40 protein-coding genes and 2 pseudogenes (1 of these 42 only partly in view) are annotated in these 48,812 nt (G+C 42.2%); 25 read left to right on the top strand and 17 right to left on the bottom strand.

The features are described from left to right. From F6K63_RS15225 to F6K63_RS15255, 7 genes are all read left to right on the top strand, one after another. On the top strand, positions 1-376 hold the 3' end of the coding sequence (locus tag F6K63_RS15225) for a CinA family protein (protein ID WP_071102742.1). 596 nt of this gene lie to the left of the window's left edge; 376 of the gene's 972 nt are visible here — the last part of the coding sequence; its start codon lies beyond the left edge, outside the window; its stop codon occupies positions 374-376. Between the two features lie 422 nt (positions 377-798). After that, complete coding sequence (locus F6K63_RS15230) at positions 799-1,194, top strand: hypothetical protein (protein WP_071102741.1); 396 nt, start codon at positions 799-801, stop codon at positions 1,192-1,194. Between the two features lie 305 nt (positions 1,195-1,499). Then, a complete protein-coding gene (locus F6K63_RS15235; RefSeq protein ID WP_071102740.1) occupies positions 1,500-2,576 on the top strand; it encodes a cupin-like domain-containing protein in 1,077 nt (358 codons plus the stop codon). 43 nt (positions 2,577-2,619) lie between these two features. Next, positions 2,620-3,624 carry a cupin-like domain-containing protein gene (locus tag F6K63_RS15240; protein ID WP_287266039.1) on the top strand — a complete coding sequence of 335 codons (1,005 nt, stop codon included), beginning with the start codon at positions 2,620-2,622 and terminating at the stop codon, positions 3,622-3,624. Between the two features lie 31 nt (positions 3,625-3,655). Then, positions 3,656-4,609, top strand: a complete 954-nt coding sequence (locus F6K63_RS15245) for a cupin-like domain-containing protein (protein ID WP_287251317.1) — start codon at positions 3,656-3,658, stop codon at positions 4,607-4,609. Positions 4,610-4,631: 22 nt separating this feature from the next. Next, positions 4,632-6,329: a cupin-like domain-containing protein gene (locus F6K63_RS15250; protein WP_287312593.1), complete on the top strand. Its 1,698-nt coding sequence runs from the start codon at positions 4,632-4,634 to the stop codon at positions 6,327-6,329. 127 nt (positions 6,330-6,456) lie between these two features. Further along, complete coding sequence (locus tag F6K63_RS15255; protein ID WP_071102736.1) at positions 6,457-7,830, top strand: hypothetical protein; 1,374 nt, start codon at positions 6,457-6,459, stop codon at positions 7,828-7,830. On the opposite strand, the gene F6K63_RS15260 is transcribed toward F6K63_RS15255, so the two are convergent. Continuing rightward, on the bottom strand, positions 7,808-9,529 hold the full coding sequence (locus F6K63_RS15260; protein WP_071102735.1) for an ABC transporter ATP-binding protein: 1,722 nt from the start codon (positions 9,527-9,529) through the stop codon (positions 7,808-7,810). The two genes, F6K63_RS15255 and F6K63_RS15260, sit on opposite strands and share 23 nt — an antisense overlap. 329 nt (positions 9,530-9,858) lie before the next feature. On the opposite strand from F6K63_RS15260, the gene F6K63_RS15265 reads away from it, so the two are divergent. Then, entirely contained in the window at positions 9,859-11,133 is a 1,275-nt protein-coding gene (locus tag F6K63_RS15265; RefSeq protein ID WP_287312594.1) for a glycosyltransferase, read from the top strand. A gap of 223 nt (positions 11,134-11,356) precedes the next feature. Here the strand turns inward: F6K63_RS15265 and F6K63_RS15270 are convergent, their stop codons facing one another. Continuing rightward, a complete protein-coding gene (locus F6K63_RS15270; RefSeq protein WP_287312595.1) occupies positions 11,357-11,479 on the bottom strand; it encodes a hypothetical protein in 123 nt (40 codons plus the stop codon). A 124-nt stretch (positions 11,480-11,603) separates the two neighbouring features. Continuing rightward, positions 11,604-11,939: a XisI protein gene (locus tag F6K63_RS15275; RefSeq protein ID WP_287312597.1), complete on the bottom strand. Its 336-nt coding sequence runs from the start codon at positions 11,937-11,939 to the stop codon at positions 11,604-11,606. 268 nt (positions 11,940-12,207) lie between these two features. On the opposite strand from F6K63_RS15275, the gene F6K63_RS15280 reads away from it, so the two are divergent. After that, entirely contained in the window at positions 12,208-12,717 is a 510-nt protein-coding gene (locus F6K63_RS15280) for a DUF29 family protein (protein WP_071102733.1), read from the top strand. A gap of 376 nt (positions 12,718-13,093) precedes the next feature. On the opposite strand, the gene F6K63_RS15285 is transcribed toward F6K63_RS15280, so the two are convergent. The 3 genes from F6K63_RS15285 to F6K63_RS15295 form a co-directional block, all read right to left on the bottom strand. Further along, a complete protein-coding gene (locus tag F6K63_RS15285) occupies positions 13,094-13,414 on the bottom strand; it encodes a hypothetical protein (protein WP_287312598.1) in 321 nt (106 codons plus the stop codon). Positions 13,415-13,450: 36 nt separating this feature from the next. Further along, positions 13,451-13,579: an NINE protein gene (locus F6K63_RS15290; RefSeq protein ID WP_287312600.1), complete on the bottom strand. Its 129-nt coding sequence runs from the start codon at positions 13,577-13,579 to the stop codon at positions 13,451-13,453. Between the two features lie 511 nt (positions 13,580-14,090). Further along, complete coding sequence (locus F6K63_RS15295; RefSeq protein WP_287312601.1) at positions 14,091-14,744, bottom strand: hypothetical protein; 654 nt, start codon at positions 14,742-14,744, stop codon at positions 14,091-14,093. 1,067 nt (positions 14,745-15,811) lie between these two features. Here F6K63_RS15295 and F6K63_RS15300 point away from each other — a divergent pair. Together F6K63_RS15300 and F6K63_RS15305 are read left to right on the top strand one after the other, a co-directional pair. Continuing rightward, positions 15,812-16,120 (top strand): DUF433 domain-containing protein, encoded by a 309-nt coding sequence (locus F6K63_RS15300; RefSeq protein WP_287312602.1) that lies wholly within the window; start codon positions 15,812-15,814, stop codon positions 16,118-16,120. 131 nt (positions 16,121-16,251) lie between these two features. Then, a pseudogene (locus F6K63_RS15305) lies at positions 16,252-17,658 on the top strand (RNA-guided endonuclease InsQ/TnpB family protein). Positions 17,659-18,088: 430 nt separating this feature from the next. Here F6K63_RS15305 and F6K63_RS15310 read toward each other — a convergent pair. Both F6K63_RS15310 and F6K63_RS15315 read right to left on the bottom strand, forming a co-directional pair. Continuing rightward, positions 18,089-18,241: a hypothetical protein gene (locus F6K63_RS15310; protein ID WP_287312604.1), complete on the bottom strand. Its 153-nt coding sequence runs from the start codon at positions 18,239-18,241 to the stop codon at positions 18,089-18,091. Positions 18,242-18,272: 31 nt separating this feature from the next. After that, entirely contained in the window at positions 18,273-19,742 is a 1,470-nt protein-coding gene (locus F6K63_RS15315; RefSeq protein WP_287312605.1) for a putative Ig domain-containing protein, read from the bottom strand. 659 nt (positions 19,743-20,401) lie between these two features. On the opposite strand from F6K63_RS15315, the gene F6K63_RS15320 reads away from it, so the two are divergent. The 4 genes and pseudogenes from F6K63_RS15320 to F6K63_RS15335 all read left to right on the top strand — a co-directional run bounded on the left by F6K63_RS15320 (position 20,402) and on the right by F6K63_RS15335 (position 22,667). Further along, positions 20,402-20,533 (top strand): hypothetical protein, encoded by a 132-nt coding sequence (locus tag F6K63_RS15320; RefSeq protein WP_008190253.1) that lies wholly within the window; start codon positions 20,402-20,404, stop codon positions 20,531-20,533. Positions 20,534-20,589: 56 nt separating this feature from the next. Next, on the top strand, positions 20,590-21,984 hold the full coding sequence (locus F6K63_RS15325) for a bactofilin family protein (protein ID WP_008190251.1): 1,395 nt from the start codon (positions 20,590-20,592) through the stop codon (positions 21,982-21,984). Positions 21,985-22,020: 36 nt separating this feature from the next. Further along, positions 22,021-22,332: pseudogene (locus F6K63_RS15330) on the top strand (C1q-like domain-containing protein); the annotation flags it as partial. A 137-nt stretch (positions 22,333-22,469) separates the two neighbouring features. Beyond that, the gene (locus F6K63_RS15335; protein ID WP_131826880.1) at positions 22,470-22,667 is read left to right on the top strand and encodes a hypothetical protein; all 198 of its coding nucleotides are present in this window, start codon (positions 22,470-22,472) and stop codon (positions 22,665-22,667) included. 149 nt (positions 22,668-22,816) lie between these two features. Here F6K63_RS15335 and F6K63_RS15340 read toward each other — a convergent pair whose 3' ends face one another. Continuing rightward, a complete protein-coding gene (locus F6K63_RS15340) occupies positions 22,817-23,389 on the bottom strand; it encodes a Uma2 family endonuclease (RefSeq protein WP_287295714.1) in 573 nt (190 codons plus the stop codon). 328 nt (positions 23,390-23,717) lie between these two features. On the opposite strand from F6K63_RS15340, the gene F6K63_RS15345 reads away from it, so the two are divergent. The 3 genes from F6K63_RS15345 to F6K63_RS15355 all read left to right on the top strand — a co-directional run bounded on the left by F6K63_RS15345 (position 23,718) and on the right by F6K63_RS15355 (position 25,697). Next, positions 23,718-24,368: a type I restriction endonuclease gene (locus tag F6K63_RS15345; protein WP_287312607.1), complete on the top strand. Its 651-nt coding sequence runs from the start codon at positions 23,718-23,720 to the stop codon at positions 24,366-24,368. Between the two features lie 158 nt (positions 24,369-24,526). Further along, positions 24,527-24,859, top strand: coding sequence for a DUF433 domain-containing protein (locus F6K63_RS15350; protein WP_287252242.1), 333 nt, complete (start codon positions 24,527-24,529; stop codon positions 24,857-24,859). Positions 24,860-25,103: 244 nt separating this feature from the next. Continuing rightward, positions 25,104-25,697: a class I SAM-dependent DNA methyltransferase gene (locus tag F6K63_RS15355; protein WP_287312609.1), complete on the top strand. Its 594-nt coding sequence runs from the start codon at positions 25,104-25,106 to the stop codon at positions 25,695-25,697. A 41-nt stretch (positions 25,698-25,738) separates the two neighbouring features. Here F6K63_RS15355 and F6K63_RS15360 read toward each other — a convergent pair whose 3' ends face one another. Continuing rightward, positions 25,739-33,049, bottom strand: coding sequence for an amino acid adenylation domain-containing protein (locus F6K63_RS15360; protein ID WP_502708317.1), 7,311 nt, complete (start codon positions 33,047-33,049; stop codon positions 25,739-25,741). A 503-nt stretch (positions 33,050-33,552) separates the two neighbouring features. Here F6K63_RS15360 and F6K63_RS15365 point away from each other — a divergent pair. The 4 genes from F6K63_RS15365 (at position 33,553) to F6K63_RS15380 (ending at position 37,019) form a co-directional block, all read left to right on the top strand. Beyond that, entirely contained in the window at positions 33,553-34,140 is a 588-nt protein-coding gene (locus tag F6K63_RS15365; protein ID WP_287312612.1) for a class I SAM-dependent DNA methyltransferase, read from the top strand. A 272-nt stretch (positions 34,141-34,412) separates the two neighbouring features. Then, a complete protein-coding gene (locus F6K63_RS15370) occupies positions 34,413-34,622 on the top strand; it encodes a hypothetical protein (RefSeq protein WP_287266060.1) in 210 nt (69 codons plus the stop codon). Between the two features lie 11 nt (positions 34,623-34,633). Then, positions 34,634-36,103, top strand: coding sequence for an Asp-tRNA(Asn)/Glu-tRNA(Gln) amidotransferase subunit GatA (gene gatA, locus F6K63_RS15375; RefSeq protein ID WP_287312613.1), 1,470 nt, complete (start codon positions 34,634-34,636; stop codon positions 36,101-36,103). Positions 36,104-36,122: 19 nt separating this feature from the next. After that, on the top strand, positions 36,123-37,019 hold the full coding sequence (locus F6K63_RS15380) for an alpha/beta hydrolase (RefSeq protein ID WP_008190229.1): 897 nt from the start codon (positions 36,123-36,125) through the stop codon (positions 37,017-37,019). 198 nt (positions 37,020-37,217) lie between these two features. On the opposite strand, the gene F6K63_RS15385 is transcribed toward F6K63_RS15380, so the two are convergent. The 3 genes from F6K63_RS15385 to F6K63_RS15395 all read right to left on the bottom strand — a co-directional run bounded on the left by F6K63_RS15385 (position 37,218) and on the right by F6K63_RS15395 (position 39,951). Beyond that, positions 37,218-37,925: an ROK family protein gene (locus F6K63_RS15385; protein ID WP_008190226.1), complete on the bottom strand. Its 708-nt coding sequence runs from the start codon at positions 37,923-37,925 to the stop codon at positions 37,218-37,220. 299 nt (positions 37,926-38,224) lie between these two features. Then, entirely contained in the window at positions 38,225-39,130 is a 906-nt protein-coding gene (locus F6K63_RS15390) for a S1 RNA-binding domain-containing protein (RefSeq protein ID WP_044495335.1), read from the bottom strand. A gap of 77 nt (positions 39,131-39,207) precedes the next feature. Further along, a complete protein-coding gene (locus tag F6K63_RS15395) occupies positions 39,208-39,951 on the bottom strand; it encodes a dienelactone hydrolase family protein (RefSeq protein WP_008190223.1) in 744 nt (247 codons plus the stop codon). Between the two features lie 989 nt (positions 39,952-40,940). Here F6K63_RS15395 and F6K63_RS15400 point away from each other — a divergent pair. Together F6K63_RS15400 and F6K63_RS15405 are read left to right on the top strand one after the other, a co-directional pair. After that, a complete protein-coding gene (locus F6K63_RS15400; RefSeq protein ID WP_008190220.1) occupies positions 40,941-41,927 on the top strand; it encodes a GntR family transcriptional regulator in 987 nt (328 codons plus the stop codon). 765 nt (positions 41,928-42,692) lie between these two features. Then, on the top strand, positions 42,693-43,904 hold the full coding sequence (locus F6K63_RS15405) for a type IV pilus twitching motility protein PilT (protein WP_008190218.1): 1,212 nt from the start codon (positions 42,693-42,695) through the stop codon (positions 43,902-43,904). A gap of 307 nt (positions 43,905-44,211) precedes the next feature. On the opposite strand, the gene typA is transcribed toward F6K63_RS15405, so the two are convergent. The 4 genes from typA to F6K63_RS15425 form a co-directional block, all read right to left on the bottom strand. Further along, on the bottom strand, positions 44,212-46,014 hold the full coding sequence (typA, locus tag F6K63_RS15410; protein WP_008190216.1) for a translational GTPase TypA: 1,803 nt from the start codon (positions 46,012-46,014) through the stop codon (positions 44,212-44,214). A gap of 130 nt (positions 46,015-46,144) precedes the next feature. Continuing rightward, positions 46,145-46,357, bottom strand: coding sequence for a hypothetical protein (locus F6K63_RS15415; RefSeq protein WP_131826878.1), 213 nt, complete (start codon positions 46,355-46,357; stop codon positions 46,145-46,147). A 77-nt stretch (positions 46,358-46,434) separates the two neighbouring features. Next, on the bottom strand, positions 46,435-48,198 hold the full coding sequence (locus tag F6K63_RS15420; RefSeq protein WP_287251080.1) for a peptidoglycan-binding domain-containing protein: 1,764 nt from the start codon (positions 48,196-48,198) through the stop codon (positions 46,435-46,437). 175 nt (positions 48,199-48,373) lie between these two features. Further along, positions 48,374-48,541: a hypothetical protein gene (locus tag F6K63_RS15425; RefSeq protein WP_154659963.1), complete on the bottom strand. Its 168-nt coding sequence runs from the start codon at positions 48,539-48,541 to the stop codon at positions 48,374-48,376. A gap of 90 nt (positions 48,542-48,631) precedes the next feature. Between F6K63_RS15425 and F6K63_RS15430 the strand changes: the two genes are divergently transcribed. Continuing rightward, a partial coding sequence (locus F6K63_RS15430) for a helix-turn-helix domain-containing protein (RefSeq protein ID WP_287312615.1) occupies positions 48,632-48,812 on the top strand: 181 nt, incomplete at its 3' end.

Consider the following 48,812-nt stretch of genomic DNA (forward strand, 5'->3'; position numbering starts at 1 on the left):
CATGGCACTTTGCGATGGTGATGGATTGCCTATGACTGAAGTTGTTTGTCAACAATATCGTTCCGAAGCTGAGGCCGACCCTAAGGGGTATGTATCCGCTCCAACCTTGTCCATGACGCGGAAATTGATTCGGCAAAATGTGGTGATTGACGCTCTGGAACTGGCGCAACAACACCTCCAAAACTTTGTCTGTACCAGCGACGGCGATAATGTCACTTGTAAAACTCTCGACTCCATGTGTCAAGAACCCTATGATGGCCGTTACATCAGGTATGGTGAACCAACTTGGGTGATCAAGGAGCACATCGAGCGTTGTCCAGTGGGTATGGCAAAGGGAAGAGGGAACAGGAAACAGGGAAGACGGAACAGGAACTAGGGAGTAGGGAATATGGCATCAAAAATTATCACAATTGATTTAGGTACCCTATAGTTAGTCGAGGGAAGTGTGGGGACTGTGGGGCGGGGGAGCGGCGAGTGTGGGGAGCAGTAAGTCCTAGGTCTCAACCCGTGCTTGGTGAGGGTTGGGATACAGGGATTAGCCCCTTCAAGTTGATCATGGAGAGGAATTAGATCAAATCAGGATAATTGCCCACACTTACGATATCCAGAACATTATCTTTCTCCCCCTGCTCCCATTAACCCAAGACGAAGGGACCTCACCCAATTGAGAACTGCAAGAATGAATCAGGAGTAAAAACATAACAATTTCTTAAGAAATTGTTATGTTTTTACTCGAATACCCCATTGTATAATAGTATTATTTTTGGCAACAAAATTTGATAGTAGGATAAATAGACTATGAGTGCAACTACTACGAATGACAACCTATCAGTGTTTGGTAACGAAGTTGAAATTGACGGCGTATTGTATGTCTCTGTAGACTTCCTCAAGCATTATCCAGAATATCTAGATAACGAATTAGATCGGGAAATGGATATTGATGATCAAGAGGATGATACTGACACTCCTGAAGAGGGAGAATTTGACGAATCTTTGAGTATCCATAAGAGCGAGATTGATATCAACGGCACGACCTATATTGCTGTTCCTGTGCTGAAGAGCAATCCCAACTATGTGGAACTTAAATACAACCAGAAAGCGGATGTTTCCTTAAGCACCTTTATCCCCAATAAGATGCTAAATGAAAATGCAGCTGTTGCTGCATTTCGCTTACGTCGTCGGAGTCGTAATTAGTACCGGGGTGGATGACAAGTTATGACAAATCCTATAGAATCTTAACTTGTCACTAATGCTCCGAGGGAGAGTCCGGTTTTATTGTGAGTTTGAATGACGACGGGCGCGAATTTATTCGCCGTCTAATTCTTATTCAATTGACCACGCTGGGTTTATAGGAATCCCCGCCAATTCAATGCGGGGATTCTCAACTGCGAAGGATTTTTGTTTTAGTTAGAGAGACTATTTTGAGGATTTATCAGCCTCTCACCCTAGGGGAATTTTATTGATATCCACCTAATTATCAAAGAACGGTGCTAGGAGCGATGCAAAGAGAAGTACCTGTATTAACCAGTATTACCCAAGCCGAATTTTATCAAGATTATTTCCTCAAAAATACTCCGTGCCTGATTCGAGGTGGGGCTAAAGATTGGCCAGCTGTTAAAAAATGGCATTCTGATGATTATTTAGCTAAACTTGCTGGCAATAGAAAAATTTTTAAAACCACATCTATTCGCCATGATTTTGGTTTTAACCACCAATCTCCCATGAAATATATGAAATTTGGTGAGTTTTTAGATCACTATCAAGATAATTCTCAATATTACATTAATGACTCCGATATACCGAGTATTTTAGTTCAAGACATGGGCAACCATGAAATATTGGAGGGATTCAATCGGTTAGAGCACTATCATAAGCGAACCGGATTCTTTCTCGGTGCAGGAGAACAATATGCGCCACTCCATTATGACGATGAGGAAAATATCTATGTTTTGATTGATGGTGAAAAAGAGTTTCCTCTCTTTGATATCGCCGATTTTCGCAAAATGTATGCTTACGATCACATAGATAGTCCAGACTTTTCGCCAGTAGATGTGAATAATGTGGATTATCAAGCCTTTCCCCTCTTTAAAGAAGTCACCAGATATAATGCTCATCTTTATCCAGGGGATATGTTATATGTTCCCGGATACTGGTGGCATAGCGTCCGTTCCCAAGGCAGGAACATGGCATTATCTTATGTAAGAACCGATCGGATTTCGCAATTAATGGCCTATATAAAGTTAGTAAAAAACGATGCTTTACCTATCTCTGAATCAGAAAAACATACTATGCTGACTATGTTAGAAAATCGAGAGGAAACGGCGATTAATACTCAGCAATATCTGCAAAATGAAGGTGGTTTAATGGAGTTGAATATTTTCTATTTATATTTAAAACTTAGTCTTTTGTATGAATATTTAAAAAATAAACAACAGGATATTAGTCCTGTTTATAATGCGTTTAAACGTGTTAAGCCTATGGTTAAAATTGAACTTCATTCAGGTAACTATAGTTATCCAGTTTTATATTTGATGCAAAATTTTTATCGAATAAACCCTGGTATTTTTGAGGTATAAATTAACCGAATAAATGCATAATTTATAATAACTTATACTTATTATGTTAAATTTAAGCATCGAACAGCTATCAAACCATCATCCAATAAACCTCAAAAATCCAATTCCTGTAGCGGAAGTCAAAACGATTGATAATGAAACTTTTGCCAATGAGTATGTTGCCAAGCACCGCCCCGTCATTATTCGCCAAGGTATTCAGCATTGGCAGGCCATGCAGTGGGAAGACGACTATTTAAAAAAAGTCGTCGGAGAACAACCAGTCAAGGTTTATATCTTTTCCTATTATCAGGAAGGAAAGGTAAATCTTAAAGATAGTCTTCAGGAAAAGATGAGCGTCGCCGACTTCATCGAACGCTATAAAAGTATTGATAAGAATTACTATATTTCAGACCAGAACCTATTTCCTGTTTTACATCAAGATTTGGGAACTCATCCTGTTTTGGAGACCTTCCCTATTTCCAGGAGAAGGACGTTATTCTGGGGCAATGGCGGTCAAAAATCCCATTTGCACTATGACGACAATGAAAATATCATGTGCCAATGTGATGGGGAAAAAGAATTCCTGCTGTTTGATATCACCGATTTCAAGTACCTGTATCCGGCAACCCCTGAACAGTTTATTTCTGCTATCGATCTCGATCGGCTGGATTCTGGGCAATTCCCTCTCCTAAACCATGCCACTCCTTACGTAGCTCGCATTAAAAAAGGCGATATTTTGTATGTTCCTTGTTACTGGTGGCATCGCGTAACGTCCTTTGGCAGGAATATTGCAGTGTCTTACATCATCAACGAGACAATGGCTCAACGGCTCAATGTTGTAGAGAAATTGGTAGACTGCGACACCCTTCCGGTGGATGAATCGGTAAAGAACGACTTACTTGCCATCATTAGATCTGAAGAAAAAGCTTCTAAACGTAACGCTCAACTGAAAAAATATCACCGGAAATACCTCAAAGAGCAGGGAACTTCTTACTATTTTCATCAAATTTTTCGCCGTTTAATAGAAGAAAGCCTTTTTGATATTCTCTACGGTCATAGTACCTACTGAGCTTGAGTAAACTTATGGAAAAGCGATCGCGATGAATATATTATCCAGCTACAACATAAAAAATAAAAGAGCGAGGGTTCCCAAAGTCGAACAAATATCCAAAGAGGAGTTCTACGGAAACTATGTGCAAAAGAATACTCCATTAGTTATTTGCGGAGGAGTAAAACACTGGGATGCCATTCACCTGTGGACAAATGAGTATTTGGAGCAGGTTGTGGGGTTTAAGACAGTAGATGTCGAAACATCCAGAGATCAATTTGAGGGGAGAATTTTCGACGATGCTGAGAAAGTTTATATGCCTTTTTCCAGATTTTTAGAGAGATTAACCCTTCCAGAAGGGGAAACCGACTATTTTGTTGGTAGTTGGCTATTCCCAGCTCTGATCCAGAATGTCCCAGATATCGATCTCTTCCATGCCTTTGATGTATTTTCCAGACGTCGCATGTTGATGACCCGAGGAGGAAATCGTATTGCCTTTCACCATGACTGGTATGAGAATCTCCTCTGCCAGGTCAGCGGATATAAGAAGTTGACGCTGGTCGATATTGCCCAAACAGCTTATATGTATCCAAAAGGCGGAGAGGAAAATGCCAACTATTCACCTATTGATATTCATCAACCAGATTACCAACAATATCCTCTTTTTGAACAGGCAACTTTGTATGAAACCGAAATCCATCCCGGAGATGTCCTCTACATTCCTTGTAGTTGGTGGCATACAGTGGAGAGTTTTAAACGCAATATTGCCCTTTCGTTTTCCTTTTACGAAGCCAATTCGGAATTACTATTAGTTCTCTCGAAAATGTTTCAAAAAAATGCATTTGCTTTATCGGCAGATGATACCGAAGCTCTGCAAACTATTTTTGATAATGAAGAGAATCCTGGCCAAAAACTAAAACGGATCCAAAAATACGCTCAAAACCATAAAATTTCTACTATTTTACTAATGTTTAACCAGAGAAACAAGCTTTGGTTTGGAGTTTGAAATAAAAACCAGGATAAATCCCATGTCTAAAGGCGAAAAAATCCTCCAAAACTACTATCCTAACGAAAGCATAGATTACCTAGATGCTAGTGTAACTAGTCGCACAATTATTGATGATTATCTTTATAAAAGAAAACCGGTTATCATTCGAGGTCTAATTGATGACTGGGAAGCAAGCAAGAAGTGGAGTTTTTCCTGGTTTCAGGAAAAGTATGGTAACATTTATACCAATGTTTTCCCTTCTGGCAACGAAGCTAAGTCATCTCAAATGAGATTGAAAAAAATGTTTGCGAAAATGCAACAGGGAGAAATATTATACTCTAGCCTATATACCAAAGAACTATTTCCCATACTCTCCCCAGATTATCCCCTTGCCGGGACAATTCTTTCCGATACTAAATTTAACTGGTTATTGGATCTTCCCAAAACTATTCATGGGGACATGAATGTAATTTTTATTGGCAATACTGGCACGGGCATTAAGAATCATCAAGATAGTATGGGGACTCATCTCTGGTCAGCTCAAATTATGGGCACAAAGCGCTGGATTGTTTCTCCTCCAGAAGAATCTGAGTTTATGTATGAGGGTAAAGCTGACTGGTTAAAACGAGAAGAATCGATTGAAAAATACCCTAATTTCAAGGAAGCCAAAGCCCTCGACTTCATTTTAGAAACTGGTGAAATTTTAATTATTCCCGTTGGGTGGTGGCATCAAACTGAAATTTTATCAGATTCTATTTCTATTACCCACGATCTTGTCAATGAGACAAATTATCACCATTATATTTCCGAACTCAATAAATCTCACCATATCGATCCTAAAGTAGAGACATTTTATCGCGCCAGTCAGTCAATTAAAGCAAATTGGGCTGCTCAACTTACCCAAAGAAAAACGACTCCTATTGAGCGTATTTATTACTCCATTTCTTTTGAAGAGTTGTTAGAAAAATACCTCATTCCTCATCAAGCAGTTATTCTCCAGAATCAAATCAATCATTGGCCAGCTCTGCACAAGTGGAATTTAGATTATTTTCGAGAGAGGTTTGGCAATGCTTTCATTCAGTATTTCCATGGTCACGACGATAAGTCTAAAAAAATACGATTAAGAAAGTATCTGGAAAGCAACTTCGACCAACCCCATTATTCCATGTGGTGTCTGGATGACTTTTATGACATCCTTGCTGAAGATTTTGATACAATTGAACCCTTGAACAACAAGGAAAAAGATTGGATTTTAGAGCTACCTAAAAAAGAATTAAATGCCTTGACCTGGATTTTTATGGGAACTAAAGGTTCTGGGATTGCCAATCATACGGATAGATTAGGACAGCATGTGTATTCTGCTCAAATTTCCGGTCGCAAAAGGTGGCTACTTCACCCACCTGAAGATACAAAGTGGATGTACGATGGTCAAGTTGACTTAACCAATCCCGATTTAGTTAAATATCCCCTTTATATGAACGCATCTGCGCCTTATGATTTTGTGCTCGAACCAGGTGAAGTATTAATTTTACCAAATGGTTGGTCCCATCAAACCTTAACTTTATCAGATTCTATTTCCTTGTCCCATGATTTTATGAATGTTTCCAATATTGATTCTTTCTTAGAAAGAATGGAGGCGAGAAAAGGGAAAAAATACATGAAATCGGAAACGATTAAACCGATTATTTTCCATTGGAAAGAGAAACGAGATGCTTTACGACAGCAGACAATAATATAATAAAAATTCGATAGATATCTGAAATTAAGTCAAATATATTTGATAAGGAATCAGAGTTCAATCTGGGTCAAAAGTATCTGTTTCAAAATATCTTTGACTTACATTTAAACAACGGCTTTCTGCGATAATGCCTAAATTGCCTCTAACCCTAGACATCAATCAATTAGATCCTTTAATCAACTGTTATCTAGGAATAGCAGAAATTACCGATCCCATTCGGGGGAAATTTTACAACAGTATCGAGGAATTTATCAATATCTTCTTTGCTTACGATTTTAGAGTTAATGAAACATTCTTCAATCAGCGAATTTATCAACAAGAGGGTCGGGAATTCACTCTGTATAACTATTTCCGCTCCAAATCATTTGCAGACTTCCTAGAAATCATGGAGCTAACTCGGAAAAAAAAATTTCCGGATCTGCTGCCTATCCATGATTCCTATATTTGGGAGTTTCCAATTCATTTTTATCTAGTTAACTTTAGCGAAGAAGACTATATCATAGATCTGATCGACCACCCAGAGATTTTAGCCTATGACTTACGACAGTTTCTTCCCAATCATAATTACGACATTCAGAGAGATTATGACTCAATCAAAAAGAATAACGATCGAGCTTACTTGAAATGGTTAATTGAAAAGAATCTGGAAAAGGTAAATTTTGACTTTTCTATGGAAGGGGCAGAGTATGCTAAAGAACATCTGCGCAATTATTTATTACCTTATTCGGATTTTTACCAAACTTGTATTGACCGCATTGGAGCCATGGGATTTCGGTTTCGATTAACTGGAATTTCCGAAGTCCATACTCGCAATCCAGTGAAAACAAACAAAGGAAAGTGGATTGATGAAATTACCACATCCCCAAACTGTTTTAATGTTGCGATCTTAATGCAACGGGATTTATCCAGACGCAATCTTGGGGGTTATGCCAATTTGCCCCAAATCCGATATCGCCGCAAATTTTATCCTCGAAAAATTGGTTTTTTGTGCCTGATTGTTGATACTTTAGGATACGATCGAGCCAACTACCTTAATCAAAAATATGACTGTGAAGCTGGTAGTACTCTTAGCCATGAATTAGGACATTGTTTTCAACTGTATCACCTTGGTAAACATGGTAAAGATTTTAATAAGCCTTGCCTGGGGATAGCTCCAGATACCATCTGGAATCCGATTAATATCAAAAAAGCCAGTATTTGGCCTTGGGATAAAAAATTTGCTGAAAATCTGCATGCCAAAAATATGTTCATGAATCTAATGAGTATAGATACTGAACTGAATGAAAACTTATTCTTTACTAAAGCACAAGCTGCCCGTGCTAGAACTGTCGCTATGATGTACTATCGGCATTGGATGCAAAGATTGGAGTCTTGGGAACAGGCTAAGGATTATTTAGCCATTAAATCCCCAAATAATTCCTACTTACTAACAAAAGACTTCGGAGCATATCCAGAAGACAGACTAATACTCAGAAGAGTTACTGAATCGGATCAAATCTAAATTGTTCATGCCAAAGTTTATAATAAATTCCTTGACTTTTAAGGAGTTCTTGATGTTTTCCTTCTTCGACAATTTTGCCCTGATTCAAAACAAATATGCGATCGCAATTTACCACTGTGGATAATCGATGAGCAATGATTATTGTCGTTCTACCTTCGGCAACTGTTTTAAGTGATTCTTGGATAATATTTTCTGATTCACTATCAAGATGAGATGTGGCTTCATCCAGAATTAAAATTTGAGGATTTTTTAAGATTGCTCTAGCAATTGCAAGCCTCTGCTTTTGTCCTCCAGAAAGTTTGATGCCTCTTTCCCCAACTATAGTTTCATATTTTTCTGGTAAAGTTTCAATAAAATGATGAATATGTGACAGCTGGCAAGCTTCTATAATTTCTCGGTCTGTTGCGTTTAAGTTTCCGTACTTTAAATTTTCTTTGATTGTTGTATTAAATAACAATGTATCTTGAGAACAGACTCCTAAAGCTTGCCTTAATGATTTGATTTTTAGAGAGCTAATATCAATATCATTAATCTTGATCGAACCCTCTTTGGGATTGTATAATCTAAATAATAAATTAGTTATTGTAGTTTTTCCTGCACCGGAATTTCCTACAAAAGCGATGTTTTGACCTGCTTTGATATCAAAAGTGAGATTTTTCAAAATGGGTTGACCTTTTTGGTATTCAAAATTAACTTTTTCAAATTTAAAGGAATTGATTTTGTTGACTGTTAAATCTCCTTCTTTTTCTGTGTCCAGTTCTAAATATTCCAGAATCCTTTTGATAGCTGGGATGGTAGCTTGTAACTTTAGATTAACCTTAAAAACAGAAGATAAAGGCTCAACAATAAGACCCAATAAATAGTCAAAAGCAATTAAACTACCTAAGGTAAGTTGATTATTTATGAGAAGATATCCTCCTAATCCATATAAAACAATTTTTGAAGTTAGAGGTATAAGTTCTCCCAAAGATTCTACTAGTTTGGATAACGTCACAAATTTAATATTATTCCTTATATAATTTTGGGTAATTTTGGTATGTTTTATTAATCTATTTTTTTCTAAACCAAACACCTTTATCAAATAGTGTAGTTCTATATTTTCGTTAAAAAATTTTTGAAATTCAGAAATATATTTTCGATTGATAGCGCTTAATTTCTCTATCTCTTTTTCTTTAATTTTATAGGCCAAATTCAATAAAGATGATAGGGGAATTAATACTAAAGCTAAAAGCCAATTAAACTTAAATAACAATATACTTATCAAACATACAATTAATATATTTTCGATTGTACTCGGGAAAACTACTAATAAAAAATGTTCTAAATAATTAACATCATTAAGTAATCTTGATACCAGTTCACCATTCGGTATTTCACTGTAGGTTATAAAATCGATTTTTTGAATATGAGAATATAATTTTTGTCTTATTCTAAAAATTATTTGCGGGCCAAAAGAAGCAGATAAATAGTCCTCAAATATTTTTAGTAAAAACCAAAAAATCCTGGCTACCCCAAAAGCTAAAACCATTAAAAATAATAAATTAATATCTTTGTTTGGAAAAACATTATCGAAAAGATTCTGAATAATAAGGGGTTCTATGAGGTCAGGAATTATTAATAATAGTACTGTTACTAAAATGAGTGCATGCTTGACATAGGGGTATTTGATAAGTTGAAAAATCTGTAAAACGTATTTCATACCTTACTCCATATCATTGTTAAAAATTAAGTAAATGCCGTTTTACTAGTACGAGTATTACGAGGCATCGGGTTTCTCCATCTGAGCAGCTAATTGGTCTCCGACTTTGAAAGCAGTATTTTTGGGTTCATATCCATTGTAAATTCAAACTTGAAAATTAAAACAGGACTTACGGTGAGGGGGGCAATAGACGGATTACCACTCCATGTTTATAATGGAATATTTATAATTAAGAGGAATTCTTGGATGATGCTTCCTCCACAAACTGCTGTTGTGTGTGTTTGAGAGGTTGATACATGTTCCATTGCTGTTGACCAGATAACTGACCTATGCATGTATTTATCCTAACTCTCGGTTCCCGTGGCGATGTCCAGCCCTATGTAGCATTAGGCAAAGGTTTAAAAGCAGCAGGACATACGGTCACAGTCTGTACCAGTGCCAGTTTTGAATTATTCATCAGGGACCATGGCTTAACTTATGGCTATATGAACGATGAGATGATCAAGCTGATCAATTCCGATCAAGGTCGGGATGCCATGGAAAATACCACCAACCTCTGGGAAACCATCAAACTGACTCGCAAGTTATCTAAACAAGTTGCTCCCATGCAACGGATGATGCTTAAGGATAGTTGGAATTCCGCACAACAAGCCAACCCTGATCTGATCATCTTCCACCCCAAAACCTATGGGGGCCCTCATTTCGCCGAAAAATTGGGCATTCCAGTGATCATGGCGGTTCCTTTGCCGATGCTGGTGCCTACCGCTGAATTTCCTAACATGGGCTTCCCGAAATGGCCTTTAGGGGGCTGGTATAACAAACTGACCTATCGCTTCGTCAATCGATTAATGGAGTTTTCAGCAGGCAAACCTGTTAAAAGGTGGCGAGCTGACCATGATTTGCCACCCCAACGGGGGGATTTTAATATTCTGCGTACCACTACCGGTGAACAGATTCCTGTTTTATATTGTTACAGTAAGTTTGTGTGCGATGAAGCTACGGATTGGCCTGAGAGTGTGATGGCAACCGGCTACTGGTTTCTAGAGGAACAAGATACATGGCAACCACCGGCTGAGTTACAGAATTTCCTTGATGCTGGTAATCCTCCGGTTTATGTCGGTTTTGGCAGTATGGCTGGACGAGATCCCCAGCGCCTGACGGAAATTGTGATTGAAGGGTTACAGCAAGCCAATGTGCGGGGTATTATTGCTACCGGTTGGGGTGGCTTGGCAGTGGCTGACTTGCCCGACAGCATTTTAAAAATTGACAGCGCTCCCCACGATTGGCTTTTCCCCCGTATGGCGGCAGTGGTGCATCATGGTGGGGCTGGCACAACCGCTGCTGGCTTACGGGCAGGTCGTCCAACTATCATTTGTCCCTTTTTTGGGGACCAACCCTTTTGGGGCGAGCGTGTTCATGCCCTTGGTGTGGGCAGTAAACCGATTCCCCAGAAGACGTTGACTGCCGAGAAGCTCGCTACTGCTATCCGCGAAGTGACGACAAACCAGACCATTCGGCAAAATGCTGAAGCCTTGGGGAAACAAATCCGGGATGAAGATGGCATTGCTAATGCGATCGCTATTATTGAATCTCAATTTGGTTAGGATTTTAGGGAGTCGGGAGTCGGGAGTCGGAACCCACCCCTAACCCCTCCCAGGAGGGGAACGGGAGTCGGGAGTCGGGAGTCGGGAATCGGAACCCACCCCTAACCCCTCCCAGGAGGGGAACGGGAGTCGGGAGTCGGGAGTCGGGAGTCGGGAACAGGGAAGAAAGAAGAGGGAATTGTTAATGGGATGGGTGGGTTATGAACGCACCCTACTACTCATATCATGTCAGGATAATTACCCTGTCTTGATGCAAAGCGCGAGTGGGGGAAACCACGGCAAAGCGCGAGTGGGGGGAACCCCCAAGACCGTAATGGTGCGTTTGACCCGTAATTAAATTCGCCACGGGTCGCACCTCTGCCTCCCCAAGACCGCGCTGCATCGCTTTATAAAAATCTCCGCCATCTCCCCATCTCCCCACACTTTTATGATGGGTATTCAACCGGACTTGATATTATTTGTGATTGGGGTTATGCGATCGCATATCCGGTATGTTTACGTAAATGGGGAGGATGAAACGCGAGGACAATATGATCCTTTGGCACACCCGCCGCCACTAGTTCATCGGTAATGCCGTCTTCGATGCCATCATAATGAATCCAGAGTTTGCTCTGACGAATTTCAACATGGGTGACAACGCCATGGACTCTTTTTTTGCCGTTCCATCCTTCGTTAAACAGTAGGAAATGAGTACGCTCGGCATCAATAATGACATACTGCTTAATATCACCATAACTGTATGGGATAGCCGCATAGTCTTTGAGAATTTTTTCGACGGTATCTTGGTAGAATTTTACGGTATCCATTGTAAAATATCCTGGGTATTTGGTTCAAAAACAATAATTACTATAGTCAAATACCAGGTGTTGCTGAATTAGGGTATGATTTTGGCAAGTATCGTACGCATAATCACCAGGTATTATATATAATAATAGCGGGTTATAGCCTAATCAGGTACACAATATTTTTCCCCTATTCCCTGAGCCGCTGTTCCCGACTCCCGACTCCCGACTCCCGACTCCCGACTCCCGACTCCCGACTCCCTACCTAACAAAAAAAATTTATACCTTACCTATGACACAAGAACTGATAGACCTCAAAACTAGCATTATAGAAGGACGATACGCAGATGCTTTAGCAATTGTCGATGAATTAGAAGGGATGAGTAAACAAGCAATTTTGCGTAATATTGATTCGTTCCTAGTCAGGCTATTTATCCACTTAATTAAAAATCAAGTAGAGCAGCGTTTAACCAATTCTTGGGCAGCTTCAATTGCCAGTTCAATTCTGGAAATTAAAAAGCTTAATCTTAAAGATAATAAAACCTCCTATTATATTAAGCTTGATCAATGGCAGCCCAGATTAGAGGAAGCACTAGAAGCAGCGATCGCTCCTGCTAGTCTGGAAGTTTTCAATGGAGAGTTAAGGCGGTCTCAACTTTCCCAGAGGCTGGATAAACCACAGCTGATTTTGACTGCCAATAGTTTACTTAGTCTGACTTACCGCTATTCAGCTAAAGAACTGCCAGCAGTTTTAGATGATTATTTAACTGAATTACCAGGTGGCGATGAGTGGGGGAGATAATTGATCATCGGCAATAAGCGCGTTTGTACTTGAGTAGATGTAGGGTGGGCAGTGCTTACCTTGATCATTGTCAGGTTTTCAATTAGTCTGATGCACTGCCCACCAGAGAGATGTAGGCTGGGCTTTTAAATTGGTATAAACCACTGCCCACCAGAAAATTAATTTTATGTAAGCACTCAGCTATCAGCAGTTAGCCGTCAGCTAATCAACGGGAGATAGTAAACAAGCTGGTGGATGTTGATACGACTGGTTGAAAATCCCTGCTCGTTTTACTAATCCGACCCGATGCAGTTAAAGCGCCTGATAGCTGTTCGCGTAGCGTGCGCGTAGCGCATTAGCTGACGGCTGAATACTTACAATTTTATAGTTAATTTACTTATATAACTTTGTAGATAATTGCTCCAGTATCGGGGTGATTATCTACCATCATTAACTCTTGGGTACACATAGTATTAAGCATCTCTTTGATCTCTTCAACTGGCTTTCCTGTAGCAAGTACGCAATCAGCTACAGATACACTACCACCATTATCCTTTGCGACTTGAAGGATAAGTTGGGTGTCATTCTTGACCTTTTGGTTATTGGCACTTGGAGCGATTACATCTGCGACGTTGACAACAACCTGCTGAGTGACCTGGTTGTTTTGGTGTGCGCCGCCATAGAGCATCCTATACTTGAGATTTTTCTCTTCAACCATTCCTGGTATCAGAGCTAAATCTACAAGTTGCCCAAATCAAAAAAAACCAACTGTAAATAACCAGATTGTTCCACTAACGTACTTACCAGTGTAAAAACGGTGGACGCCGCAAAAACCTAATAAACAGGTAAGCCATAAAAGGTAAGCTACTTCAGTTTTTCTCACGATTGAACTACTCCTTATATAAATATCTGCTCATTAGTGAGTTCGTAGGGTGCGTTAGGGGCGGGCTTGCCCTCATGTTATCGGTAGCCAGTGTTAGGTTGCTGCCCGTAACGCACCACCTAAGGGCTAATCAATAAAACCAAATAGTTTTTGATGTTATGAGAAAGAAGCAAGATTTTTCATAACCTATTTGTAAATTAAATAGCTTCTATTCTTCTAGAATAACCGACAAATTACGTAACTCAGTATTGAAATAACCAGTGTAATAAGAGCTCCTCAAATGAGAGGTAAATTGGAGGACATCTATCTGGTTGACTTCTAGTGGAACTCCATCAAAAGCAATAATGGCTTCTATTGGTACATCCTTAATCAAGCTATTTTTTACATAACCCTTACGATTATTACTGCTGTATGTACCCAATGTAACTTTTGTGGCTACATATTCTTTACCTTGCTCAAGTAGTCTACTTCTTCTAGAAGAAGAGTTGGAATACAAATGCAATGTAACATTTTATTTTGTACTTGTCATTGATATAACACAACTAATGGATTGAGTACTTGAATTCAAATTGGAGGATTTTTGGCAACTTTTTAATTCATAGATAATACCTTCACGTTCAACTGGTTCGGGTAAACTTTTAGGATTGACAGGTCCAGTTCTCACATTGTTCGATATTCTTGAAACAGGCTGACCACGCTCTTGAAGCTGTTTATTTTTTTCAGTCTTGAGTTCTTTGATTTTTTCCTGTAGTTTATCCTTGTCTGTTTCCAAATCTTTGACTTGATTTTGGAGGTTTTTTACTTGTAGATTCAGCTCCCTTGATTGTAATGAATCATCATCAGTGATTCCTACGAATGTCGGAAACTTCGCCACAATAAATTCTCGGAGTTTATACCCTCCAAAGGCAGATAATGGTGCTGTCAAAATAATTAGGATTAAGGCAAACTTTAAATAGTTTTTCCATTGCCGCATTTTCAATTCTCTATTCATTTGTTTACAAACATCATCAATATCATTTTCAAGAAGTAGATCGGATAATCCTAATTCCCTTAAACTATCCTTAACCGATTCAATAGTGATTCTTCCTTCTAGCTCATCTTTCCGTTTGGAAAGCCGTTCTACTAATGCTTGGAATTGCTCTTCGCTTAAGCTATTTTTGAACATGGGCTTTATTGACTTTAACTTGAGTTTGTTTATTTATAGCCACCTTAAACTACTTAGTTTTTCGGGGTGCATCTCAGATTTCAAAATCTTGCGTAGGGTGCGTTAGTGGAGCCTCATTTTCCGCCTCGTAGCCAGGGTTATGTTGCTGCCCGTAACGCACCACCTGCTCAAACACCAAAAATGAGATGCACCCGTTTTTGGTGTTATGAGAAATCAAAAATGGGGTTGATCAGCTATTTATTAATGGTAGATATCAAGTGCTCAAATCAGCGCTGTTTTATTTAAAATTAGGGCTTTAGATTGGTAGATATAATACCAATTAATTAGTTATTAATTGAGATCTGATTTATTTTCAAAAACCAGTGTTACACAAAATTGTGACTAATTTAGTTAGTCTAAGTTAAATTCACCAAAGCTTTATATTTATGATTTTTTATCATAAATACTTTGATAAAATATAATTACGAACAGCTGATTAGTAAAGGATTTAAGGGATTTTTGTCCTAGTAAGTAGGAAGTATAAAGTAGGGCATGAGCAGTCAATGAAGTGGTCTGAAGCACTACCGAAGCTACATGAAGTAAATTAAGATTAATATAGTATTTATATTTGATATGTAAACAAATCTTACAAAGCTTCATAAAACCTAAAAGTTCCAATATTTAAGAGCAGTAAATAATCCAGACTTTTTGAGTTTATAAAAAATTACAATCTACTTTTACAACTCATTTAGAAAAACAAAAATAAGTCCAAATACTCATTACCAAATCAAAATAAATTTGATAAAAATATCAATAGGAATAGGGAGAGGTGAGAAGTTTGCTGTAGCGTACGCATCATCACCACCAAGCCCAAATGCAAAAACTAGATAGCGAAGCAGTCAAGGAAGAAAACGCGATGTTCCGTTCGCGCAGCGTCTGGCACTGCCAGTAAGGAACCGCTTCGCGTACGCGGCCTTGCTGAATCAAGCTATTAACCAACAATAGAATTAGCTTGTGCTAACGTCAGCTGACCTTAGCTCTTATTGGTAAATTAGACATAGCACTGGTTTCCCAAAGCAAAGAGCCTTATGACTGCTAAAACGATCTCGCGCTACGTTACTCGTAATCCGGAAATTTTGAACGGAGAACCAATCATCATCGGCACTCGGACATCTGTGCGTGCTATTGTTGGTTTATGGCGCTTGGGTATTATGCCAGAAGAAATTCTAAACCATCTAACTCATCTGACTCTGGCGCAAGTATTTGATGCCTTAAGTTTCTATCTTGACAATCAAGGGGAGATTAATGAATACATTGAGCAGAACCAAGTCCCTGATGAATTCGTGCATCCATCTGTAAAGTCTATCGAAAATGTCGTGAGAGGACTCCCGCTATAATCTCTGATAAGCGCGGTGAGATGAATCGCGACCAATAAATTAATAACGCGATAGCGTTACAATTGAAAGTTGGTGTGTATCTTATCTACCCAAATAATCATATTTTGATAGATTCATGCTAAAATAGATTCATGTTGACACTTACTTACGAGTACAAGCTAGTCCCGACAAGGAAACAGACCGCAATCATTGAAGATATGTTTGCGGTCTGTAGAAAGGTATGGAATTATGCCTTAAGAGAGCGAAAAGACTGGCACGAAAGTAAGCGATGTGCGATTAATTATTGTTCATTACAAAAAGAATATATAATTCCAGCCAATGCACCATATCCCAGTTACAAATTACAAGCCGCTAATCTAACCAAAGCCAATAAAATAAATCCCGAACTAAAAAGAACGAATGCTCAGGTCTTACAGCAAGTATTGAAAACTTTAGAACGAGCATTTACAACTATGAAATCAAAGGGATACGGATTCCCTCGATTTAAAAAAAAGTATCGGATGCGTTCTTTTGTCTTTCCTCAGTTCAAGACTAATCCAGTTATTAATGATTGGATTAAACTCCCACAAATTGGACTGGTAAGGATGAGATTGTCGCGACCAATTCCAGAGGGGTTTAAAATCAAACAAGTCAGAATAGTTAGACGGGCTAGCGGCTATTTTGCAATGTTGTCTTTACAAAGTGAAGTCAGTATTCCTGATACGCCAGCATGGGGTCATCCACTGGGGATTGATATTGGTTTAGACAAATTTTTAGCAACTTCTGATAATGAGTTAATAGAGCGCCCTAGATTCTTAAGTAAACTACACAGTAAGCTGAAATTGACGAGCGACCCCGCGCCGTCGCACGGCGCTAGGGAACGCGCGAGTTGCTACAACGTAGATTAAAAACAAAGAAAAAAGGGTCGGCAAATAGACATAGACTCAACCATAAAATCGCAAGACTTTATCAAAAAATTTCAGATACTCGAAAAGATTTTCACTGTCTTGATGCAAAGCGCGAGTGGGGGAAACCACGGCAGACCGCGAGTGGGGGAGACCCCCAAGACCGCACTGCCTCCCCTGTTCCCTTGCTGCATCGCTTCAAGTTAGCACATCATCTGTGTGACCAAGCTGGAATGATATTTGTTGTTGGCGAAGCCTGTCCGAAGGACATGGACTTAGATTTTAGAACTTGGGCAAAAGGAATGTTAAGTAAACATACCCGTATTGGCTGGTTTTGGTCAGTTCTTTAATATCCTGGCTTGGGTTTGTTGGAAACGAGGGGTATATTTTGGCAAGGTTGACTACAGATTTACCAGTCAAATTTGTCCAAGTTGTGGTAAACATACAGGCAAAAAGGATTTGTCTGAACGTATACACAAATGTCCTGAATGCCAATACGAAATTAACAGAGATATTGCAGCTGCAAAAGTGATTTGTCAACGTGGTATCACTGCGGTCGGGCAGATCGTGGTAAAAAATGACTGTGTAGGCGGGCTGTCGGGGGTTGATAACAACCTAGATAAGTGCTTAAGAAGCAGTAAACCCAAATTGTGAAGTTTGGGAATCCCCCGTTATAATCTCTGATTTAACGGGGGAGGATGTCAATTTAGGTTGATCGTGAGGATTATTGTAGCGATTTATACTGATGAAGATGTAAGCTGTTCAGTATTTAGATTGGGATACCTAAATTGCTCAAAGGGAACAGGGAACAGCGGATCACCGGAACAGGGAATAACCAATTTAAATGCACATCAGCTGATCAGGATTAGTTGCTACATTGTTAAAGTCTCGTGGACTAGATGTAACAACTAATCCTGAACGGTGTTGCTGAATTAGGGTATGATTTTCGCAAGTAGCGATTGGCCGTAGGCCACGCTACGCGATCGCATCATCACCACCAAGCCCAAATCCCAAAACCACATAACGAACCAGTGAAATAAAAAAACGCGATCGCGGTGAATCCAGCTATTAACCAACAATAGAATTAGCTTTTTCCAAGGGAGTCAGTACTTAATTCCCTAATTCCCATGACCGCTGACCGCTGACTGCTGACCGCTGACCGCTGACTGCTGACCGCTGACTGCTGACCGCTGACCGCTGACCGCTGACCGCTGACCGCTGACCGCTGACCGCTCACCCCTGACCGCTGACCGCTGAATACTTAAGCTTTACAACAAACCAATGATGCTAATAGTGAATGTGCTCTTATCAAAAAAGTCGCTATTGCCAGGTGCCAGGGCAAAGTCAACTACCGAGCCTTTTTGCACTGTGCTGGATACAGTGAAATCAACCCCAAAACCATCCCTGCCATCGATTGCATCAGACCAAATTTTAGTACCATCAACAAAGATATAGGCAATCACACCATCGCTGGCAGTACGACGGTCTTTCTTGGCCAGGTGACCTTTGAACGTAACTTCTCCCTCAATGTCACTAACCCAGCGACGAACTCCCCACTGCTCAACCCTTTGCCGTCTACCGCTGGTTTTCGGACCGTTGGGATGAGCAATAGTGTTAGATAGCTCAGTCCAGTATTTTCCTTGCTTCACCTGCCAGGAGCCCTTAGTGTATTCCTGCATTTCATGGAAATCAGCACTGGTCAGGGAACCATCGTAGTAGCCATAGAACCAGTTATGCTCTCCTTGAGTATCAGAAAAATCCTCCACTGAATTAGCAATTTCAGTAGGCACGGGAACATGGTTAACCTGAATTTCAAACCCATTGCTGACAGTTTTGCATAGCTCGTCAGACGCTGTTACAGTAATTGTGGTTGTGCCAATGTCCTCGCTACTGGGAGTACCACTGAACGTAGTGCCATCGAAATTCAACCAGCTCGGTATGGTTGCACTAAAGCTCAGACTATCTCCATCGGTATCGCTAAATGTTGCTTCCCCAATTGTCAGGGTAAAAGGCTCATTCTCGTTAATGCTTTGAGCGCCAATGGGATTAGCCACTACAGGGGCAGAATTATTTGGGGGTTCATAGACGTAGAGAGATCCACAGTTTTCCCAGCGAACTTCGTCGAGACTGGAACGGTCTTTGTTGGTATTTGTCAACCAATCGCCATTAATCTTTAAATAATCCAAATCTGTCAGCACTTGCATTATCTCTAAATTCGTCGCTGCTTCATTGCTGTCAGTTTTTATCCATCCACCCTCTGCATTAAGGGGTATGGTGTAGGGAGTCCATTGGTCTATAGTGGGCGTCGATACATGGTTCTGTAGTTCCAAACCACCACCACTTATGGTTAAACCATTTGTTAAACTGTTATTTAAACTATTGATATCCTCGGTAATCTCATCGATATTTTCCAAATTAACCTGAACAGAAAACCTGAGGTTTCCATTGAAAAAACTGGATTTGTCACCAACAAACTTCTCGGGGGCAAGGTAATCGTAGGGTCCATCACCGACTTGATCATCATTATGAATGTAGCCACCAGTGATGAATCCACAGATTCTAGACTGTTCGGGGTCAAATTCTTGATCATTGACGTCAACAACGCTCCAACCCTCTGTGCCAGTATCAAAGTGACTGACCGGCTCCATTACGCTTTCAATCGCGTGAGCTGGCTGTGGAATCATGAGCATGGCACAAGACAATAGTGCCGCCCACAGAACAATACGGATTTTTTTCATCGAAATTTTCGCAGCAGAATACACCACTTACACCCTAAGGGTGAGAGTTAGCACGGGGCTTTCAAGGTGTGGACACAATACCGCACTCAGCCCCTTTCCGCTGCACCTCCAACTAATGGTTTACAGATTAATCCGGTACTACGTGTGAGTAGCCCTGTTGTGTTTTGCTGCAAGTAACTGCAAACAGCTCAATGGTCCCCTTTGTGGAAACCGTAGCTAAAGTATGGTCAAAGGCTTTGCAGATCTTAAATTTTGCCCAAACTCTAATTTTATAGGAGTTTAGGCTTTTTAGATATTTTTTTTGATTTACAAGCTCGTGTATCTTGATAGATAAGGGTTTCAGGAATTATCAATTACCTTTGCTGCTCCCCTTATTGAGAATAGATTTTGTTTAATACCATAAGATGCGCATCTGATCAAATCCTGTTATTTTTGACTGTTGAGTTTTTATAGGACTTACGAAGTTTAGTTGGTTTTGCCCCCCTAACCCCCCAAGTTTGGGGGGGAATGATGTCAAAGTCCCCTGCCCCCCTAACCCCCCAATACTGGGGGGGAAGAGCGCGGATGCTTCGCTTTTTGACAGTGGGGGACCAACGGGGGCATGCGTAAGTCCTGTTTCTCGATGAGCTCCCTGGTGAAAAACCAATGGTATTCCTAAGATGAACCAATCAACCGAGGGGCTATATAATCTATTACCTGCGATCTACCGGCAGCGAGATTTTGCCCAAGGGGAACCCCTACGGGCGCTGTTGGCGGTAATGGAAAAGGTAATGAAGGATATATCCAGTTAAACAATGACCTAGAAGTTAAGTTTGAATCCGGAAACTACAGAACTGGGGATTATTGGTTGATTCCGACGCGAACCTCACAGACCGTTGAATGGAGTCAAGACAAAGCCCATCCCCACGGCATTAGTCATCACTACTCTCCCTTAGCCCTACTGCGCTGTGATGGCAGCAAGTGGGAATTGGTAGAAGACCGTCGCGCTATTTTCTCTCCCTTGACTGGAGTAGTGAGTCAATCCGGGGGTACCATGACTGGCTCCTTGACCATTGAGAGTGCTCTAACCGTCAGTGATAACGTCACCCTAGGGAATAGCGATCAAGATACAGTGACTATTTATGGCACAGTGCGATCGCAACATTCATCTGGGTCACTGCGGATAGCGGATGCCTTAAACGTCTCGGAAAACCTGACCGTTGAGGGTAAGGTTGGGATTGGCACAACACAACCAGGGAATTACAAGCTTAAGGTTGATGGGGGAGATACCCATTTAAATGGAGCAGTGACAGTCTCCGGGAATCTAGAGGTAGAGGGAAATGTAACATTTCGAGGCGATGTAATTGCTCGGGACGTTGAACATCAACCGGGAGATGTGTTACTGGGAGACCAGGATGAAGATCAGATTACCTTTCATGGCACAGTGCGATCGCAAAATTCATCCAGGAAACTGGAAATAGCTAATGGTGTGAACATAGCCGAAGACCTGAGTGTTAATGGCAATGTTGGTATCGCTATAGACACTCCAGAGAAGAAACTTCATGTTGAACTGGGTGAACTCAGAGTTAGAGCTAGCCACAATCAGATAACTGCTGATATTGGAGCCTTCTATGCCCAAAATCTCACCCAAGGCATTGGGATTGGCTATAACCGTATTGAAGCGATTGGCAGTAATGCTAGCCAAGATATTGTGATTCGTCCCAAAGGCACTGGGCAAGTCATTCTAGATAACAGCAACCTTCAAGTTGCCGGTAACCTAACCATTGCTGGGATTACCAAGACCCAAGCCCTTGATGTGGGTGGATTTAGTCGCACTCAGCATATAAATAAAGATGGTGCCTTCTATCGTTACGGTGGACAGGCTTATATAGCCGTTGATGATAATCTCTACATCCGTGATTTTAATAATCCTGAGGATAATTCTAACAATATCAAGATGCACTTCAATACCAATAATGGCAGACTTGGTATTAACAAAACCAGTCCACAGGCAAATCTAGATGTTAATGGTAATCTGAAGCTGCAATTGGGTGTAGCAGTCAATGAGTTTTCCAATGATCAAAATCTTAAAGGTAACAGTGATTCAGCCGTACCCACCGAAAGGGCGGTAAAAGCCTATGTTGATAACAAAATTAGTCAGGGTGTTGTTGCAGACGGAGGCACAGCAACAGGATATAAATTTTATGCAGACATAAAATTTGATGGTCAAAATATTAAAAGTTCAGGAACCCATGTCATATAATTTGTTGAAAGGAATGACCATTACCAGGTTTTTGATGATAAAAGCAATGCGTTTATCGCCCCCAGATCAGGCTATTACTTTTTTGCTGCCACATTACAATTTTCTGGAGGTAATGGTAACGGCGATGGTGTGATTGTGGGCATTTATAATAATGGTGATAGTAATGACAATAATACAACGATTATTGTGCTCGAACCTGGGCTGATTAAAAATCTCACAGCACAATCGATAACAGCAATGATGAAATTAGATCCTAAAGACCGTGTCGATGTCAGATTAGAAGGTGTAGACAAAAGTACCTTTACTGTGTCTTATAGTTCTTTTCTGGGATTCCTGATTGGTCAATAGTTGGTAATATAGCAGTTTGAACTTCCTTGTGGCTTTTAGGGAGTAGGGAGTATTTGAATTAAGAATGTAGAATTGAGAATTGAGAATTAAGAATTAAGAATTGAGAATTGAGAATTGAGAATTTGGAATTCTACATTTTGCATTCTACATTCTACATTCTGCATTCTAGATTCTGCATTCTGACAGACAACCTACCCTTCGGGAACGCCAAAGGCGAACAACCAGCTAACCTTCAACCAGCTAACCTTCAACCGACTAACCTTCAACCGACTAACCTTCAACAGTATGATCAACCCTATAGACCCGGAAGAAAAACTCTACCGGTTGTTGGGTAGATAATGCGTTCGCGTAGCGTGGCCTACGGCCAATCGCGAAGCGGTTCCTTACTGGCAGTGCCAGACGCTGCGCGAACGGAACATCGCCCTTAATTGAGCTTAATCAAAACTCCCTACTCCCTACTCCCTACTCCCTACTCCCTACTCCCTTATGTTGCTGAACTTCCCATTTTCAACCAGCCAAAAATTTCCTCTGCTGTCAACTGAAGGTCGATACCATCTAACACCACTAGAGAGTCACTTCCCTGACACAATTCCGGTTGTTGGTTAGGTAGAAAAATCAAGACCGAGCGGTCGTAAGGATCAATTAGCCATCCTAGTTGAGAACCATGTCTTAGACAATTTAAAATGTTACCTGTTACTCGGTTTGAACTCTGGCCGGGAGAGATAATTTCAATAGTCCAATCTGGAGCAATAAACACATCATCTATAGGCTCTCCTTCATCATCAAATTCAATCTTGTTCCAGCGAATAACTGCTAGATCGGAAACAATTGACCGTCCGCCAAAAGTACATCGTAGCTCTGGGAAAGCGTAGGCAATTTGCTCTTCCTCAACAACAGTATTAATTGTACTCGTCAACTTGATATTAAGTCTGGAGTGGCGAGTTTTAGGCATTGGTTTCTGGGTAATTTCACCATTGATATATTCCCTAGGGGGTTTGGTCTCTGGGAGTTCCAGAAACTCTTCGAGAGTCAAAGGTAAGGCAGCTATCTTTACCATTGGCAGCTAGTTCCAGAAACAGATGTGACCATACTATAGCAATTCTGAATCGGGTCAGGTACTTTCCTTCTTGGTTTTATGATACTGTTTCCGTCAATTCTTCTCCACTGATCCGAAGTTCCCTGATCTGAAGTTACCCATAACTGCCGCAAAGTCATATAATTGCTTAGGCGAAAGGCGAATGCAATACGTCGAACTAGTCGATTCCCAAGGTGGTAGGTATCACAGCGGTTAAAACCGCACGAGTCGCTGTCTTGATGCACCCGATAATGCCACAGGTTTTATTTAAGATATAATTTAAATATGACTATGTAAAACAAAAATCATTATGGCTACTATTATTTCTCCATCAAAACTCAGTCTTAGTGACGTAGAAGATAAATTTAAGCTCCAAGAAGTAATGGAGCCGGAGTTTTTTCCAGAGTGCCTGGAAAACCTCCCCCAACTAAGTGAACTAGAAAGGCAAATGCTCGATAGAGCAAAAGCGAATTACAAGTACTTGTCTAAAGATTTGGTACTAGAAGACCTAGTTAAAATGGTTGTTGTTTCTCCTTTATTGGATTTGGCCGGATTTTACCAACCGCCTTTTAAAGTTAAAGCAGAGTATGAAGTGTCTTTACCCATTGAAGATAAAGATGAAGACACAATTATCAAAGGGCGTATTGATATTTTGGTAACTAGCAAACCAATTTGGATAGCCGTTATTGAGTCCAAACGTTCTGCTGTGTCCTTACAACCAGCAATTCCTCAAGCACTAGTTTACATGCTCAAGAGTCCCCAAACAGAGCAACCAACATTTGGTCTTGTTACCAATGGTGCTAGCTTTATCTTTATCAAGTTAGTTAAAGGCGAAACCCGACGGTATGCTTTATCAAAAGCCTTTGATATCTGGAATCCTGGCAATTATTTATATGATGTTTTGGGTATTTTGAAGCGTATTGCTGCTGTCACGGCTAATTCTTATAGGAGACACAAGTAAGCTATCAGCTATCAGCTATCAGCTATCAGCTATCAGCTATCAGCTATCAGCTTATGCGTTACATCACAGGCTAGAAGCCTGTGCCACGCTACTTGAGGTGCTTTTGACTAAAAGAGGTAAGCATTCGTTTAGTTTTGATGGAATATAAAGCCTAAATTATGATAGATACCTTAGACCAAACTCAACCTAAAAGTGGACTTCTTCATCATTGGCAACTTTGGCGCTGGCTATTGGAAACCCAGCCCAAGGAAATACATAATCTCTGCTTGTTAGCTCTAATTGAAAAATTTGCCATATGGGTGAATAGTTTGGTTAGGGATCCTAACATCATGGGAGGGGAGTTGATTTTTTCTCAATCTCGCTTGTCAGTTCGTCGTATTGCTGGTCGGCTTAACCGGGGAGAATCCGCAGAGTTTATTCTTGAAGACTATCCTTATCTATCTCCGATAGATTTAGCTTTTGCCCAACTCTACATGGAAATCTATCAGTAGAGCAAGGAAATGACCTGATAAATAGAGCACTTTACGTAACTAAGGATACAATGGTTAGATGGGTAGACTTACCCTAAAGCTCAAGTTTTGAAGGCTAAGGAGTTTGATAGTAGTACACAAGAGTGATTTTAGCTCCCGTTACCTTGACGCTTACCATAGCCAAATCACCACATCTTTACCACTACCCCGATTTGTTCTAAGATAATTAAGATGTATACTCTATTGAAATTTGAAAATAAGAACTATGTCAACAAAAATTGCGGCTGAAGAATTTTATGATAAATTTGCTGCTACCTATGACGAGGTGTTAAAAGATCCCAGTTGTAATGCACAGCATGTAAATGAAGCGGCTAAAATCTTCAATCGACATAATCACCATCAAGGCAGTGTTTTAGATATTGCTTGTGGGACAGGGTTTTTAAGTGAATTGTTGGAAGGTGAGTTTGACTATACAGGGATTGATATTTCAAGTAAAATGCTGGATTATGCGGCACAAAGGGGGTATAAAACCATCCACAAGCCGATTGAAACAGCCCTAGCTGAAATTGATAGCAAGTCCTACGATTTTGTTTTTTGTTTAAGTTCTTTACTGTGTGTCGAAGACGCCGCAACAGCGATCAAACACATCAATCGAATTGCCAGAAAAACTATTATAATTAGCCTTGATGAAACAACAGAGGAATATATGAAAAACTTTGTTGTTCCAGTTTATGATCACTCTAAAATGGCCATCGAAAATGCCATGGAAGATTATTTTATTATGGGTTGGACTTCTCCAACCCTAGGGATTACAATCCGAACTCGTATGATTTATATTGAACAAAAAAGCTCAGAATAGTATTACTTTTTACTTGGTGTGCAGTAATACTAGAGCATCACTCACTCTCTAACTAAAACCTCTAGCTGTTTAGCTAAAATCTCAACATGGGGTGAGCGCATCATAGTATAATGATCCCCAGGAATCCTGTAAGTTTCTAGACCACCTACTGCTAGCTCATTCCAACCTCGGTCTTCTGCTTCTAACTCCCTCGCACAAAATAGAGCAATCCGACCAGAATAGGGCTGGGGTTGATAGCGATACATAGCCATTAAGTTGGCTTGGAAAACTCCAAACAGCTTACGCATCTGCTCAATACCGATTTCCGGTGGTAAGATATTGAGCCGTTTGGCTTCCCGAAGGATGTGTTGCAATTGCTCCTCTAACCCTCCTTGCTTACACTCGTTTTCAGATGAATTGACCTCACTACCTTTAGCTGCAAGCCCCCTAAATCCCCCAATTCTGGGGGACTTTAACTCAAGTTCCCCCTCCGGTGCGCTTTCCGTTGGCGAATTAAATTCGCCACGGGTCGCACCGCAAAGTTGGGGGGCTAGGGGGGCGAAACTTGCTGTAAGCTCCTCAACCGCAATCGACAGTTCTGTACCAAAAACACTACCCAAATCCTTAGCTAGAGAGCTTGCCAGCATCTGTTCATCCACCTGTTCTGGTCGGTCAATAGCAACAGGTGAATAGCTATCGATTAATGCTAGCAGAGCCACGTCTTCCCCAGCAGCAGATAATTGTTGAGCCATTTCCCAAGCAATAATACCTCCTAATGACCAACCTCCTAGATAATAAGGCCCGACCGGTTGAATAGTTTGCAAGGCTTCAATGTAGCAAGTTGCCATATCCTCAATTCCGGTTAATGGTTCAGACTCACCAAATAAACCAGGGGATTGTAACCCGTAAAAGGGTTGGTTATCTCCTAGATAACGAGCCAACTGTGAATAACAAAGAACATTGCCCCCAACCGGATGAACACAGAAGAAAGCAGGTAAATTTCCTACCTTATTAATAGCAACTAGGGGAGAATAAGATTGGCTCTCAGTGGCATTGACCAGAAGACTAGCTTGGTTTTCAATAGTGGGTTCCGTGAACAAGCTAGCTAAAGGTAAATCAGTTCCAAACTGCTGCTTAATCCGAGCCATCAGACGAACTGCTAACAGAGAATGACCTCCAAGATCGAAGAAGTTATCTTTAACTCCAACTGGGTGGACATTAAGGAGATCAGACCAAATTTGGGACAGTTGCAATTCAAGGGAATTACGGGGTGAAACAAAGCCAGCTTCTTGAGATCGATTAGATTGATCTAATTCAGGTAAGGCGCGGCGATTAACTTTGCCATTGGGGGTTAAAGGGAGTTTTTCCAAGAAGGCAAAGCCAGAGGGAATCATGTAATCCGGTAATTTTTGTTTCAGAAACTGTCGCAATTGGCTACTAGTTAGCTCTTGTTCTTGCTTGGAAACAATATAAGCCACCAGACGTTTCTGGTCAGCTTGGTCTTTCCTGGCCACAACCACTTTTTCCCCCACAGCTGGATGTTGACCTAAGACAGCTTCAATTTCTCCAAGTTCGATGCGGAAACCGCGAATTTTAACCTGGTTATCAATGCGTCCAAGGAATTCGATGTTGCCATCGGCAAGGTAGCGAGCCTTATCCCCAGTTTTATAAAGGCGGGAATCTAAATCAGCGCTAAACGGGTTGAGAATGAATTTCTCTTGTGTTAACTCAGGGCGGTTAAGATAGCCTCGTGCCAATCCAGCACCACCAATATGCAATTCTCCTGGCACACCGACAGGCAAGGGTTGTAGAGACTCGTCTAGAATGTGGATTTGCGTGTTAGCGATTGGTTTTCCTATGGGGATAGTTGTAGCTGTCGTTGGTAAGTTCTCTACCAAATACCAGGAAGAAACAGTTGTATTTTCTGTTGGTCCATAGAGATGGAGTAGTTGCTCTGGAGCGCCTTTATCTAGGACTTCTTGTACCCATTTGGGGTCAACCGCTTCCCCACCAAATAGTAAATACCGTAGGCAACTCAGTGCTTGGGGGACAAAACTAGCTAACTGATTGAATAAAGCTGTAGTTAATAATAAAACCGTTACCTCTTGAGAACAAATATTGACAGCAAATTCTTCAGGCGAAAGCAATACAGATTGATTGATAATAACTAACTTTGCTCCGTTAAGTAGCGCTCCCCAAATTTCAAAGGTGGCAGCATCAAAAGCAATGTTTGCAGCTTGAGCAATGCGGTCATTAGGTGTTAAATGTATGTAGTTTGTGTTTAACACCAGTCGATTTACAGCCTGATGATTGACGGCTACTCCTTTGGGTTTTCCTGTTGATCCCGAAGTATACATCACATAAGCTAAATTTTCAGAGCTGGCTGTGCTGTTGAGATTATCTTGATTGGCTTGATTAATTCTCTGCCAGTAAGTATCTAAACAGACAATACGCCCTTGATGTTGAGGAAGGGATTCTAGGAATTTCTCTTGAGTCAGCAATACTTTGACCTGAGTGTCTTCCAGCATGAAGCTTAAGCGTTCTTGGGGATACTCTGGATCAAGGGGCACATAAGCTCCACCTGCTTTGAGAATGCCCAACATTCCCACAACCATTTCCAGCGAGCGCTCCACACACAACCCAACTAGCACATCTGCTTCCACACCCACTGAATGTAAATAGTGGGCTAACTGGTTAGCCTTGGTGTTCAGCTGTTGATAAGTTAGTTGCTGGTCTTCAAAAACCACTGCCACTGCATCTGGAGTGTGTTCTACCTGTTCCTCAAACAACTGATGGACACATTTATCCTGAGGATACTCCACAAACGTATTATTCCATTCCACCAATAGCTGCTGGCGTTCCGCTGCTGTCAGTAACGGTAACTTTGAAACTTGTGCTTGTGGATTAGCAACAATACCTTCGAGCAAGGTCTGGAAATGCCCTACCATCCGGATAATAGTTTGCTGATCAAACAAATCGCTATTGTATTCTAACCTGGCCTCAATTCCCGACTCAGTTTTTTCCATTAACAGGGTCAAATCAAACTTGACTATAGCGCTTTTTAGTGACAAAGGAGTTAATGTCAAACCAGCCAACTCTTGCTTCTGGATTTGGGCTTGCTGAAACCCAAACATTACTTGGAATAGAGGGCTATGGCTGAGGGAGCGCTCTGGTTTTAAGACCTCTACCAATTGCTCAAATGGCACATCTTGATTAGCGTAAGCTTCCATTGCACAGCTACGCACCCTAGCCAGTAACTCCAAGAAACTGGGATTACCTGATAAATCATTACGCAGCACTAGAGTATTAGCAAAAAAACCAATTAGGGGTTCAATTTCTTGGCGGGTGCGGTTAGCAATAGGAGAACCAATGGCAATATCCTCTTGAGCACTATAGCGGTAAAGTAACGTTGCCCAAGCTGCCAGTAGTGTCATGTACAACGTTCCTCCTGAAGCTTGACTTAAGACTTGCAGTTTCTGAGTTAACTCACCATTGAGTTCAAAGTCTAAGCTACTACCTTCGGAAGTTTGTACCGCAGGACGGGGGCGATCTGTCGGCAATTCTAGCAGTGTTGGTATTCCAGCTAACTGTTGTTTCCAGTAGTTCAGTTGATTTTCCAGCACCTGTCCAGTCAACCACTGACGCTGCCAACTGGCAAAGTCACTATATTGGATGGGGAGTTCTGATAGTGGGGAGGGTTGTTGTGAGCAAAAAGCTGAATAAAGTGCCGATAATTCCTCAATAAATACTCCCATTGACCAACCATCCCAGATAATGTGGTGAATGGTCAGTAGTAGGACATGCTCTTCTTCAGCTAGGCGCAATAAACTTACTCTCAACAACAGCCCTTCAGCCAGGTCAAAAGGATTTTGAGCTTCTTTAACTGCTAACTGTTGGAGCTTGGTAAACTGTTGTGGTTGGGTCAACTGTTGTAAGTCAACGATGGGTAAAGTTATCTTCAGGTGAGGTGAAATAACCATTACTGGAGAACCATCCACCATCGTAAAGTTGCTACGCATAACCTCATGACGGTTGACAATTTCTGTTAAGACTTGTTCTAGGATAGTCACATTAACACAGCCACGCAGATGTAGAGCAGTTTGCTCGTTGTAGGCAGAACTTTTCTGTTGGAGTTGTTCCAAAAACCACAGTCGTTGCTGAGGAAAAGATAGGGGTAATTCTTCTTTATTAGCAACCAGTTGTATCGGAGGTAACAGCTGATTCTGTTTACTTGTGGTGCCTAGAATCTTCTGGCTGAGTTTAGCTATGGTCGGGTCTTCAAACAAGTAGTGTAAAGGCAACTCTACTGAGAAAGTATTCCTGATTCTCGACAGCAGTTGGATTACTTGTATTGAATCTCCTCCCAAATGAAAGAAGTTGTCGTAAATACCGATTTCCTCTAATCCCAACACAATTTCCCAAATACTGGCCAAGATCTCTTCTGTGGGAGTACGAGGAGCAACAAACTCAACTACCAAATCCCGACGAGACTTATTTGGTGCAGGTAGAGCCCGTCGATCTACTTTACCACTCGGTGTTAGGGGCAGTGCTTCCAAAACTACAAAAGCAGCAGGAATCATATAATCCGGGAGCTGTTCTTGTAAGAAATTGCGTACTTGGGACACCAATTGGGGATTGTTCTGGACTAAGTTGGGCTGGTTAGCATAAGTACTCCAAGGTTTGATGCCTTGTTCAGATGAATTGACCTCACTACCTTTAGCTGCAAGCCCCCTAAATCCCCCAAATTTGGGGGACTTTAACTCAATTTCCCCCCAATTTTGGGGGTTTAGGGGGGCGGGGGACTTTAACTCAATTTCCCCCCAAAATTGGGGGGTTAGGGGGGCAAAATTTGCTGTAAACACCACATCATAGTAGCCATCTCCACCATTTCCACTCCAGGTCAGGTTAATGGCATAAGGAATTTCAGATTCCAATGACCACCAGTCTTCTGGCTCTACTCCCTTCTCCTGCAGCTGGTCTAGTAACTCCCCTACGGTCCGAGGACAATTAGGATTGGCTAAAGTAGCGTACGCCTGGACATCTGACCAAACCCTAGCATTAGGAACGCGATTAACTACCAGCATTTCAGGCTTTGTTTCCAACAGTTGCCTTTTGACATCAGACAAGGTAAGTCTATCTTTGAGCCAGTCAAGACATAGGGGCGCAACTGCTGGAGCCTTAACCTCAACCTTTTGACCGACATGAATAATCGCATCGTATCGGAAGCGAGTTAGCTCATTTTGATAGTGTCCCCGTTTGAGCTGAATTTCTACATGGCTAATTTGGGGGAGATGTTCCTCAAGGGCTAGAAAGAAAGCCGGAGCGATGGTTAGTTTCTTAGTTTCAGCTATCCTTTCCTGGATGCGATCGCGCAGCGCTATTGTAGACTCAGAAGAGGGTGCTTGATGTAACTGAACGGATGTATGGAAGGCTTCGAGTAAAGGAAAACTCTCCACATCCCCAATAAAAATAGTACCCCCAGGCTGCACTAACTGCACCACTTTTTCCATTACGGACACCAGGTAGTCCATGTTGGGGAAAAACTGGATAACTCCATTAATTACTACCGTGTCAAAGGTTTCGGAGTCTATTCCTTCTAAATCATCTGCTGGACTATGGCTAACCTTGACCAATTTCTCTAAAGGACTATTCTTTATTTGCTCTTCGATATAGCGGAGTCCTTGAGCTGCAATATCTGTACCCCAATAAGATTGGCAATGGGGAGCAACCCGAAACAATAGTAAACCTGTACCGCAACCAATTTCTAGTATTCGTTTGGGGTGCAAGGAGAGAATCCGCTCTACTGTATGGTCAACCCACTCCCGCACTTGTTCTTCTGGTAAGTTTTTTCCGGTATAGCTATCGTACCAGCCACCAAGATGAAAACCAGCTTCCCAATCATCTGATGGCTTACTGTAGGCTTCATCCCATACTTTTTCCCATTGCTGAACTTGCTCTGTTTCCACAGGTGCAGATTCGGATTGCCCAGGTACAAGATAAGCCACTAAACGTTTGTCTTGGTTATCTTCTCTAGCTAAAACCACAGCTTGCTTCAGGTTGGGGTGTTGGCTTAGCAATACTTCAATTTCGCCTAATTCGATACGGTAACCCCGAATCTTAACTTGGTCATCTTTACGACCGATAAACTGGATATTACCATCCGGTAGGTAGTGAGCCAAATCCCCCGTTTTGTAGAGGCGTACGCTCTGTGTCTTTACCTTGTTAAAGGGATTAGCAATAAATCTTTTGGCAGTTATTTCCGGTCGGTTCAGGTAGCCTCGCGCTAGACAAACACCACCGATGTATAACTCCCCTTCAACTCCAGCCGGAACTGGTTTTAGGGACTGATCAAGAAGATAAATCTGGGTATTAGCAATGGGACGACCAATGGCAGGAAGTGCTGGCCAACTGCTTGGGGAACCTTTTAGGGTAAAGGAGGTGACCACATGAGTTTCCGATGGGCCATAGTGATTGTGTAGCGTACAATCGTTTAGCTTCTCGAACAAGTTAGCGATCGCAGGAGTAATCTGCAACTGTTCCCCTGCGGTAATTACTTCCCGTAGACTTGCCGGAAATATTCCGAAAATATCGGCCACTTCAGCAATTTGCTGCAAAGCCACAAAGGGAAGAAATAGTCGGGCAACCTCTTGTTCTGCTAGTAAATTTAACAGAAATACTGGGTCGCGCCGCACTTCTTCCGAGATTAAAACCAGTGTTCCCCCTGCACACCAGGTCGAGAAAACTTCTTGGAAGGAAACATCAAAACTTATCGGGGCAAATTGCAGTGTTTTGCTATCGTTAGCAACTACAGTATCTTCCAGCTGCCACTTGATCAGATTAACTAGGGAACGGTGAGGCATGGCTACCCCTTTCGGCTTACCTGTAGAGCCCGAGGTGTAGATAATATAAGCCAAGTTATCAACTGTCAGGCTGCTAGTAGGATTTTGTTCGTTATGGGTAGAGATGATTTCCCAATCTGTATCTAAACAAATCACACTAGCTTGATGTTTCGGTAATTGAGAGAGTAATTTGCTTTGAGTTAGCAATACCGATGCCTGGGAGTGCTCAAGCATGTAGGCTAGGCGCTCTGGGGGATAAGCGGGGTCTAAGGGCACATAAGCTCCCCCTGCTTTGAGAATTGCCAATAGTCCCACCACCATCTCAACCGAACGCTCTACACAAATCCCTACTAACACTTCAGGTTCTACGCCCAAAGTTTGTAAATGGTGCGCTAATTGATTCGCTTTAACATTCAGGGCTCGGTAGGTTAGCTGCTGGTTTCCAAAGACTACAGCAACTGCGTCCGGTGTTCGTTCTACTTGTGCTTCAAATAGCTGAGGAATACAACGGTATTTGTCTTGGTGATTATTCAAGTTAAGGCTCATATCAAAAATTTTTCCGGTTTCCTATACTTTCCACAACTGCGGATTTTATCTCTTTTACTCCTGCTGTTTTGGGGGAGTGGTTCTGATTGTGAGTCAGCTGAATTGATGACCATGGTTAGTATAACACTTCACGAGATAATCTAGAATTAGACTGTCGAAGCTGGATAACAACCTTGAGGTAGGATATCCCATTCACAGCCACTTTTTCAAAGGTATAAAATGCCATTTATAGCCTTTATCATAGTAATAATGTATACAGTTTTTTTGTTTACCGATTCCCGATTCCCGATTGCTTATTTCCTAAAATCCCAAATTTGTGTCCCTAAATCAGATAAATGCTATGATTATGATTTATACTATAAGCGCGTTTATTGCATTTATGAGGTAGGATTATCAACCTCAAAGTCCCCCTTGATAAGGGGGATTTAGGGGGATCGTTTTGCACATCATAGCTATGATAATTGCTATATCTAAATATATCAATAAAAACTATGTCAACAAAAATTGGTGCTGAAGACTATTATGATAAATTTGCTGCCAAATATGACGAGGTGTTAAAGGCACCCAGTTCTAATGTCCAGTATGTCAATGAAGCGGTTAAAATCTTCCATCGACATAATCAGCATCAAGGCAGTGTTTTAGATATTGCTTGTGGGACAGGTATCCTAAGTGACTTGTTGCAGGGAGAGTTTGACTATACAGGGATTGATATTTCCAGTAAGATGCTGGATTATGCGGCAAAAAGAGGGTATAAAACCATCCACAAGCCGATTGAAACAGCCCTCGCTGAAATTGATAGCCAGTCCTACGATTTTGTGTTTTGTTTAAGTTCATTACTGTTTGTGGAAGACGTGGCAACAGCTATTAAGCATATGAATCGGATTGCTCGCAAAACGATTATTTTTAGCCTTGATGAAACAACAGAAGAATATATTAAAAAGGTTGGTATACCAGTTTATGACCACTCTAAAGTTGCCATCGACAATGCCATCGAAGATTATTTTATTGTAGGTTGGACTTCTCCAAGCCAAGGAATTACAATCCGAACTCGTATGATTTATATTGAATTAAATAAATAATAATTGTATAGGATTTTTAATAGCAAAGGGAATCGGGAATTGGGAATCGGGAATCGGGAATCGGGAATCGGGAAACAAGATTGTTTCTATCATTCCAGATAGGCTTACTAATTCTAATAATGTAGTTGTGAACTAGACCAGGAAGAAAACTCTACCGGTTGTGCTGGAGATAATGCGTTCGCGAAGCGGTTCCGTTCGCGTAGCGTGGCCGAAAGGCCAAGGAACATCGCGCCCAATTTCCCTGAATCAAAATCGGGTGCATCTTCTAAAAGTTGTTTGACCCAGCAGTGGTGCGTTACGGGCAGCAACCTAACCCTGGCTACGAGGCCAAACATGAAGGCCCCCCTAACGCACCCTACGCAACTCCCTGCTCCCTACTCCCGACTCCCGACTCCCGACTCCCTTTCCTAAAGCCTGAGCCCAAACCCCTAAGCACGGAATTTTTTGTCAGAATACTAGAGTTGAAATGGTTAAGTCAGTAAAGGTAGTAAGCATGGACACGGTCCGCGAGTTGCATCAACAGCTAATCAACAAAGAACGCTCAGCTGTAGAAATCACCCAAGAAGCCCTAGATAAGATTCAAGCCCTAGAGCCTCAAGTCCAAAGCTTCCTCCACATCACCTCAGACTATGCTTTAGAACAGGCCAGTCAAGTAGATGCGAAAATCGCAGCTGGTGAAGAGCTCGGTACCTTGGCCGGTATACCCATTGGCATCAAAGACAATATGTGTACCCAAGGGATTCCGACCACCTGCGGCTCCCGGATTCTGGCCAAGTTTGTCCCACCCTACGAGTCAACAGTGACCCAAAAACTCAAAGATGCTGGGGCAGTAATGGTAGGTAAAACCAACTTGGATGAATTTGCCATGGGGAGTTCTACGGAAAACTCGGCTTTTCAACTTACTAAAAACCCTTGGAATTTATCCCATGTCCCCGGCGGCTCCTCCGGGGGCTCAGCGGCAGCCGTAGCTTCTGGGGAATGTCCTATTGCTCTGGGTTCTGATACCGGTGGTTCTATTCGTCAACCGGCTTCTTACTGTGGAGTAGTTGGCATGAAACCGACCTATGGTTTAGTATCGCGCTATGGTTTAGTGGCATTCGCATCGTCCTTAGATCAAATTGGACCATTTGCTCGCACTGTAGAAGATGCCGCTATTTTACTGAATGCGATCGCAGGATATGACCCCAATGACGCGACCAGCCTCAAAGTAGACATTCCCGACTATACCCAATTCCTGCAACCAGACCTAAAATCCAACGGTAAAGTTAAGATTGGTATTATTACAGAAACTTTTGGTGAAGGCTTAGACCCAGTAGTAGAGAAAGCAGTCACTAAAGCGATTGATCAGCTCAAAGACTTAGGTGCTGAGATTCAGGAAATTTCCTGTGCTCGATTCCGGTATGGTTTGCCTTGCTACTACATCATTGCTCCGTCAGAAGCATCAGCAAATCTAGCTCGCTACGATGGCGTTAAATATGGCTTACGGGCATCAGATGCTGACAATCTCCTTTCTATGTACACCAAAACCCGTGCTGAAGGGTTCGGTGCAGAAGTCAAGCGCCGGATTATGCTAGGAACCTATGCCCTATCCGCTGGTTACTATGATGCCTATTATCTCAAAGCCCAAAAAGTTCGTACTCTGATTAAACAGGATTTTGAAGCAGCCTTTGACAAGGTCGATGTGCTAGTCTGTCCCACAGCTCCCTCCACAGCATTTAAAGCTGGGGAAAAGACAGAAGACCCCTTAAGTATGTATCTGACTGACCTGATGACTATTCCAGTTAACCTGGCTGGGTTACCAGGGATGAGTATACCCTGTGGCTTTGATGAACAGGGATTACCAATTGGGATGCAGTTGATTAGTAATGTATTGCGGGAAGACCAGCTATTTCAAGTAGGTTATGCTTATGAACAAGCAACCGAATGGCATCTAAGCCAACCGGTTTTGAAGGATGAAGGATGAACTATGAAGATCATTGATTATGTTGATTGTTGCAGGATTTATAGCGATCGCTTACGCCTTAGTCTGTACCTCAGTGTTGCTGTTGCAACATCGGCTAATGTTTTGTCCGGCTTCAGTGATTGAAAATACACCAGCTGACTTTGGTTTGCCTTACGAAGAGCTTTGGTTACCAATATCCAATAAGGGTAAAATTGATAAAATCCATAGCTGGTGGATTCCCTCTGACTCACCAGAAAGTAAGGTGATGCTATATCTGCACGGTAATGCCTGTAATATTGGGTCATATCTTGAAATAGCCCAACGGTTACATCAGCTAGGTTTATCCCTGCTGCTGATTGACTACCGAGGCTATGGTCGCAGCGACGGTAAATTTCCTAGGGAATCCCAAGTTTATCAAGATGCTCAAGTGGCTTGGGATTATCTAGTCCAACAACGAGGCATCAATCCCCAAGATATTTTTGTCTATGGTTATTCCATAGGGGGAGCAATCGGGATTGATCTAGCGGTGCGTAACCCAGACATGGCAGGGTTGATTTTGGAAGGCTCATTTACTTCCATGCGGGATATGGCAGATTATCAGGGAAAATATGGTTTCTTGCCGATCGATCTTCTGCTTACCCAGCGGTTTGACTCAATTAGTAAAATCAAGTCACTCCAAACACCTATATTCTTAATCCATGGCACTAGTGATACCACAGTTCCTGCTAGGATGAGTCAAGTCTTGTTCGATGCTGCTACAGTTCCTAAACAGCTTTGGCTAGTTCCTGATGCAGCTCACAATGATTTGACAACTGTTGCTACTGCCGAATATCAGCAGAAAATTCGGGAATTTGTCACACAGGTTTATGCAGGACAAGCTATAGCCCAGCAATCTAGTAGTAAGCATTCAGCGGTCAGCGGTCAGCGGTCAGCCTAATGCTTAAAATAAACCCAGCGTAGCGTGCGCATCTCAAGTAGCGTGCGCAATGCGCAAATGATAGAATTTAATAGTTCGAGATTAATGAGAATTGAAAATCTGGGGAAAAGTCCATCATAAGCATATGCTGATAGCTGATAGCTGATAGCTGATAGCTGATAGCTGATAGCTTAGCGCTATAGTATTTCACGGCTTTTTCTAATCCCGCCACAAAGCAATACCCCCCAATAACCCAGCGACATTGGGCACTACTTTTACATTGGGGGGTAGCTCAAAGTTAATTTTTTTGGCTTCACCACCACCAATGTAAAGGTAATTATAATTAAACAAACGCTCCAGGCATGCGATCGCTTTTTGGAGCCGATTATTCCATTTCTTCTTACCGTCTTTCTCTAAAGCCGCTCGCCCCAACTGTTCTTCGTAGGTTTCCCCTTTACGAAAAGGATGGTGTCCCATTTCCAGATTTGGCACCAGCTTGCCATCCACAAATAAAGCAGAACCAAACCCTGTGCCTAGGGTAATCGTCAATTCCACTCCCTTGCCAGTAATTGCTCCTAATCCTTGGACATCGGCATCATTAGCTACCCGCACCGGTTTGCCTAAGCGTTGAGATAGGGTAGTAGCCAGATCAAATCCCTGCCAATCAGGATCGAGGTTTACCGCCGTATAGGTTATCCCATTGCGAACCACTCCAGGAAATCCCACCGATACCCGTTCAAAATCCCCTTGTCCGAGAGCTAGGGATGCGATCGCATGAATGATAGCATCCGGCTTAGGAGGTTGGGGTGTTTCTAAGCGACTACGTTGGGTGATGGGATTACCCAATTCATCTAATACCATCACCTTAACGCCACTGCCACCAATATCTACGGTAAGGGTATGGATTGGGCTATTGTTTTGATTCATCAGGTATTTTAGTTCACGGTTCACGGTTCACGGTTGACTGTCAACAGTCAACAGTCAACAGTCAACAGTCAACAGTCAACAGTCAACAGTTATAGCACTACGCATTCAGATGTTTGACATTCCTAAACTCCGAAACTTAAGTAATCGCTTACTTTTAGGTGCGACCCGTGGCGAATTTAATTCGACGACTGTAAGCGCACCTTTGACTTCTGACTTCTAATTTCTGACGCTAAGCGTAGCGCTATAACAGTCAACAGTCAACAAGAAACAAAAAACATGATCGATTCAAACGACCTAACTTATGCTTGTAATAGTTTTTGCCTAGCACGTTCAGCACGAGCTGGAGCACTAGCCATTACCTCTGCCATCTTTTCGAGCATTTCTCCTGGGTAATTTTCTAAAACCCTGGTAGACATAGAAATACGACCTTTGCCTTCATCCAAGTTAATAATCATTACCTGGATCACTTGACCGATTTCAAACACTTTGGAGAGGTCTTCAACGAAACTTTGGCTTACTTGCTTAATGTGCAGCAAGCCATTGGTTTGATTAAAGTCCACAAACACACCAAAGGGCTTGATCGCAGCTACTTTACCTTCCACTAATTGTCCCACTTCTAGCTCAGAGAAAGTAGCAGCACGCACAGCTTCCCGCTGAGAAAGCACTAGCTTCTTGCGATCGCGATCAGCTTCTAGGAAATTGACTGTTAGTTTCTGACCAATCAAGGAATCTAGATTGTCGTGCTGACTCAAGTGCGATCGCGGAATGAATCCCCGCAATCCCCGCACATCCACGGTGACACCACCTTTATTCACTCCAGAAACCCGGACATCTAATGATTTTCCATTCTCTTGGAGTTCAACTAACCCATCCCAAACTTGCTTAATCTCCAGCTGACGCCGGGAAAGGGTAACTTGACCATCAGCATTTTGCTCCCGAATAATCAGGAAATCCATTTCCTCATTCAAGGGCAGTACTTCCGACCAATCCAGATCCGATTCTAAGGAAACTTCACTAATTGGTAGATAAGCCAGGGACTTACCACCGATGTCTACATAAGCACCATCGCTTTCGTAGTTATGTACTCTGCCACGTACCACCTGTCCCTGTTTAAACTCATAGTCGTATTCTTCTAGGGCTTGAGCAAAATCATCCATAGAAAAGGATGAATTGCTGGTGGTCGAAGAGGTTGATTTTGAATTCATGATGATTAACGGTTTAAAATCAGTAATGATTTCTGATATAGGAGCAGCTGCTTAAAAAGTTGGGAGCCGGTGACAGTTTAGTCAAGTTTTTCCCTAAACAGCTGCAAAACGTTTTGCCAAGCATCAGTAGCTGCTTTTTCATTGTAGCTAGCCCGTTGGTCACAGAAAAATCCGTGGTCTGCTCCATCGTAACGAAAGACACGATAATTAATTTTATTTTTCTCAAGAGCAGCCTCAATCTGATCAACCTCTTCTGCTGGAATGCTAGCATCTTCCATCCCAAAGAAACCATAGAGTGTACCGTTAATCTCTGGTGTGCGAGTAATCGTTGGTTCACCACCGCCAGGAGTCATGGTAGTAATCCCAGCACCATAGAACGAAGCAGTAGCTTTAATATCGGGTAAGGTAGCAGCCAGATAGGCAACATGACCCCCGAAACAAAAGCCAATAGAGCCGATGGGGTTATCTTGCACAGGGGTTTGACTCCTCAGGTAACCGATGGCCCCTTGGATGTCTCCCAGGAGTTCCGCTGCTCTGGTTTGTTCCTTGTATTCCTTGCCAATGTTAATGTCTTCAATGGTGTAACCTGTCTCAAAGCCTGGAGCAAGGCGTTGATAGAGTGCGGGAGCGATCGCAACATAGCCTTCTTTCGCAAATCGTTCTGTGATATCCCGGATATGGCCATTCACCCCAAAAATTTCTTGCAGCACCACAATTCCAGGAAGAGGTGTTTCTGCCACCGGCATTGCCAGGTAAGCTGCTATGTCTAGATCACCATTGACCACCTTGACGGTAATGCTACGAATTTCCCTATGTGTCATAATCGATTTGGAAGGATGTGAAGCTCTTGCTTGGCAGTTATAGATGCTAAGCTAAAGGTTTTCTTGGCTTTCTGAATTCAGCGCCAATTCTACAGCAGTAGCTTAACTCTAAATTATACCTGTATTTAATAAATAAATAATAAGTTTATTAACTAGTTTACTTAATTGGAGAGTTCAGGATAGTCCAGATTATTACTTTACCATCTATTAATTTTTATTGATTTTTATTGATTTTTATTGATTTAATTATTTGGGAGCTAAATCCGTTATAATTGGCTGATTTTTTTTCAGCTATCAGCTATCAGCTATCAGCTATCAGCTATCAGCTATCAGCTATCAGCTATCAGCTATCAGCTATCAGCTATCAGCTATCAGCTATCAGCTATCAGCTATCAGCTATCAGCTATCAGCTATCAGCTTATGGGCTACAGATGGTGCTACAGATGGTGCTATCAGCTATAGCGCTTTTTATCCTCATGAGGTACACATATTTTATTTTTTTACCTCTTCCCTCTTCCCCTCCTGGGAGGGGTTAGGGGTGGGTTCCTCTTCCCTCTTCCCTCTTCCCTGCTCCGAACGCGCCCCGCGTGGCCTACGGCCTCAGTCCCTGCTCCGAACGCGCCCCGCGTGGCCTACGGCCTCAGTCCCTGCTCCCTAAAACCCAAAAACTTGTACCTGACTAGATTAAAAACAGCTATATCAGCTATCAGCTAATGCTCTAATTGAGTTGCTACAGATGGTGCTATCAGCTATCAGCTGACGGCTGAATGCTTACTACCGAGACTTTGAATTGCTTCAAATCTCGAACTATTAAATTATTCCAAATGAAGTTTATTTTAAGCTGACGGCTGACCGCTGACCGCTGACCTTTGGCTGATAGCTGAATGCTTACATTATAGCTGAAGTGGATAGCCAAATTTGACCGAAAAGTTTAAAATCTAAAATTTACCATATAATAGTGATAAACAGGGGATTTTGGAGACTCTGTAATGGTTCAGTATCATATTCAACAAGATAGTGAAATACCTGCCTCGAAGCAGCTATTTGACCAAATTCAGTTTGCGATCGCATCCCGACAATATTCCCCAGGTCATAAACTGCCCAGTACTCGTCAGCTAGCCATGGAGACGGGTTTGCACCGCAATACCATCAGCAAGGTATATCGGCAGTTAGAAGAAACAGGACTAGTAGAGTCCCATGCTGGGTCAGGCATTTATGTTAAGGCACAGGGTCATGAAGGGGGTAATCGACGTCAGGTTGGCATTCTTAACCAGTTTTCCCCCGAAGCTTACAAGGTTGTTCAAGATAGCCTCAATCAACTTCTCGGACAAGGTTGCTCCCTTAACCAAGCTAGGGAACTATTTTTGTCGGAGATTGACTGGCGGTTACGGTGTAGCGCTAGGGTACTGGTGACAGTAGAGTCACGAGATCTTGGTGCTGGAGAATTGATGGTGCAGGAGTTAGAACAATCCTTGGGAATCCCGGTGCAGTTGGTGCCAATGGAAGAACTCTCAGAAGCTTTGGATCAAACTCACTCGGCTACAGTAGTTACTAGTCGCTATTTTATCGGTAAAGCAGAAGCGATTGTTGCCCCTAAATCTGTCCGTGTCATCCCTGTTGATATTTATGACTATGAGCCAGAACTTAAGCTAATTAAGAATCTCTCCAAAGGTAGCCGTTTAGGAGTGGTTAGCATCAGTTCTGGGATTTTAAAAATAGTAGAAATTATTATCCATAGTCTACGGGGAGATGAGTTGTTAGTGATGACGGCTCAGATCAAGGACAACTACAAACTAAAAGCTCTGGTTCGCAGTTCCCAGATAATTATTAGCGATCAGGCAAGTTATCAAAGTGTTAAAGATGCCATATTAGCCGCTCGTGAAGATATTATTCGACCACCCAAGGTGATCCGTTGTGAAAACTATATTGGTAGCAAATCGATTAATCTGCTCAAACGGGAACTGGGTTTGGGTTAACTTAAAGGTTTGATGGGATTAAAGCTATGGGATATTATGGATTATACCGCTAAAAATATCAAAATCAAAATATATTGTCCAGTAAACCGTTTTATAACATTAACTCCATCAGCTCAATTAGCTAGTTTAAATTAACTCCTTTAACTTAACTAAAGCAATTAATTATTCGTAAAATCACTGGACTTTTTAAAAACTAGCTCCAACTCTCGTCCCTTCTGCCTTCTACCTTCTGCCGTAAGCATTTAGCCGTCAGCTATCAGCTAGCTATCAGCTAATGCGCTACAGATGGTGCTACAGATGGTGCTATTGAATCAGCTATGCAGAGGTGCGACCCGTGGCGAATTTAATTCGACGACTGTAAACGCACCATTACCGACCTGCGGGGGTTTACCCCACTCACGCTTGGCATCAAGACAACAGGTAAGCATTGCTTTAATCTGAGTTACGTCAGCTGACCGCTGTTCGCTTAGCGTGAGCTAAAAGCTCACGGCTGACCGCTGATAGCTGAATACTTACGCTTAAGTTCTGCTACCTAAGGCTATATATTATAAAATTTAATTAGATCAGATCTAGGTGATGTCTGACAGCAATATCAAAAACCTAGCTGGATTAGTGTGAAAACTTTTTATATAAAGTAAAATTTCTCTAGGGTTGTTCTTTGGTTGGATCACAAGCAACCGAAATTAACTGCCAACAAGAAGATCAGCAAACATCAACGCCCCGACCCGATCAGTCCAGCAAGGGTATCCCTAGGTACATCATATTATGAAGAACACGAATTCTGGTGTAGGAGTGCAAATTGATCAAGAGCCTCAAACTTTCCCATCACCACTTAAACCAGTAGTAGAACTTAACCAGAACCTTAGTCATTCCCCTTCTATCGAGCAAATCGTCGCAGAGGCTCATGGTCACAAAGCTTCTGACATTCATATTCGAGTGGGACAGGTCCCCAGATTTAGGATTCGGGGCAAGATGTATGTGGCTAAACGTCATACCAAGGTCACAGTGGAAGTCTTTGAGGCATACCTCAATGAGATTCTCACTCCGGCTCAGAGGAAGCAGTTTGCTGAAGCCAAAGAACTGGATACTGCTATTTTTTACCCTGGCTTAGTGCGCTGTCGGGTGAATTGTTTTGACTCCCTAAACGGCGGAGCCATTGTGCTGCGATTAATCAGCCTTGATGTTCCTTCAATCGATGATTTAACTCTACCGCAAGTTTTCAAAAAAATAGTTAGCAGGGGTCAGGGAATTATTTTAATTACCGGTCCGACAGGATCAGGTAAATCAACCACTCTTGCGGCTATGATTCGCCATCTCAATGAAACAGAGTACAAACATATTGTTACGATTGAAGACCCGGTTGAATATGTCCACCGCTCCCGAAAGTGCCTGATTAGTCAGCGAGAAGTGGGATTGCACACCCATGAGTTTCACCACGCTCTGCGGTCTGTGTTACGGGAGGATCCCGATATAATTCTAATTGGGGAAATGCGCGATCGCATCACAGTTGATACTGCCCTGCAAGCTGCCCAAACCGGTCATCTGGTCTTGGGTACTCTACACACTCGCAATGCCATCAGCAGTATTAACCGTCTGTTGAATCTCTACAATCCTGATGAACAGTCAGCGATCCGCATCCAGATTGCTGAGTCCCTGTTGGCAGTTATTGCCCAACTCTTAGTACCAACCATCGATAAGGGTCGGATTGCGGTTCATGACATTTTAATCAATACCCCAACTGTACAGGATTACCTGCTTAAGGGAGAAGATGTGGATGTGTTCCGACTGATGGAAACTGAAACCATTGAAGGGATGCAAGTGATGAATCAGGCTCTCTACAACTACCTAATTGATGAAAAAATCACACCCACCGAAGCCCTTAAAGTGTCTCCTGATCCCCAGGCTTTGATACGCCAGATGCGCACTGGTGGTATAGATGCTTCCGCCTCGGCTCGTGATTGGATGAATGAAGGTTAGGAGGTTGTCTGTCAGAATTTAGAATTAAGAATGAAGAATTTAGAATGTAGCATTTAGAATGCAGAATTTAGAATGAAGAATGAAGAATGAAGAATGCAGAATGCAGAATGAAGAATGCAGAAGGCAGAAGGCAGAAGGCAGAAGGCAGAAGGCAGAAGGCAGAATGGTGAATTCCCAATTCTAAATTCTAAATTCTAAATTCCCAATTCTACATTCTTAATTCCCAATTCTACATTCTTAATTCCCAATTCTACATTCTTAATTCCCAATTCTACATTCTACATTCTTAATTCTACATTCTTAATTCTTACCTTTTACCTTGCTTCGCCAACTTCTTCTTAGACAGCTTCCGCAAACGAACTGACTGAGGTGTAATCTCTACCAGTTCATCGGGTCCAATATACTCCAAAGCCCGTTCCAAACTCATCTCCACTGGGGCTTGTAACTGCACTAATTCATCCCCAGTCGCGGAACGATGGTTAGTTAACTGCTTAGTTTTACAGACATTTAGATCTAAATCCTGAGGACGATTGTGTTCCCCAATAATCATGTTTTTGTAAACCTTGGTGCCTGGTTTAATAAAGAATACACCACGGTCTTCTCCATTTTTAAGGGCATAGAAGGTAGCCATCCCTTCTTCAAAGGCTACAATTACTCCATTGCGGCGAGTCTCTAATTCCCCAGTCATGGGACGATATTCTAGGAAGCTATGATTCATGATACCTTCACCTTTGGTCAGGCGAAGGAAGTCCCCCCGGAAACCGACTAAGCCACGGGCAGGAATCACAAAATCGATTTGGGTGCGACCATTGGCACCTACTTGCATATCTTGCATTTCCCCTTTGCGCTGTCCCAAACGCTCGATACAGCTACCAACCGCTTCTTCTGGTACATCTAGCACTAGATATTCAAAGGGTTCACAAGGTTGACCATTGACTTCCCGGTAGATCACTTGGGGTTGGGAAACTTGGAACTCATATCCTTGGCGACGCATGGTTTCGATCAGAATACCCAGGTGTAGCTCTCCACGACCAGATACTAGGAATTTATCGGGGGAGTCAGTGGGTTCTACCCGTAGTGCTACGTTTGTTTCTAATTCTCGGAATAAGCGATCGCGTAATTGTCGCGACGTTACAAAGTCCCCTTCCTTACCGGCAAAGGGCGAATCATTCACGCAGAAGGTCATTTGCAAGGTAGGCTCATCTACCTTAATTAGGGGTAAGGCTTGGGGTTCATTGGGACAAGTAATGGTTTCACCAATATTGGCATCAGCAAACCCAGCTACTGCCACGATATAACCAGCTGATGCTTCTTTTAGGTCAACTCGCTTGAGTCCTTCAAATCCCATCAACTTGGTAACTTTTGCCTGAACTATGTCCCCAGTATCCTTAACTAAAGCAGCTTGTTGACTGGCCTTAATAGTTCCGTTGTGAATTCTGCCAATCACAATCCGACCTAGGTACTCGGAATAGTCCAAGGTGGTGACTTGTAGTTGTAGGGGCTTAGCAGGGTCTCCTACTGGTGGCGGAACATGATGCAAAATTGCTTCAAACAGTGCCTGCATATCTACCGCTTCTGCATCCAAATCTTCTTTGGCGTAGCCTTGTAGACCGGAGGCAAATAGGTAGGGAAACTCACACTGGTCATCGTCTGCTCCTAATTCTAGGAACAGATCCAGGACTTTGTCGATGGCACCATAAGGGTCGGCTTGGGGTCGGTCAATTTTATTGACCACTACAATCGGGCGCAGTCCTTTTTCCAGAGCTTTTTTCAGGACAAATCGGGTTTGAGGCATTGGTCCTTCATTCGCATCCACAATTAGGATGCAGCCATCCACCATACCCAATACCCGCTCTACTTCTCCACCAAAGTCAGCGTGACCGGGAGTATCAACAATATTAATTAGGATGTCTTTGTACCGAACGGCGGTATTCTTAGAAAGAATAGTAATACCCCGCTCCCGCTCTAAATCGTTGGAGTCCATCACGCAGTCTGGAATGTCTTCCCCTTCGCGGAAGATACCGGATTGTTTGAGTAGAGCGTCAACTAGGGTAGTTTTGCCGTGATCGACGTGAGCGATAATAGCAACGTTGCGAATTGGGAGAGTCATACCAGCGCCTGGAAATAGGTAGCAGCAGTTAAAATTTTTTCTAAAGATTTCTTAATAATTCTAGCTTATCTTGGCAAGACCCGAAGAAAAATAGCTGATGCCGGACTGGTAGCATCCGGCTAAGCTAAACCTATGTATAGCAAAGGGAGTAGGGAGTAGGGAGTAGGGAGTAGGGAGTAGGGAGTAGGGAGTAGGGAGTAGGGAACTTCAGATTAAAAATTATCACAATTGATTTAGGTACCCTATCAAATTTATGCACTTTTGAGAAATTTGCGTTCGCGTAGCGTGGCCTACGGCCAATCGCTTTTAGCGGAAGCTTCGCTTCATCGCGTAGCGTGACCAAAGGTCAATCTTTGCTGCTGGTGCCATCAGTTGAGAGTTACCTGTAACTGTAGGCTTACTCGGTCAGTCCTGAATTGATTAACTGCTGACACTGGTAAGCGATCGCGTTTCAGTGGATACCTTCTTCTGGCTTTCAACCGGGGGCTGAGGAGGTGCTGACTCGTTCTCAGCCTTCAAACGCAGAGTAAAGGATTTATCAACATAGATACCTTTGGAATCAGTGCGACGGACAATCACGGTATGGCTGGTGTCTGTTTTGAAATTCATCAAGCTTTGCTCGGTAAGAGCCAGTTTATTCTCCGTCAACATAAACCGCCCGCCAGCATCATCAATTAATGAGTAGGTATACCGTTCTCCTGTTTTTGGGTTAGTCGGGGATAGGATACCAACTACAGTTCCTGGTTTCATCTGCTCAGGGATAGGTTGATCAGCTTGGTCAGACTTTTGGGCTGTTCGGCGGACATTTTCCTGACTTGTGCTGGTATCTTGGTGATGGTTTTGGTTAGCTAAGCTAGCGTTTTGAGCAAGGCGATACAGGTCAGTAAAGAAGTTATTGAGAGGTTGAATCCGCCCCTTAGCTGCTTCGACTTCGACTAAGTCACTGTTGGTCAATTCTTGAATAACGGACGATATAGAAGGGTGGGTAAAACTGTAGAGACCTTCCGCAGGAGATTCCAAAACAGCTGAGAAAGATAGATTCTCTTCACCGATCGATGGTGGTGATTGTTTAAATTTAATCTGATCTAAGGGCAAGAACAACGTAGAGGATTTAGCCAAGTTTAGCTTAGCTGTATTTTCCTTACTATCCTCAACTTGTATCGGTAAACTATTAGGGCTTGTTGCCACTGGGCTGGTGAACAGAAGTAGACCATACTTCCCTAAGCTTAAGTCTTGATTGTTTTGCTCTACAGTTTCCTCTATAGCATCAGTTTCAGAGACTGTTTCAGGGGTTGAGGATTGGTCTATCTCGCTCTCACTGATGGTAGTTAGCAAATCATCCATTGAATAGATGTTTGATTCGCTATCTTCTATGGGCACAATATTGTCAGGTTGCCCTGTTTTTGTAGAGGATTTTCCTATCCTCAGCCGAATCGGAAGCCGATGATAGTTTATCTGTAGTACAATTACTCCCCATCCTCCAAGAGATACCACTGCCCAGCCAAACAACCATAGGTATAGTGGTTTATTGGAGAGGGCGTTCAAGGGGGTTGAACTAACCGATTGATTTGCTAAGGGAGACTCTGCTGTTGAAATAAAATTATCAATGATAGTATCCTGGAGTTCCCCTCTAGTTTCTGGCTGATTTGGGGAAATCTCGATCAACTCCCTCTCTTGGCTAGCAGATAAGGATTCTGAGTGCAATCTTTGTAGAGTGATCCAGCTTATTGGTCCAACAATACCATCCGCATTCAACCCTTGTGCTTGCTGGAATGTAGAGACAGCAGCAAAGGTATTGGAGCCGTATACACCATCCACTGGCTGTTGGTAGTATCCCAACTCTTGCAGTATAGTTTGTAGTCTAGTGACAACTTCCCCTTGGCTACCCAAACGCACTGTTGGGGGCAAGGCTATTTCTTCTGAATACCTTCCCTGGACTGTTTTGAGATTACTGAATCGAGAGTTTTGAGCAAATGCGATCGCTTCTGGAGCACTGATGCTATTGGGGGGTTTCCACTGCCCAGGGGCTTGGTTGAGCTTCTCAGTGGGCATGCAGATACTGCTGTGACTGTAGTTAAGACTAGCAGTGGCATTTTTGCAGTGGCTGTAGGCTAGTAGTAGGAGAGTTGAGGGGTCAGGCATATAGCGTTTGTATCTAGGTTGCAAACACGCTTCTTGCTGCAAAAGGCAAGAGGCAAGAGGAATTCCCCCTAACCGCCCTCAATCAGGGGAGGAGGCAAGAGGGGGAAGAGATCGGGAGTTTTATTCGACAATAAAAAAAGACCTCCTAGGTTTACATCTGATCGAGAAACGCTATAGACAGCACTTTAGTCTAGTAAGCTTTGCAGAATTTATTTTGTTAACCCGGATATTTTGGTGATGAGATTTGTAAAGTTTTGTAAACTATGGTAAAGGGAGCAGGGAGTAGGGAGCAGGGAGTAGGGAACAGGGAACAGGGAGTAGGGAGTAGGGAGTAGGGAGTAGGGAGTAGGGAATAGGTAATAAGGAAAAAATCTCTGTACCTCATAGCTATTAAAAACGCTATATATAGTAATCCTAAATGATTTTGAATAATAATGAGATATGATGGAATATAAGTTGACCCAGAAATATTCTCATGACTCTGGAAGAATTAATAGCTAGCAATCGGGATCCTAGAGAGCTAAAGCGAGCTTTAGCTGTCAAAATGCGAATTCAAGGACTCAAGCACCGAGAAATCCAAGCAGTGTTGGGAGTTCAATCGAGCTATATTAGTCGTTGGGAAAAACGCTATCGAGAGGAAGGATGTTCTGGCCTGA

This window comes from Moorena sp. SIO1G6, assembly GCF_010672795.1.
Lineage (GTDB): Bacteria > Cyanobacteriota > Cyanobacteriia > Cyanobacteriales > Coleofasciculaceae > Moorena > Moorena producens.

Excerpts from the sequence above, each read along its gene's own strand:
- F6K63_RS15390 (WP_044495335.1), bottom strand. The coding sequence starts at position 39,130 with ATGAATTCAAAATCAACCTCTTCGACCACCAGCAATTCATCCTTTTCT.
- F6K63_RS15280 (WP_071102733.1), top strand. The coding sequence starts at position 12,208 with ATGACACAAGAACTGATAGACCTCAAAACTAGCATTATAGAAGGACGA.
- F6K63_RS15240 (WP_287266039.1), top strand. The coding sequence starts at position 2,620 with ATGTTAAATTTAAGCATCGAACAGCTATCAAACCATCATCCAATAAAC.
- F6K63_RS15365 (WP_287312612.1), top strand. The coding sequence starts at position 33,553 with ATGTCAACAAAAATTGGTGCTGAAGACTATTATGATAAATTTGCTGCC.
- F6K63_RS15255 (WP_071102736.1), top strand. The coding sequence starts at position 6,457 with ATGCCTAAATTGCCTCTAACCCTAGACATCAATCAATTAGATCCTTTA.
- F6K63_RS15235 (WP_071102740.1), top strand. The coding sequence starts at position 1,500 with ATGCAAAGAGAAGTACCTGTATTAACCAGTATTACCCAAGCCGAATTT.
- F6K63_RS15395 (WP_008190223.1), bottom strand. The coding sequence starts at position 39,951 with ATGACACATAGGGAAATTCGTAGCATTACCGTCAAGGTGGTCAATGGT.
- F6K63_RS15275 (WP_287312597.1), bottom strand. The coding sequence starts at position 11,939 with ATGGATACCGTAAAATTCTACCAAGATACCGTCGAAAAAATTCTCAAA.
- gatA (WP_287312613.1), top strand. The coding sequence starts at position 34,634 with ATGGACACGGTCCGCGAGTTGCATCAACAGCTAATCAACAAAGAACGC.
- F6K63_RS15400 (WP_008190220.1), top strand. The coding sequence starts at position 40,941 with ATGGTTCAGTATCATATTCAACAAGATAGTGAAATACCTGCCTCGAAG.
- F6K63_RS15320 (WP_008190253.1), top strand. The coding sequence starts at position 20,402 with ATGAACCAATCAACCGAGGGGCTATATAATCTATTACCTGCGATCTAC.
- F6K63_RS15250 (WP_287312593.1), top strand. The coding sequence starts at position 4,632 with ATGTCTAAAGGCGAAAAAATCCTCCAAAACTACTATCCTAACGAAAGC.
- F6K63_RS15265 (WP_287312594.1), top strand. The coding sequence starts at position 9,859 with ATGCATGTATTTATCCTAACTCTCGGTTCCCGTGGCGATGTCCAGCCC.
- typA (WP_008190216.1), bottom strand. The coding sequence starts at position 46,014 with ATGACTCTCCCAATTCGCAACGTTGCTATTATCGCTCACGTCGATCAC.
- F6K63_RS15245 (WP_287251317.1), top strand. The coding sequence starts at position 3,656 with ATGAATATATTATCCAGCTACAACATAAAAAATAAAAGAGCGAGGGTT.
- F6K63_RS15405 (WP_008190218.1), top strand. The coding sequence starts at position 42,693 with ATGAAGAACACGAATTCTGGTGTAGGAGTGCAAATTGATCAAGAGCCT.
- F6K63_RS15340 (WP_287295714.1), bottom strand. The coding sequence starts at position 23,389 with ATGGTAAAGATAGCTGCCTTACCTTTGACTCTCGAAGAGTTTCTGGAA.
- F6K63_RS15345 (WP_287312607.1), top strand. The coding sequence starts at position 23,718 with ATGGCTACTATTATTTCTCCATCAAAACTCAGTCTTAGTGACGTAGAA.
- F6K63_RS15230 (WP_071102741.1), top strand. The coding sequence starts at position 799 with ATGAGTGCAACTACTACGAATGACAACCTATCAGTGTTTGGTAACGAA.
- F6K63_RS15300 (WP_287312602.1), top strand. The coding sequence starts at position 15,812 with ATGACTGCTAAAACGATCTCGCGCTACGTTACTCGTAATCCGGAAATT.
- F6K63_RS15295 (WP_287312601.1), bottom strand. The coding sequence starts at position 14,744 with ATGTTCAAAAATAGCTTAAGCGAAGAGCAATTCCAAGCATTAGTAGAA.
- F6K63_RS15315 (WP_287312605.1), bottom strand. The coding sequence starts at position 19,742 with ATGAAAAAAATCCGTATTGTTCTGTGGGCGGCACTATTGTCTTGTGCC.
- F6K63_RS15380 (WP_008190229.1), top strand. The coding sequence starts at position 36,123 with ATGTTGATTGTTGCAGGATTTATAGCGATCGCTTACGCCTTAGTCTGT.
- F6K63_RS15285 (WP_287312598.1), bottom strand. The coding sequence starts at position 13,414 with ATGGTTGAAGAGAAAAATCTCAAGTATAGGATGCTCTATGGCGGCGCA.
- F6K63_RS15355 (WP_287312609.1), top strand. The coding sequence starts at position 25,104 with ATGTCAACAAAAATTGCGGCTGAAGAATTTTATGATAAATTTGCTGCT.
- F6K63_RS15350 (WP_287252242.1), top strand. The coding sequence starts at position 24,527 with ATGATAGATACCTTAGACCAAACTCAACCTAAAAGTGGACTTCTTCAT.
- F6K63_RS15425 (WP_154659963.1), bottom strand. The coding sequence starts at position 48,541 with ATGAGGTACAGAGATTTTTTCCTTATTACCTATTCCCTACTCCCTACT.
- F6K63_RS15385 (WP_008190226.1), bottom strand. The coding sequence starts at position 37,925 with ATGAATCAAAACAATAGCCCAATCCATACCCTTACCGTAGATATTGGT.
- F6K63_RS15260 (WP_071102735.1), bottom strand. The coding sequence starts at position 9,529 with ATGAAATACGTTTTACAGATTTTTCAACTTATCAAATACCCCTATGTC.